The organism is Vibrio sp. PNB23_22_6 (genome assembly GCF_052877535.1).
Genome location: NZ_JBNFXP010000023.1, coordinates 1 through 57,671, shown reverse-complemented (window position 1 = coordinate 57,671; position 57,671 = coordinate 1). Strand labels below are relative to the sequence as shown.

At 44.9% G+C, this 57,671-nt stretch carries 57 protein-coding genes, 1 pseudogene and 1 riboswitch (1 of these 59 running past the window's edge); of the genes and pseudogenes, 40 read left to right on the top strand and 18 right to left on the bottom strand.

The window, feature by feature from the left end; translation table 11 throughout:
• Both ACVA54_RS16170 and hemC read right to left on the bottom strand, forming a co-directional pair.
• Nucleotides 1-604 carry the 5' portion of a uroporphyrinogen-III synthase gene (locus ACVA54_RS16170; RefSeq protein ID WP_099081220.1) on the bottom strand. Its footprint begins 125 nt before the window's first position, so 604 of the gene's 729 nt are visible here — the first part of the coding sequence; its start codon is at nt 602-604; its stop codon lies beyond the left edge, outside the window.
• A 2-nt stretch (nt 605-606) separates the two neighbouring features.
• The gene (gene hemC, locus ACVA54_RS16165) at nt 607-1,545 is read right to left on the bottom strand and encodes a hydroxymethylbilane synthase (protein WP_099081219.1); all 939 of its coding nucleotides are present in this window, start codon (nt 1,543-1,545) and stop codon (nt 607-609) included.
• Nucleotides 1,546-1,892: 347 nt separating this feature from the next.
• Between hemC and ACVA54_RS16160 the strand changes: the two genes are divergently transcribed.
• A complete protein-coding gene (locus tag ACVA54_RS16160) occupies nt 1,893-4,421 on the top strand; it encodes a class I adenylate cyclase (protein WP_119464652.1) in 2,529 nt (842 codons plus the stop codon).
• 61 nt (nt 4,422-4,482) lie between these two features.
• Here the strand turns inward: ACVA54_RS16160 and cyaY are convergent, their stop codons facing one another.
• Nucleotides 4,483-4,797: an iron donor protein CyaY gene (gene cyaY / locus ACVA54_RS16155; RefSeq protein ID WP_099080927.1), complete on the bottom strand. Its 315-nt coding sequence runs from the start codon at nt 4,795-4,797 to the stop codon at nt 4,483-4,485.
• A gap of 74 nt (nt 4,798-4,871) precedes the next feature.
• Between cyaY and lptM the strand changes: the two genes are divergently transcribed.
• From lptM to yigB, 6 genes are read left to right on the top strand one after another with little or no spacing between them, the layout of a single operon-like run.
• Nucleotides 4,872-4,988, top strand: a complete 117-nt coding sequence (gene lptM / locus ACVA54_RS16150) for an LPS translocon maturation chaperone LptM (RefSeq protein WP_045416898.1) — start codon at nt 4,872-4,874, stop codon at nt 4,986-4,988.
• Between the two features lie 29 nt (nt 4,989-5,017).
• The gene (gene lysA, locus ACVA54_RS16145; RefSeq protein ID WP_099080928.1) at nt 5,018-6,271 is read left to right on the top strand and encodes a diaminopimelate decarboxylase; all 1,254 of its coding nucleotides are present in this window, start codon (nt 5,018-5,020) and stop codon (nt 6,269-6,271) included.
• 10 nt (nt 6,272-6,281) lie between these two features.
• Nucleotides 6,282-7,112, top strand: coding sequence for a diaminopimelate epimerase (gene dapF / locus ACVA54_RS16140; protein ID WP_099080929.1), 831 nt, complete (start codon nt 6,282-6,284; stop codon nt 7,110-7,112).
• Entirely contained in the window at nt 7,106-7,837 is a 732-nt protein-coding gene (locus ACVA54_RS16135; RefSeq protein WP_446609228.1) for a DUF484 family protein, read from the top strand. The genes dapF and ACVA54_RS16135 overlap by 7 nt, the downstream gene beginning before the upstream one ends.
• Entirely contained in the window at nt 7,803-8,744 is a 942-nt protein-coding gene (xerC, locus tag ACVA54_RS16130) for a tyrosine recombinase XerC (protein ID WP_099080931.1), read from the top strand. Before ACVA54_RS16135 ends, xerC begins: the two co-directional genes overlap by 35 nt.
• A complete protein-coding gene (yigB, locus tag ACVA54_RS16125) occupies nt 8,744-9,463 on the top strand; it encodes a 5-amino-6-(5-phospho-D-ribitylamino)uracil phosphatase YigB (RefSeq protein WP_119464653.1) in 720 nt (239 codons plus the stop codon). The genes xerC and yigB overlap by 1 nt, the downstream gene beginning before the upstream one ends.
• Nucleotides 9,464-9,534: 71 nt before the next feature.
• Here yigB and ACVA54_RS16120 read toward each other — a convergent pair whose 3' ends face one another.
• The gene (locus tag ACVA54_RS16120; RefSeq protein ID WP_119464654.1) at nt 9,535-10,131 is read right to left on the bottom strand and encodes a tRNA-uridine aminocarboxypropyltransferase; all 597 of its coding nucleotides are present in this window, start codon (nt 10,129-10,131) and stop codon (nt 9,535-9,537) included.
• On the bottom strand, nt 10,131-11,681 hold the full coding sequence (locus ACVA54_RS16115) for a COG3650 family protein (protein ID WP_446645146.1): 1,551 nt from the start codon (nt 11,679-11,681) through the stop codon (nt 10,131-10,133). Before ACVA54_RS16115 ends, ACVA54_RS16120 begins: the two co-directional genes overlap by 1 nt.
• A gap of 39 nt (nt 11,682-11,720) precedes the next feature.
• On the opposite strand from ACVA54_RS16115, the gene ACVA54_RS16110 reads away from it, so the two are divergent.
• Nucleotides 11,721-12,191, top strand: coding sequence for an EVE domain-containing protein (locus ACVA54_RS16110; protein WP_446609226.1), 471 nt, complete (start codon nt 11,721-11,723; stop codon nt 12,189-12,191).
• 68 nt (nt 12,192-12,259) lie between these two features.
• Here the strand turns inward: ACVA54_RS16110 and ACVA54_RS16105 are convergent, their stop codons facing one another.
• Nucleotides 12,260-13,084: a Cof-type HAD-IIB family hydrolase gene (locus ACVA54_RS16105; protein WP_099080936.1), complete on the bottom strand. Its 825-nt coding sequence runs from the start codon at nt 13,082-13,084 to the stop codon at nt 12,260-12,262.
• A gap of 161 nt (nt 13,085-13,245) precedes the next feature.
• A complete protein-coding gene (locus ACVA54_RS16100; RefSeq protein ID WP_446581654.1) occupies nt 13,246-14,244 on the bottom strand; it encodes an alpha/beta fold hydrolase in 999 nt (332 codons plus the stop codon).
• A 65-nt stretch (nt 14,245-14,309) separates the two neighbouring features.
• Between ACVA54_RS16100 and rhtB the strand changes: the two genes are divergently transcribed.
• From rhtB to arsJ, 6 genes and pseudogenes are all read left to right on the top strand, one after another.
• Nucleotides 14,310-14,924 (top strand): homoserine/homoserine lactone efflux protein, encoded by a 615-nt coding sequence (gene rhtB, locus ACVA54_RS16095; protein ID WP_099080938.1) that lies wholly within the window; start codon nt 14,310-14,312, stop codon nt 14,922-14,924.
• 22 nt (nt 14,925-14,946) lie between these two features.
• A pseudogene (locus ACVA54_RS16090) lies at nt 14,947-15,756 on the top strand (EAL and HDOD domain-containing protein).
• A 103-nt stretch (nt 15,757-15,859) separates the two neighbouring features.
• Nucleotides 15,860-16,195, top strand: coding sequence for a metalloregulator ArsR/SmtB family transcription factor (locus ACVA54_RS16085; RefSeq protein WP_446581652.1), 336 nt, complete (start codon nt 15,860-15,862; stop codon nt 16,193-16,195).
• A 43-nt stretch (nt 16,196-16,238) separates the two neighbouring features.
• Entirely contained in the window at nt 16,239-17,240 is a 1,002-nt protein-coding gene (locus tag ACVA54_RS16080) for an ArsJ-associated glyceraldehyde-3-phosphate dehydrogenase (protein WP_099080940.1), read from the top strand.
• An 11-nt stretch (nt 17,241-17,251) separates the two neighbouring features.
• Nucleotides 17,252-17,746: a cyclin-dependent kinase inhibitor 3 family protein gene (locus ACVA54_RS16075; RefSeq protein WP_099080941.1), complete on the top strand. Its 495-nt coding sequence runs from the start codon at nt 17,252-17,254 to the stop codon at nt 17,744-17,746.
• A gap of 257 nt (nt 17,747-18,003) precedes the next feature.
• Nucleotides 18,004-19,221: an organoarsenical effux MFS transporter ArsJ gene (gene arsJ / locus ACVA54_RS16070; RefSeq protein ID WP_099080942.1), complete on the top strand. Its 1,218-nt coding sequence runs from the start codon at nt 18,004-18,006 to the stop codon at nt 19,219-19,221.
• Between the two features lie 89 nt (nt 19,222-19,310).
• Here the strand turns inward: arsJ and ACVA54_RS16065 are convergent, their stop codons facing one another.
• Nucleotides 19,311-19,649 (bottom strand): cystatin domain-containing protein, encoded by a 339-nt coding sequence (locus ACVA54_RS16065; protein ID WP_409120267.1) that lies wholly within the window; start codon nt 19,647-19,649, stop codon nt 19,311-19,313.
• 288 nt (nt 19,650-19,937) lie between these two features.
• On the opposite strand from ACVA54_RS16065, the gene ACVA54_RS16060 reads away from it, so the two are divergent.
• On the top strand, nt 19,938-20,951 hold the full coding sequence (locus ACVA54_RS16060) for an acyltransferase (RefSeq protein ID WP_099080944.1): 1,014 nt from the start codon (nt 19,938-19,940) through the stop codon (nt 20,949-20,951).
• 1 nt (nt 20,952) lies between these two features.
• On the opposite strand, the gene ACVA54_RS16055 is transcribed toward ACVA54_RS16060, so the two are convergent.
• A complete protein-coding gene (locus ACVA54_RS16055; protein ID WP_099080945.1) occupies nt 20,953-21,282 on the bottom strand; it encodes a DUF2500 domain-containing protein in 330 nt (109 codons plus the stop codon).
• 239 nt (nt 21,283-21,521) lie between these two features.
• Between ACVA54_RS16055 and ACVA54_RS16050 the strand changes: the two genes are divergently transcribed.
• The 4 genes from ACVA54_RS16050 (at nt 21,522) to ACVA54_RS16035 (ending at nt 24,481) form a co-directional block, all read left to right on the top strand.
• Complete coding sequence (locus tag ACVA54_RS16050; protein ID WP_099080946.1) at nt 21,522-21,887, top strand: DUF4145 domain-containing protein; 366 nt, start codon at nt 21,522-21,524, stop codon at nt 21,885-21,887.
• Between the two features lie 979 nt (nt 21,888-22,866).
• Complete coding sequence (locus tag ACVA54_RS16045; RefSeq protein ID WP_446581647.1) at nt 22,867-23,487, top strand: lysoplasmalogenase; 621 nt, start codon at nt 22,867-22,869, stop codon at nt 23,485-23,487.
• Nucleotides 23,488-23,572: 85 nt separating this feature from the next.
• The gene (locus ACVA54_RS16040) at nt 23,573-23,794 is read left to right on the top strand and encodes a YecH family metal-binding protein (protein ID WP_172438190.1); all 222 of its coding nucleotides are present in this window, start codon (nt 23,573-23,575) and stop codon (nt 23,792-23,794) included.
• 102 nt (nt 23,795-23,896) lie between these two features.
• Nucleotides 23,897-24,481, top strand: a complete 585-nt coding sequence (locus ACVA54_RS16035) for a YhgN family NAAT transporter (RefSeq protein ID WP_005430358.1) — start codon at nt 23,897-23,899, stop codon at nt 24,479-24,481.
• A gap of 64 nt (nt 24,482-24,545) precedes the next feature.
• Here the strand turns inward: ACVA54_RS16035 and ACVA54_RS16030 are convergent, their stop codons facing one another.
• Together ACVA54_RS16030 and rsmD are read right to left on the bottom strand one after the other, a co-directional pair.
• Nucleotides 24,546-24,812 (bottom strand): DUF1145 domain-containing protein, encoded by a 267-nt coding sequence (locus tag ACVA54_RS16030; RefSeq protein ID WP_099080949.1) that lies wholly within the window; start codon nt 24,810-24,812, stop codon nt 24,546-24,548.
• A 25-nt stretch (nt 24,813-24,837) separates the two neighbouring features.
• Complete coding sequence (gene rsmD / locus ACVA54_RS16025) at nt 24,838-25,437, bottom strand: 16S rRNA (guanine(966)-N(2))-methyltransferase RsmD (protein WP_099080950.1); 600 nt, start codon at nt 25,435-25,437, stop codon at nt 24,838-24,840.
• A gap of 223 nt (nt 25,438-25,660) precedes the next feature.
• Here rsmD and ftsY point away from each other — a divergent pair, with 223 nt between their 5' ends.
• The 6 genes from ftsY to glpG all read left to right on the top strand — a co-directional run bounded on the left by ftsY (nt 25,661) and on the right by glpG (nt 31,127).
• Entirely contained in the window at nt 25,661-26,863 is a 1,203-nt protein-coding gene (gene ftsY, locus ACVA54_RS16020) for a signal recognition particle-docking protein FtsY (RefSeq protein WP_446649749.1), read from the top strand.
• A 23-nt stretch (nt 26,864-26,886) separates the two neighbouring features.
• A complete protein-coding gene (gene ftsE / locus ACVA54_RS16015; RefSeq protein ID WP_005535654.1) occupies nt 26,887-27,561 on the top strand; it encodes a cell division ATP-binding protein FtsE in 675 nt (224 codons plus the stop codon).
• Entirely contained in the window at nt 27,551-28,519 is a 969-nt protein-coding gene (ftsX, locus tag ACVA54_RS16010; RefSeq protein WP_099080952.1) for a permease-like cell division protein FtsX, read from the top strand. The genes ftsE and ftsX overlap by 11 nt, the downstream gene beginning before the upstream one ends.
• A gap of 176 nt (nt 28,520-28,695) precedes the next feature.
• Entirely contained in the window at nt 28,696-29,553 is an 858-nt protein-coding gene (gene rpoH / locus ACVA54_RS16005) for an RNA polymerase sigma factor RpoH (protein WP_099080953.1), read from the top strand.
• A gap of 414 nt (nt 29,554-29,967) precedes the next feature.
• Nucleotides 29,968-30,288, top strand: a complete 321-nt coding sequence (gene glpE / locus ACVA54_RS16000; RefSeq protein ID WP_099080954.1) for a thiosulfate sulfurtransferase GlpE — start codon at nt 29,968-29,970, stop codon at nt 30,286-30,288.
• On the top strand, nt 30,288-31,127 hold the full coding sequence (gene glpG, locus ACVA54_RS15995) for a rhomboid family intramembrane serine protease GlpG (protein WP_099080955.1): 840 nt from the start codon (nt 30,288-30,290) through the stop codon (nt 31,125-31,127). The genes glpE and glpG overlap by 1 nt, the downstream gene beginning before the upstream one ends.
• Nucleotides 31,128-31,192: 65 nt before the next feature.
• Here glpG and ACVA54_RS15990 read toward each other — a convergent pair whose 3' ends face one another.
• The gene (locus ACVA54_RS15990; protein ID WP_099080956.1) at nt 31,193-31,603 is read right to left on the bottom strand and encodes a flagellar basal body-associated protein FliL; all 411 of its coding nucleotides are present in this window, start codon (nt 31,601-31,603) and stop codon (nt 31,193-31,195) included.
• Between the two features lie 152 nt (nt 31,604-31,755).
• On the opposite strand from ACVA54_RS15990, the gene ACVA54_RS15985 reads away from it, so the two are divergent.
• Together ACVA54_RS15985 and ubiA are read left to right on the top strand one after the other, a co-directional pair.
• Entirely contained in the window at nt 31,756-32,295 is a 540-nt protein-coding gene (locus ACVA54_RS15985) for a chorismate lyase (RefSeq protein ID WP_172438191.1), read from the top strand.
• Entirely contained in the window at nt 32,296-33,150 is an 855-nt protein-coding gene (ubiA, locus tag ACVA54_RS15980) for a 4-hydroxybenzoate octaprenyltransferase (protein ID WP_099080958.1), read from the top strand.
• An 82-nt stretch (nt 33,151-33,232) separates the two neighbouring features.
• Here ubiA and plsB read toward each other — a convergent pair whose 3' ends face one another.
• Entirely contained in the window at nt 33,233-35,659 is a 2,427-nt protein-coding gene (gene plsB / locus ACVA54_RS15975) for a glycerol-3-phosphate 1-O-acyltransferase PlsB (protein WP_099080959.1), read from the bottom strand.
• Between the two features lie 368 nt (nt 35,660-36,027).
• Between plsB and lexA the strand changes: the two genes are divergently transcribed.
• The gene (lexA, locus tag ACVA54_RS15970; protein ID WP_099080960.1) at nt 36,028-36,648 is read left to right on the top strand and encodes a transcriptional repressor LexA; all 621 of its coding nucleotides are present in this window, start codon (nt 36,028-36,030) and stop codon (nt 36,646-36,648) included.
• A 198-nt stretch (nt 36,649-36,846) separates the two neighbouring features.
• Complete coding sequence (dinF, locus tag ACVA54_RS15965; RefSeq protein ID WP_446596948.1) at nt 36,847-38,190, top strand: MATE family efflux transporter DinF; 1,344 nt, start codon at nt 36,847-36,849, stop codon at nt 38,188-38,190.
• Between the two features lie 63 nt (nt 38,191-38,253).
• Here the strand turns inward: dinF and sthA are convergent, their stop codons facing one another.
• Nucleotides 38,254-39,684 carry a Si-specific NAD(P)(+) transhydrogenase gene (gene sthA, locus ACVA54_RS15960; protein WP_099080962.1) on the bottom strand — a complete coding sequence of 477 codons (1,431 nt, stop codon included), beginning with the start codon at nt 39,682-39,684 and terminating at the stop codon, nt 38,254-38,256.
• 277 nt (nt 39,685-39,961) lie between these two features.
• Between sthA and fabR the strand changes: the two genes are divergently transcribed.
• The 8 genes from fabR (at nt 39,962) to ACVA54_RS15920 (ending at nt 46,285) form a co-directional block, all read left to right on the top strand.
• Nucleotides 39,962-40,603, top strand: coding sequence for an HTH-type transcriptional repressor FabR (fabR, locus tag ACVA54_RS15955; RefSeq protein ID WP_099080963.1), 642 nt, complete (start codon nt 39,962-39,964; stop codon nt 40,601-40,603).
• Nucleotides 40,603-40,968 (top strand): YijD family membrane protein, encoded by a 366-nt coding sequence (locus ACVA54_RS15950; protein WP_099080964.1) that lies wholly within the window; start codon nt 40,603-40,605, stop codon nt 40,966-40,968. Before fabR ends, ACVA54_RS15950 begins: the two co-directional genes overlap by 1 nt.
• Nucleotides 40,969-41,264: 296 nt before the next feature.
• Nucleotides 41,265-42,524, top strand: a complete 1,260-nt coding sequence (locus tag ACVA54_RS15945; protein WP_446649748.1) for a tyrosine-type recombinase/integrase — start codon at nt 41,265-41,267, stop codon at nt 42,522-42,524.
• Nucleotides 42,525-42,553: 29 nt separating this feature from the next.
• On the top strand, nt 42,554-43,570 hold the full coding sequence (locus ACVA54_RS15940) for a hypothetical protein (RefSeq protein ID WP_446649747.1): 1,017 nt from the start codon (nt 42,554-42,556) through the stop codon (nt 43,568-43,570).
• Nucleotides 43,571-43,793: 223 nt separating this feature from the next.
• Complete coding sequence (locus ACVA54_RS15935; RefSeq protein ID WP_446620089.1) at nt 43,794-43,994, top strand: helix-turn-helix transcriptional regulator; 201 nt, start codon at nt 43,794-43,796, stop codon at nt 43,992-43,994.
• Nucleotides 43,987-44,475, top strand: a complete 489-nt coding sequence (locus ACVA54_RS15930; protein WP_446649746.1) for a helix-turn-helix domain-containing protein — start codon at nt 43,987-43,989, stop codon at nt 44,473-44,475. The genes ACVA54_RS15935 and ACVA54_RS15930 overlap by 8 nt, the downstream gene beginning before the upstream one ends.
• Entirely contained in the window at nt 44,465-45,562 is a 1,098-nt protein-coding gene (locus tag ACVA54_RS15925; RefSeq protein WP_446649745.1) for a tyrosine-type recombinase/integrase, read from the top strand. Before ACVA54_RS15930 ends, ACVA54_RS15925 begins: the two co-directional genes overlap by 11 nt.
• Before the next feature lie 156 nt (nt 45,563-45,718).
• On the top strand, nt 45,719-46,285 hold the full coding sequence (locus ACVA54_RS15920; RefSeq protein ID WP_446649751.1) for a recombinase family protein: 567 nt from the start codon (nt 45,719-45,721) through the stop codon (nt 46,283-46,285).
• A gap of 228 nt (nt 46,286-46,513) precedes the next feature.
• Here the strand turns inward: ACVA54_RS15920 and ACVA54_RS15915 are convergent, their stop codons facing one another.
• The gene (locus ACVA54_RS15915) at nt 46,514-47,119 is read right to left on the bottom strand and encodes a porin family protein (RefSeq protein ID WP_446649744.1); all 606 of its coding nucleotides are present in this window, start codon (nt 47,117-47,119) and stop codon (nt 46,514-46,516) included.
• A 527-nt stretch (nt 47,120-47,646) separates the two neighbouring features.
• Entirely contained in the window at nt 47,647-49,380 is a 1,734-nt protein-coding gene (locus ACVA54_RS15910) for a DUF262 domain-containing protein (protein WP_446649743.1), read from the bottom strand.
• 1,369 nt (nt 49,381-50,749) lie between these two features.
• Between ACVA54_RS15910 and ACVA54_RS15905 the strand changes: the two genes are divergently transcribed.
• Entirely contained in the window at nt 50,750-52,129 is a 1,380-nt protein-coding gene (locus ACVA54_RS15905; RefSeq protein ID WP_446620084.1) for a DUF3427 domain-containing protein, read from the top strand.
• Nucleotides 52,130-52,394: 265 nt separating this feature from the next.
• Here the strand turns inward: ACVA54_RS15905 and trmA are convergent, their stop codons facing one another.
• Complete coding sequence (trmA, locus tag ACVA54_RS15900; protein ID WP_446620083.1) at nt 52,395-53,504, bottom strand: tRNA (uridine(54)-C5)-methyltransferase TrmA; 1,110 nt, start codon at nt 53,502-53,504, stop codon at nt 52,395-52,397.
• A gap of 183 nt (nt 53,505-53,687) precedes the next feature.
• Nucleotides 53,688-53,889, top strand: a riboswitch (cobalamin riboswitch).
• Between the two features lie 56 nt (nt 53,890-53,945).
• Between trmA and ACVA54_RS15895 the strand changes: the two genes are divergently transcribed.
• Together ACVA54_RS15895 and murI are read left to right on the top strand one after the other, a co-directional pair.
• Nucleotides 53,946-55,820, top strand: a complete 1,875-nt coding sequence (locus tag ACVA54_RS15895; RefSeq protein WP_446581630.1) for a TonB-dependent receptor domain-containing protein — start codon at nt 53,946-53,948, stop codon at nt 55,818-55,820.
• 182 nt (nt 55,821-56,002) lie between these two features.
• The gene (murI, locus tag ACVA54_RS15890; RefSeq protein WP_099080967.1) at nt 56,003-56,818 is read left to right on the top strand and encodes a glutamate racemase; all 816 of its coding nucleotides are present in this window, start codon (nt 56,003-56,005) and stop codon (nt 56,816-56,818) included.
• On the opposite strand, the gene ACVA54_RS15885 is transcribed toward murI, so the two are convergent.
• Nucleotides 56,772-57,227 (bottom strand): RNA recognition motif domain-containing protein, encoded by a 456-nt coding sequence (locus ACVA54_RS15885; RefSeq protein WP_099080968.1) that lies wholly within the window; start codon nt 57,225-57,227, stop codon nt 56,772-56,774. The genes murI and ACVA54_RS15885 overlap by 47 nt on opposite strands.
• Between the last annotated feature and the right edge of the window lie 444 nt (nt 57,228-57,671).

Here is a 57,671-nt window from a genome sequence, read left to right as displayed (position 1 = left end):
TAAGCCAAGCCAATTGTTCTGAGGTCAATTGACTGCATAAGTAATCCAGTTGTTCACCACTGGTGACGATGATCTGGTCAATTTGTTGTTTTTTCCATAGCGAGACACAGCTTACTGGATCGAATGGGATAAATTCTCTCTTATAGGTCTCACTATAGTGAACTTTTGCCCCGCGCTGTACCAATGCGTCTTTTATCAGCTCTCTTCCACCGTTTCCACGAAGAATCAATACTGTTTGTTTCTCTACATCGTGTAATGCTGGCAGTTGCAACAAGTGCTCACTATCGCTGACTTGTGGATAGTGTACTTTCTGTTGGGTATATTTGCTTAAATAGTGTGCGGTTTTTTGACCAACGGCAAGGTATATAGCCTGCTTTGGCCATGAATTATTGCTGTTTACTAAGATTTGCTCTGCACATTGCACCGCATGTTGGCTAACTGCGATGATGATTTTGGCCTGTTTGATGTGCTTGGAGAGGTATGGTTCGTTGAGATCGGCGATAATGTCGATCAATGGGTGATGAAGAGCCAAGATGCCGTGCCTTTCGAGCAGAGAGCAAAGCGCGCTGCCTTGCTCTCCCGGCCGAGTGACCAATACAGCCATGGCTATTCGTGGTCTGCGTACAGTTTAGTTAGAATGTCACGTGCGCCATTGTCTAACAGTTCGTTGGCAAGCTGAACCCCCAATGTTTCTGCATCTTTTCGGTGGCCACGTACTTCACCACGAACAATTAAGCTGCCATCGGGTTCACCTACAAGGGCGCGTAACCAAATGTGATCACCGTCTAGCAGTGAGTAACTGCCGATTGGCACTTGACAGCCACCTTCTAGCGTTAGGTTCATTGCGCGTTCACATCGTACACGGTCAGCGGTGTCTTGATGGTTTAATGGCTCAAGCAGTTTGAGTAAGCGCTCATCATCAACGCGGCACTCAATGCCTACCGCGCCTTGGCCTACAGCTGGCAGTGACTGTTCTGGCTCGATAAAGCTACGGATGCGCTCTTCAAGTTCCAGACGTTTTAGCCCCGCTGCTGCAAGAATAATTGCGTCGTACTCGCCTGCATCCAGTTTGCCTAGACGCGTACCGACGTTGCCGCGCAGCTCTTTGATCACAAGATCGGGGCGGTATTCTTTCAACTGACATTGACGGCGTAGACTACAAGTACCGACAACCGCACCTTGAGGTAATTCATCAATATTGCTGTAAGTGTTCGACACGAAAGCATCACGTGGGTCTTCGCGTTCGCAAATCGTCACTAAGCCAAGTCCTTCCGGGAAATCAACAGGCACATCTTTCATTGAGTGCACGGCAAGGTCAGCACGGCCTTCTAACATTGCGACTTCCAGTTCTTTTACGAAGAGACCTTTTCCGCCCACTTTGGCTAGTGGGGTATCCAAAATGATGTCGCCTTTGGTCACCATGGTCACTAGCTCAACTTCAAGGCCTGGATGAGCGGCCTGAAGGGCATCTTTTACGTAGTAAGCTTGCCATAGAGCAAGCGGGCTTTTTCGAGTGGCAATGCGAATTGGCGTAGATTGTGTCATGGTCTTCTCAATGCTGTTTTGGTATTTGTTTATCCTACCATTCTCGGCGTGAAAGTCTTAATGTTAGTTAGATATCTCATGGCGTCGTGGTTGGAATGACATGACGTTATGGAAATTGTGTGATTGGATTCTCATTTAGGCTAAGGACTAGTATTCGTTGAGGGGGAATACAAGCGACACTACTGCGCTATCAATTTTGCGAGCAGAGTAGGGTTTTCGGACCACAACTATTTGCGAGAGGGAATCTTTACCAATCCTGACGAAAGTGTTAAATTGATCACGCTTTTAGGTCATTTTGGCTTAAAACATCAGCAAATTTTCGTGATTGTTCAACCAAGGAATTTCCCTTGCAGGCTTACACCCAAAAACTTATTCAGCGATTAGATAACTTGAACCAGCAGCGTATTGAACGTGCGCTGGCGCTTATGGATTCGCAAAGCCAGCAAGTATTCCACTTGATTCCTGCCTTGTTGAACTATAACCATCCTGTTATTCCTGGTTACTATGATGTTGACGTACCTTATGGTGTGTATGGGTTTGAGCTCAATGAACTCCAACAGCAATTCCTTGATGATACTCAACTGACCATCGGCCAAGCGTTGGAAACCGCAGATACCCCAGCGATTCTTGGGCTATATACCATGGGCAGTACTTCATCAATTGGCCAAAGCACATCAAGTGATTTGGATATTTGGGTATGTGTTTCGCCAGAGATGGACAGCGGTGAACGGGAACAGCTAACCAACAAGTGCTTGTTGATCACCGATTGGGCGCAAAGCCAAGGTGTCGAAGCAAACTTCTTCCTGATGGATGAAGAGCGTTTTCGTAGTAATCAATCTGAAGAGATGACTGGTGATAACTGTGGATCTTCTCAGCACTTACTATTGCTAGATGAGTTCTATCGTTCAGCCGTACGCCTCGCGGGACAGCGTTTGTTGTGGCAAATTGTGCCGCCTGAAATGGAAGAGTGTTACGACGAGTACGTTGCACAGCTTTGTAATGATGGCTATATCAACTGTGATGAGTGGATCAACTTTGGTCAGCTGAATCGTATTCCAGCCGAAGAATATTTTGGCTCGAATTTATGGCAGCTGTACAAAAGTATCGATTCACCCTACAAATCGGTGCTGAAGGCCATTTTGCTTGAAGCTTACTCGTGGGAATACCCGAATACGCAACTTCTAAGTATTGATACCAAGCGTCGTTTCTTTGCTCATGAGCCAGATTTGTACGGCATGGACGCGTATTACTTGATGCTTGAGAAGGTAACGCGTTATTTAGAGCGAGTTCAAGATGACTCTCGTCTGGACTTAGCTCGTCGCTGTTTTTACCTTAAAACTCATGAGAAGCTTTCCCGAGAACCTGATGTGGGCTCGGTAGCTTGGCGTCGTGAGGCATTAAGCGACATGATCACCAAGTGGAACTGGGATGAAGCGGTGATTGCTGAGTTGGATGATCGCCGTAACTGGAAGGTTGAACAGGTGAAGGTAGTGCACCATGCGCTGCTCGATGCCCTGATGCAGAGTTATCGCAATCTGATTCAGTTTGCACGCCGCAATAACATTACTTCCGCAATTAGTCCGCAGGATATTAGCATTCTGGCTCGCAAGTTGTATGCTGCATTTGAAGTGTTGCCGGGCAAAGTGACTCTGCTGAACCCACAAATTTCACCAGACTTGCACGAACCAGACTTGAGTTTCATTGAAGTGAAAGAAGGCGGGATGAATAAGTCGGGTTGGTATTTGTACAAGCAACCACTAATTGCGCATCGCATCCTTGGTCAGCCGAGTCTTGAGCATCACGAGTACCTCAGTAAGTTAGTTTCATGGGCATTCTTCAATGGTTTGATTACCGAATCGACCCGCCTACATGCGGTTGTACGTGAAGCTCAGATCGATATCGATAAGTTCTACCAAATGGTGAGTGACTTACGTAATACTTTCTCGCTGCGTAAACGTCGTCCGACGATGCAAGCATTGGCTAGCCCATGTGAAATTAGCCAGCTGGCGATGTTTATCAACTTTGAAAATGATCCAACCGCAGAGCTGTCTGGTCGCTCACTTAAGGTGGATGTGAAGAATACTGATATTTTCAGCTTTGGTCCTGAGCAAATTAACCTTGTCGGCAGTGTCGATTTGGTTTACCGAAACTCATGGCACGAAGTGCGTACATTGCACTTCAAGGGCGGTACCGCGATGTTGGATGCGCTTAAAACCATTTTAGGCAAGATGCATCAAGATGCGATTCCTCCAGAGTCGGTGGACGTATTCTGCTATGCGAAAAACATGCGCGGTGTGATGCGCAATATGGTTTACCAGTTGCTGGCTGAGTGCATTGACTTACGTTTGAAGCCGGTTGAGCAAGAGAAGCGCCGTCGTTTTAAAGCGATGCGCCTTGGCAATCAAACATACGGCTTATTCTTTGAGCGTCGTGGTGTATCGGTTCAAAAGTTAGAGAATTCCGTCGACTTTTACCGTAGTATTTCAACTAACAAACTGAAAGGTTCTCCGTTGTTGATGCTGGATCGTGAGCAAGAGTATCAATTACCAGAAGTCGTGGATGGATTTGCCAGTGAGGCTTTGGTGCAGTTTTTCTTTGAAGATACTGATGATGGCTTCAACATTTATGTTCTGGATGAGTCGAACCAAGTTGAAGTTTATCACCAGTTTAGCGGCTCAAAAGATGAGATGATTGCATCAGTGAACAGCTTCTATACTTCAGTGAAGGACGATAGTCGAGTGGCGTCGAAGTGTATAAACTTTAACTTGCCGCAGTACTACCAGATTATTCATCCTGAAGAGGGTAACGCCTATATCATTCCTTACCGCAATGATGGCAGTACCCCAACGCGACCTATGAAAGCGGTTAATGTATAGAGATGAAGACAAAAAAGAGCACAGAGGTGCTCTTTTTTAGTTTGGTGATGACCGATTTGACTTATACCCAGTCGATTTCTTCGTCAGCGTGCTTTTCACACTCCTGTTTCACCATTTCAAACAGCTCCATGCCTGTTTTGGAGCAGATCCATTTATCGTCAACCAACTTGAAATGGAAACCTCCAGACTTTGATGCTAACCAAATTTCATGCATTGGCTCTTGGCGGTTAATGATGATTTGGCTGCGGTCTTCAAATTCTAATGTCATTACGTTACCAGACACCTCGTAATCAATGTCTGCGCCTGAATCATCGATGGATTCTTCGATGATTTGCATCTGTGTGTCCACCAGTTGATGAAATTCAGTATCGTTCATCCGTCTATCCTATTGCTTTTCTTGAGTGTGGTGCGATTATAGGGGGCATTGATTCAATAATCACGATATGCAAAATGAAAAAACTACTTACGGTGTTGTTTGTGATGGTTGCAGCGACACTTGCTGGTTGCGGACAATCAGGTTCACTTTACATCCCAGATGATGCTCAGCAAAGCGAGCAGTCACAATAATCAGCCGAATTAAATAAGGGAAGCGAATTTTGGATTACTTCAACTATCAGGATGATGGCCAGCTTTGGGCTGAAGATGTTCCTCTTCAAGCTCTTGCTGAGCAACATGGCACTCCTCTTTATGTATACTCACGCGCGACGCTTGAGCGTCATTGGAAAGCATTTGATAGTGCAGTGGGTCAACACCCTCACCTTGTTTGTTACGCAGTAAAAGCAAACTCAAACTTAGGTGTACTGAATGCACTGGCTCGTTTGGGCTCAGGCTTTGATATCGTATCAGGTGGTGAACTAGAGCGTGTGATCACCGCTGGCGGTGATGCGAAGAAGGTGGTGTTCTCTGGTGTCGGTAAAACCTCAGTAGAAATGAAACGCGCACTAGAGTTGGGTATAAAGTGCTTCAATGTGGAATCAGAACCTGAGCTAGAGCGCTTGAATAAAGTTGCAGGCGAGCTAGGTGTGGTTGCACCGATTTCTCTACGAATTAACCCTGACGTAGACGCAAAAACACACCCTTACATTTCGACTGGTCTACGTGATAACAAATTTGGTATCGCGTTTGACCGTGCGCCAGCTGTATATCAATTTGCTCAGAGTCTGCCAAACTTAAACGTGCAAGGCATCGACTGCCATATTGGTTCTCAGCTGACTGAAATTGAACCTTTCATCGACGCCACTGACCGTCTATTAGCACTGATTGATGACTTGAAAGCGCAAGGCATCAACATTCGTCATCTAGACGTCGGTGGTGGTCTAGGCGTGGTATATCGTGATGAATTGCCACCACAGCCTTCTGATTATGCGAAAGCGCTGCTAGGTCGTCTTGAGAATCACCAAGATCTCGAACTGATTTTCGAACCAGGTCGTGCGATTGCAGCTAACGCAGGTATCTTGCTAACACGTGTGGAATTCCTAAAACACACCGAGCACAAGAACTTTGCCATCATCGATGCGGCAATGAACGATTTAATGCGTCCTGCGCTATACCAAGCATGGCAAGATATCGTCCCAGTTTCACCGCGTGAAGGTGAAGCACAGACCTACGACTTAGTCGGTCCTATCTGTGAAACGGGCGATTTCTTGGGCAAAGATCGAGCACTAGTTCTGCAAGAAGGTGATCTACTCGCGGTTCGCTCTGCAGGCGCCTATGGTTTTGTTATGTCTTCGAACTACAATACTCGTACCCGAGCGGCGGAAGTGATGGTGGATGGTAACCAAAGCCACCTTGTTCGCCAGCGTGAGGAGCTGACCAGTTTGTGGCAGCTGGAACAGATTCTACCGGAGTAACACACAACAAATGCATTTCCACTTTTCTAAAATGCACGGTTTGGGTAACGATTTTATGGTCGTCGACTGTATTACCCAGAACGTATTTTTCTCGCAAGATTTGATCCGTCGCTTGGCGGATCGTCATACGGGCGTTGGCTTTGACCAGTTGCTTGTCGTTGAAGCGCCCTATGATCCAGAAAGCGACTTCCATTACCGCATTTTTAATGCGGATGGCAGTGAGGTGGAGCAGTGTGGTAATGGCGCACGCTGTTTTGCTCGTTTTGTACGTTTAAAAGGTTTGACTAACAAGTACAGCATTAGCGTTAGCACCAAGAAAGGCAAGATGATTCTTGATGTAGAAGACGATGGTGAAGTGACTGTCAACATGGGCGTTCCGGAGTTCGAACCGAATAAGATTCCTTTCAAAGCGAAGCAGAAAGAGAAAACCTACATCATGCGTGTTGGTGAGAAAACTCTGTTCTGTGGGGCGGTTAGCATGGGGAATCCGCATGTCGTTACTGTTGTAGATGATGTGGATAGCGCAGAAGTAGAAAAGCTTGGGCCATTGCTTGAATCACACGAACGTTTCCCTGAGCGTGTGAACGCAGGCTTTATGCAAGTGGTGAATCGCAATCATATCCGTCTACGTGTTTATGAACGTGGTGCGGGCGAAACGCAAGCTTGTGGTAGCGGTGCTTGTGGTGCAGTAGCGGTCGGTATTCTGCAAGGTTTACTGGACGAAAATGTAAAAGTGTCACTTCCGGGCGGTGATTTGCGTATTTCTTGGCAAGGTCCAGGGCAACCGTTATTCATGACCGGTCCTGCAACTCACGTATTTGATGGTCAGTTGTCGTGCTAGTAGAACAAAAGAAAAAACCATTATCTGAAGTCGAAGCGGATGTATTGACGGCGGAAGTCGTTGCAGAGTATTTGAAGGATCATCCGGATTTCTTTGTGCAACGCCTAGCATTAGTCGACCGCCTATCTTTCCCTCATGCGGATTTAGGTACGGTCTCTTTGGTGCATATTCAAATGAACCGTCAGCGTCAACGTATAGAAGAGTTGGAAGAAGAGATCACCACATTGATGTCTTTGGCGGCGAACAACGATCGCACTTTTTACGAATTTATGGATCTGCAAGGGCAAATCCTAAAGTGCAGTGACTTTAAGCAAGTCATTCACGCCATTGAACACAAAGCCAAAGAGCTCGGTTTGAAGGCTTATGTTCGGCTGTTGAGCCAGTGTGATGCTGAAACTCAACTGAGTAAGGAAGACTATCAGCGCTTTGCAACCAATCACTTAAATGGAAAAGAGGCGTATTTAGGCCGTTTACGTAAAGTGGATCGTGAAGCTTTGTTTGGGGATATGGATGTTCCAGAAATGGGTTCCTATGTGGTATTGCCGCTGGTAAAAATACAGCCGCTTGGCGTGTTGGCGTTTTCTAGTGAAGAGGGCGGCCATTTCCAACCAGATATGGATACCTTGTTTTTGCGTCACCTATCATTAGTGGTGGCACATCTCGCTCAAACATTGGTATGGAAAAGTCATCATGACAACAACTCCCAGCATTCCTCTGCCAAATAGTCTTCAAAAGCCTCTTGAACGTTTCTACGAATTCTTGCGAAGCGAAAAGGGGCTGAGTCTGCATACCCAACGTAATTATAAGCAGCAGCTAGAAACCATGGCTCAGCACCTGACTGAAATGGGATTGAAAGAGTGGTCCCAGGTCGATGCGGGCTGGGTACGCCAGCTCGCTGGTAAAGGCATGCGAGAAGGCATGAAAGCCAGTAGTTTGGCGACACGTTTATCCTCTCTGCGCAGTTTTTTTGATTTTCTTATCTTACGTGGCGACCTGTCTGCGAACCCAGCCAAAGGCGTTTCTGCTCCGCGTAAAAAGCGTCCGCTACCGAAAAATCTCGATGTCGATGAAGTCAATCAGTTATTGGAAGTGAACGAAGAGGATCCACTGTCGATTCGCGATCGTGCGATGATGGAGCTGATGTATGGTGCCGGTTTACGCTTGGCTGAATTGGTCGGCGTCGATGTACGAGATGTGCAATTGCGTAGTGGTGAACTCCGAGTCATTGGTAAAGGCGACAAAGAGCGCAAAGTGCCGTTTTCAGGTATGGCAACGGAATGGGTTACCAAGTGGCTGAAAGTACGTGGTGATCTAGCCGCAGCAGGCGAACCCGCGTTATTTGTTTCAAAATTGGGGACGCGCATTTCTCATCGTAGTGTACAAAAGCGCATGGCAGAGTGGGGGAAAAAACAATCAGTGGCGAGTCATATTAGCCCGCATAAATTGCGTCACTCATTTGCGACGCATATGCTGGAATCAAGCAACAACTTACGTGCGGTGCAAGAATTGCTGGGGCATGAAAATATTTCGACCACTCAAATCTATACGCATTTGGATTTCCAGCATTTAGCACAAGCTTATGATCAGGCTCATCCTCGTGCACGTAAGAAGAGCGGAAACGAGGGACGCTGATGAAATTCTACCGCCGTATTGCGCCAGTAAAGGCGATGACCTTTGACCTTGACGACACTCTCTATGATAACTACCCAGTGATAGTGCGCATGGAGCAAGAGCTGTTGGCCTGGCTTAAGCAAACCCACCCTGCGGTGGCGCAGATGGATAAAGCCGATTGGTTGACGTTGAAAAAGCGTGTAGCACAGCAGCAGCCGGAACTTAAAAGTGATGTGACGCTTTGGCGTTTTGTTCAGCTTAAGCATGGCTTTTTGCAAGTAGGTTACCATGATGATGAGGCGCAAATGGCGGCCCAAGCCGGTGTCGATGTCGCGTTGGATTGGCGTAGCCAGTTTAAAGTACCTCAACAAAGCTTGGATGTACTGGCTGAGCTTAGTGATAAGGTACCGTTGGTCGCGATCACGAATGGTAATGTCGATTTGGATCGTGTGGGGCTTGCGCCGTTCTTCCAATCGGTATTGAAAGCCGGCCCTGATGGACAGGCTAAACCTGCGTCCGATCTCTTTACCAAAGCGCAGCAGTGTCTCGATTTGCCCGCAGAAAATATTTTGCATGTGGGCGACCACTTGTTGACAGATATCCAAGGAGCCAAACGTGCTGGATTCTCAGCTTGTTGGTTTAATGATAAAGCGCGCTCTGTCATGACGCACACCAATGGACGTGTGTTGCCGGATGTTGAAATTCATCAATTACTTTCGTTGCCTGAGTTACTGAACTAGTCATTGTTCCACGTGAAACGGTATCGAATAAAAAACGCAGCCAGTGCTGCGTTTTTTGTTTTCTCATCGTCTTAAGTTTTTAGAGTGTGACCACTTTTCTCAGCTTGGAAGACGGGCAGGTAGTGCTTGAAGAAGTCCAACATCTGTTGCTGGTTTTGCTTTTCTCCTAGTTGCCCCAGCAATTGAGCTGCGACTTCAAAAGTGCACAGGTTGCCTTCTTGTTGGTTGCGACGTAGTTGGTATTGGGAATCTGTTTGAGTGGCTAAGCTCATCATTGCCACATCTTCTAACCAACGACTTTTATTGAGCATCTTACGCGCTTCTTGCCATGTTGCATCCAGGATGATGTACAGCGGCTTTCTGTTTTGCTTATCACTTTGCTGTTTAACTTGCGCTAAGGTCAGGCTTTCCTCACTGGGAAAGAGCAGCACTGGCAATAGGCTTGGTTCTGCAAGCGTTTCCAGTAACTCTGCTGGTGGTGCTTTGCGATCCCAAACCGCTTGGGTCACATTCAATTGGCATTGTGCGATCAGCTTGCCTGTGTTGGTGTCCCGCGTTAGTTCATTTGGATGCATCAACAGCATTAATGCGTGTTCACTACGGAGTTTAGGCAGCAGTGAACAAATGCAGTTGAATTGAAAACCGCAATGTGGACAAGGCTGCACCATTATAAGCGTACTCCTTCACGAACAGGGCTGATGCCATCCGAGAACAGACGCACACCGCTGACTTGCTCTTTGCTCGCTGTTGGCGCCAAGCTTGGGTTGATTGGGTAGCTTACGCCCGTGTATTGCATCACGTGTTGACCCGGCGTTGCACCACCACCGCTGACATTAAAAATCAGATCACGCCAACCGTGTGAGGTTTGTTGACCCAGCATGATTGGGCTTTGCACTAGCGTCATACGGCTGTTGAAACGCCACTCATTCTCGTGGTTTTCGAACACGAGCAGGGTGCAACCGCCAGAACCGCACCAATCTAGTTGGACTAGCAGCTCTTCATTACCATCGCCATTTAGATCGTAAGTCAGCCAGCGGTATTGGTTGTTGCTTGGGCTGGTTTGGTTAATGAAAAAGTAATGGCGTACGGTGGCATCCACTTTTGAGTTGAAGTCCGCACTGGAAGGAACATCAGCTGCACCAATCGGATCGTTGCTGCGATCCGTGGCTGGTTGTTCAGTGCCTGAGTTGTGTACTGTTGCTGGGTAAAGCACAAGTCCGCCATCGGCGATTGGGTAAACCAGATTACCAACTTTCTCTTTTACTGCTTTCAGCTGGTTGCCTTCGCGAGTAAACAGGCGCTCGGTCATTAAGCGCTGTTGCTGGTGGTGAGTCATCACGACTTGTACTTGTGATGGACTCAGTTGTTGCCAGTAACCGCGTTCCACTAAAGGTGGCTGTCCGTCAGAGTAACTGTATTTGGTTATCGCACTGTGGTCGCTGTTCAGTGTCATCTGCACTTCAAAGCCTTGTGATTGAGTTGACGTCGCCACGTAAGTGTTCACCCACTCCAAGGTCGAATCTACGTTGGCTGCCATACCACAACCTTGGTAGGTCTTATCGTCGTGTTCCAGCGTTGCTTGCCAGCCATAGAGTGAGTTACTCATGGTGTCAGAACACAAGTTCTCGGTCATACGTAGTTCGCCGTCATTGAGTTGGTAAGCTCGTTGGCGAGGTTGCAGCTTACTGCTGTTGATGTCTAACGTTTGGTTAGATTTTCCAAGTCGCTGGAATTTAAGCGCATTACCTTCAAAGGTTGCTGCCCATGATGGTTCATTGCCAAATACGCGAGTGGGTTTGCTGGTTTGCTTGCAGCGATGCGGATTTTCTGTCGTAAGGAAGTTCACCTGCTCAACCACAACGTTAGCATCGAAATCTGCAGAAAAACCGTCGGCGCCAGGTGGGTTGAGGTGACCAATGACTTCACCATACATGATTTGATAAGGTTCGTTGGTGATGGCCACTGCACGTTGTATTTGTTGTGGCGACAGTTGCAGCCAGTACTGTTTATCGCTACCGCAAGGGGTGATGTATTGGCTTTCGTGTCCAATTACCACTTCACCACGTAGCATAAAGGTTTGAGGTAAGATGGTTTCTGGCTTATCCAAGGACGCAGCTAGCGTGGTTGGCGTGCCTGCATCGGACTGTGGCGGTTGCACGCTACACGCTTGTAGGGCCAGCACTGTGGCGAGTGCCACTGGGTTTTTCAAAGCCTTCATGTTATATCTTCCTCATTACAATCTGCATCGGATCGCATTATGGCATATTGGTTATTTAAAACAGAACCAGATACCTTTTCTATTGACACGCTTCGAACCCAAAAGGTTTCATGTTGGGAGGGCGTTCGTAATTATCAGGCGCGTAACATGATGCGTGACCAAGTTAAATTGGGCGACTTGGTGCTGATTTACCATTCCTCTTGTAAGAACGTAGGTGTGGCTGGCATTGCCAAAGTGACCCGTGAAGCGTATCCCGATCATTTCCAGTTTGACCTAGAAAGCGATTACTACGATCCGACATCCGACCCAGAAAATCCACGTTGGATGATGGTGGATATCGAGTTTGTACGTAAGACTGAGCGTTTGATTCCGCTGTCGGTAATGAAGGCGGTGCCAGAGCTAGAAAATATGCCACTAGTGAAACGCGGCAATCGCTTGTCGATCATGGCGGTGAGTGAGCAAGAGTGGGAGGCCATTCTCGGCAAAGAGAAGTTGCCAAGTCAGCGATAAAAGAAAGGGCTGCATAGTGCAGCCCTTTGTGATTTTGCCAATAACCTGCTGTTGATAGCCAATACAGGTTATAGCAGATGATCTTGCAGGTAGTGCGCAACCGCATCGTCGGCGTTGCTGCCGATCACTTCATTGTTTGGTAGTGCTTTCATCACTTTCTCGTGAGAGGTGCCCATGACTAAACCTTTACCCGCCATTGATAGCATTTCTACGTCATTCATGCCGTCACCAAATGCGATGGTGTTCTCTAGTGTTAAGCCAATTGATTCTGCCACGGCCTTTAGCGCATCACCTTTAGAAACGCCAGCGCTCATGACTTCCAGACACCAAGGTGTTGAGAATGCGATGTTCAACTTGTCGCCAAATTGCTCACGCAATTTGTTTTCAAATACCACTAGGTGCTCATGATCTTGGGCTGGGTGGGTAAAGAAAATCTTTGCAATACCATCAGTCGGCGCGTTGCTATCATCGTATAGCTTATAGGTAAAGTCTTCATGAAAATCGCGCAGTTGTTCATCATCTTTGTTCAATAACCAATCGTCGTTCTGGTACATGTGGATAAGTATGCCAGGATCTGACTTGATCGTGTCGATCACCGGTTGTACTAGGGTTTCTGGTACGTTTTGGCTGTACCTCAGTTGATCATTTTGGTCGTGTACACGAGCACCGTTTGACGTGATCATGTAAGCCGGAATACCTACAGTACGACGAATGCTGGCTACGTCTACGTGATGGCGCCCCGTAGCAAAGACAAAAGTGTAGCCCTTTTCGTGCAGTGCCTTTAGCGTCTCTTTTGAATAAGCGCTTAGTTGGTGATTTGGTGCGAGTAAAGTGCCATCCAGATCTGAGGCAACGATTTTAGTGATCTCTTTGCAAGGTAGCGATGTGCTCATGAAGCCCTCGTAAACGGTGTGGATAGAGTGGAACAGGTTGATTGCACGCGAAGCACCGTCGATTGACTAGGTCGTACTGCATCGAGTGCGGGGAACAAAAGGCAGTTTACGCCAAAATTAGGCAGAAAAAGAGGGTAAATCGCTAAGCGAAAGTTTCCTCTTTAATCTGTGGTCTGGCTCTGTTCTTTCATAAAGTTAAACATGGCATCCAAAGCTTGATTACGATATTGGTCTTTTTCAAACAAGACTTCGTGTTCGGCACCAGCGATAGAAACCAAGCTTGCATGAGGGTTGGTTTTTCTTAACTTATTGATAAAGCGCTGCTGAGCCTGATTACTAACAATACGATCATTGCCTGATTGCATTAACAACACTGGAACTTTCACCTGGCGCGTTAATAAAATGCACTGTTTAGTCGCCATTAAACTTTGCCACACCCAACGCGTGCTAGGCCCCCCAACTTGCAGCTCTGGTTTATCACGGTATAAGCGACGAAACCAGTGGTAGCGATCGTAGCTTTGGCTGAGTGGGTTGTCTTCAAATGGCTTGGGATAGTACTCCTTGTGCCCTGGTGCATAGTGAGGTTTGGATGAGAATGCTGTGAGGATCTGGCTGACAGGGAGCGCAACCGGGTTGAGATACCAGGGTAAATCAATGCCAAACATCGGTGAGCTTAAGATCAAACCATTGAAATGATGCTCTGGATGAGTTTGCAGATAACGCGTTGCAATCGCTCCACCCATTGAATGTGCGATGATAAATCGCTGCTGATAGGAGCTTAAATCGAGTTGTTTGAGCACCAATGCCATATCATCAATATAGTCATCAAATTCATAGACGTGACCCATGTCTGAGTCTGGTATCAAGCGATCTGATAAACCTTGTCCACGGTGATCAAACGAATATATATCGTAACCTTGTCGGTATAGATCGTAGAACAGCTCTTGGTACTTCCAACAACACTCAATTCGGCCATTGACGATGAGCACCGCTTTTGTGTGTTCAGAGTGGGTGAGTTTGCACCAATAGATTTTCTTTTTTTCTGTCCCTTTGATGAAGCCCTCTTGGCGAGTTTGCCAGAGTGCAGCGATCGGACCACCTATTGCTTGCTCAAATAAAGTCTCTTGAGTATAAGTCAAAGGTGAATGGTGAATAGCCATTAGTCGATTACCTGAAGATGCGTTATTGACGTGACGTATCATCGAAGAATTATAGAGGAAATGCAATGGATACCCACGTTTGGTTAGCCTATGTGGTAACTGCAATTGTTTTTAGTCTGGCTCCGGGATCTGGTACCGTCAACTCAATCAGCAATGGTTTGAGTTACGGCACCCGCAAGTCATTAGGGGCTATTGTTGGTTTGCAAATTGGTCTGGCTATTCATATTGCATTGGTTGGGGCTGGTATTGGAGCGTTAGTCGCGCAATCGGCAGCGGCTTTTAGCATGATCAAATGGGTCGGAGCGGCTTATTTGGTGTGGCTTGGCATTCAAAAGTGGCGTGATACGTCTGGCTTAGTGGCCAAGGAAAATCATAAAGTGATGTCAGGTTCTTCACTATTGTACAAAGCCATTCTTATTAACCTGACCAACCCAAAATCAATCGTATTTTTGGTGGCATTGTTTCCACAGTTTATCGACCCTGCAAAAGAACAGCTGACTCAGCTGCTGGTGCTAGGTATCACGACAGTTACGATTGATGCGTTTGTCATGCTGGGCTACACCACACTAGCGGCACAGATGGGACGGTTTATTCGCTCAGACAAGGTTATGGGTAAAATAAACAAAGTATTTGGCTCGATGTTTATGGGGTGTGGAGCATTGTTAGCCGCAGCTAAATAATAAAAGATAAAAACCACAAAATATGATTAATGCGTATGTCGCTCGCCAGCCCATTTTTAACCGAAAAAGACAGACGCTGGGGTATGAGTTGTTGTTCCGTGATGGTGAAAGTAATGCTTACCCTGCTCACATCGAATCAAACCGGGTAGCATGCCGTTGATTGTGGATAACTTTCTCTCAGTCGGTACCAACCCGCTGATCGCATCGTCACGATGCTTTATCCATTTTCCTCCACAAAGCTTGTTACATCGCTTACCAAGAAGTTTGCCTACCTGATTTAGATTTTGGTCGTATTGAAAGCATCATCACTCAAGATGTCGCGCTGTGTTACAAACTATTGCGCTTCGTGAACACCCAATCGATTAAACTGGAAGTACCCATTACTTCATTTCGTCAGGCATTAGTTTATCTTGGTCAAGATAAGTTAAAGCTATTTGTTTCTGTAATCGTTGCTTCATACATTTCTAGTCGCAAACCGCGTGAGTTATACATGTTGTGTTTGCAGCGGGCGCAATTTTGCCAATGGATCTCTCGCTACCAACCTTTTTCTCTGTATAGCGAGCAGGGTTTCATGGTTGGCTTACTGCCAATTCTCGATACCATGCTCGATCTATCAGTGGAATCGCTGGTGGAACAGCTCCCTTTGAGTCATTTAGTACAACAAGTGCTACTTCACCGACAAGGGGAAGATGGCGCCTTACTTGCTATGGGAGAGTGCTGCGAGCGTGCAGATTGGCTAGACGTACACGAACAACAGGGTTTGTCTTTTGATGATGTGACGTTGGAACTCGATGAGGCCGTTCGCTGGAGTCAGAGCTTCGTTGGCGCATAATTCGATCAAATATTAAACTTTTATTACAGTCGAGCACGATCGCTTGACGACACCTAAGTTTTAAATAATTATATATGCATATCCATATATAGGTATGTGTCCTATGCTTCCACATCAGTTCTTCAAACTTCTCTCCGACGAGACCCGTGTGCGTTGCTTAATGCTGGTGGTTCGTGAAGAAAGAATCTGTGTTGGTGATTTAGCCTACGCGCTACAACAAAGCCAACCAAAAATATCGCGCCATCTCGCGCAACTCAGATCGAACGGTATCTTAGTTGATATACGGCAGGGGCAGTGGGTGTATTACGAATTGTCCGAATTGTTACCAGGATGGATGCAAAAATTAATTGATGATTTGGTGGACTCGAACTGTTTGAAGAAAGAGTACCAAGACGATATTTCACGATTGCACGATAAAGCTCGTGCGGCTTGCTGCTAGTAGTAAGCGTTAACAGTTTATAGGCTTGAAAAGGTAGAAGATTATGACGATTAAAGTAGGTATTAACGGTTTCGGTCGAATTGGTCGTTTGGCACTGCGTGCTGCGTTTGATTGGCCAGAGCTAGAGTTCGTACACATCAACGATGTAGCGGGCGATGCAGCGACTTTGGGCCACTTACTTGAGTTCGATTCAGTTCAAGGTCGTTGGAACCACGCAGTGCAAGTTGAAGGCACAGACATGGTGATCAACGGTAAACGCATCACGACTTCACAGGAGCGTGATATCGATGCGGTGAACTGGGGTCAATGTGATGTTGTGATTGAAGCAACGGGTGTTCATCGAAAAACGTCATTCCTAAACAAATACCTAGAGCAAGGCGTAAAACGCGTTGTAGTGAGTGCGCCAGTAAAAGAAGAAGGTGTAGCAAACATCGTGGTTGGTGTGAACGACCACATCTTCGATCCAGCGTTGCACCGCATCGTCACAGCGGCATCTTGTACCACTAACTGTATTGCACCAGTAGTGAAAGTGATTCACGAGAAACTGGGCATCGAGCAGTCATCATTTACAACGATTCACGATTTAACTAACACACAAACGATTCTGGATGCGCCGCACAAAGATCTACGTCGTGCGCGTGCATGTGGTATGAGCCTGATCCCAACCACTACGGGCAGTGCGACTGCAATTGTTGAAATCTTTCCAGATCTAAAAGACAAAATTAATGGTCACGCAGTTCGTGTTCCTTTAGCAAACGCATCGCTGACAGATATCATTTTTGATGTGAAACGTGATACCACGGCAGAAGAAGTGAACGCACTACTGAAAGAAGCATCGGAAGGTGAGCTAAAAGGCATCCTTGGCTTTGAAGCGCGTCCATTGGTCTCTATCGATTACAAAGGCGACCAACGTTCAACCATCGTTGACGCACAATCCACTATGGTTGTTGGCGCTCGCATGGTGAAGATTTACGCCTGGTACGACAATGAAATGGGCTACGCAACGCGCACTGCAGAATTGGTTCGTAACGTTGGTATGGCATAAGGAGTTTTAAAATGTCTCATCCTACATGGCAATTAGATTTAGAAGCGGGCGCTTTGGTTTTGACTCCGTGTCCGGGTACAAAAGGTGTTGAACTGCAAGATTCTCTAAAGCAGTTGAAAGACCAAGGTGTACAAGCGGTAGTGACAGCACTTGATAACTCAGAGTTGGCAGCGCAAGACGTTTCTGCTCTGGGCGAAATCACTCAACAGTTAGGCATGAAATGGTTTCAAATTGAGATTGAAGACGACTGCGCGCCAGACGAAGGGTTTGCTGCAAAATGGCAACAAGCAAGCCCTGAATTGCACGCAATTCTAGCGCAAGGTGGTAAGGTCGCAATGCACTGTTTAGGCGGCTCTGGTCGTACAGGTTTGTTTGCTGCGCATCTATTGCTAGAGAAAGGTTGGCCGCTAGAAGACATCGTGCGCGAAGTGCAAGCTTTGCGTCCTGGCGCGTTCACCAAACCAGTACAAGTTGAGTACATCGAGCGCGTCGCACAAAGCGCATGATCAGCTTGTCGAGCTTTTGGAACATCATGTTCCAAAAGCTCTCCTTACGCCATGTAGCTTACTATTTTATGTGATACTTGGATGCCAGTTTGATATTTAACTATCTGTTTATTATTAAGTAATAGTTAATTTTATTGTCAGTTCTTGTTTCGCAGTTTGGCACCAGTATTGAGATGGCTCAATACTGGTGTTCAGGTCATAGAGTATTTGGAACATCATGATCTAAATACTCTGATTGCAGTACATCTGAGGTCGTTATGATTTCAAAACTAAGTAAAAGTATCCGTCAGTACATGCTGGTGACGTTCAACTATTGGAACTTCACCGTGACGGACGGCGCACTACGTATGTTGGTGGTGCTTTACTTCCATGACTTAGGCTACTCAAGTTTAGCCATTGCTTCGCTGTTCCTTTTCTATGAATTTTTTGGCGTAGTGACCAACTTGGTTGGTGGTTGGCTAGGTGCTCGACTTGGTCTCAACAAAACCATGAACGTCGGGTTAGGGATGCAGATTTTTGCCTTGCTGATGTTGGCAGTGCCAAATGCGTGGTTGACCATCCCTTGGGTGATGGCAGCGCAGGCCATTTCAGGTATCGCCAAAGATTTGAATAAGATGAGTGCCAAGAGCGCGATTAAAACGTTGGTGCCAGACGAGCAGCAAGGGGCACTTTATAAATGGGTGGCGATCTTAACGGGTTCGAAAAACGCGTTAAAAGGCGCAGGCTTCTTTATTGGTGGTTTGCTGTTGTCCGCGTTTGGTTTCCAAACTTCGATGGTCATCATGGCAAGTGTGCTGGCGATTGTTTTCGTATCCAGTTTGATTTGGCTAGAGGCTGACATGGGTAAAGCGAAGAGCAAGCCTAAATTCCGTCAGATTTTCTCTAAGTCAGAATCGGTGAACATCCTGTCTGCGGCACGTATGTTCCTATTTGGTGCGCGTGATGTGTGGTTTGTCGTTGCACTTCCGATCTACCTAGGCAGTGTGTTTGGCTGGGATCACCTGATGGTGGGCGGTTTCCTAGCGGCTTGGGTGATTGCCTACGGATTCGTTCAAGGCTTTGCGCCTCGTATTACCGGTAAAGCACAAGGTAGAGTGCCAGACGGTAGTGCAGCATTGATTTGGGCAGGTATCCTTGCTGTCATCACTGGCGCGATTGCTTACGGCGTGCAAATTGGTTGGCAACCAGAACTGGTTATTGTTGTCGGCTTGATGAGCTTCGGTGCGGTATTTGCGGTGAATTCATCTTTGCATTCTTACCTTATCGTAAGCTACGCGAAAGGCGATGGTGTTTCACTGGATGTCGGCTTCTACTATATGGCGAATGCGATGGGACGTTTGATTGGTACGGTTCTATCCGGTTGGATTTACCAAGAAGCGGGTCTGGCGGCGTGTCTGTGGGTCTCTTTTGCCTTCTTAGCGCTGACGACGGTCATCTCTATCAAGTTACCAAAAGCCAAAGTGGCGGCGGTTTAAATCAGTTTACGACTCAGTATAAAAAATGGCTCCGCAATGGGAGCCATTTTGCTTTCTGTGCTTCAGTGTCGCAAATCAGCAAGCTTGGGTTATGGGCAAATGCGACCTTGTAGTGCTAGCCGCGTCATTTCCATATCACCTTTCAGTGGGCGGTAAACGATGGTGTTCCAAACTTCACCATTGTCCATTTCGAATTCAATCGCGTAGTTAAGGCCATTTACGACTTGAGTACGTACGCTCAAGAGCTCTTTTAGCTTAGCCGCGGTATTCAGCTGACCGAGTACAAAATCTAACGCTTGTTGAGCCTCAGGTGTCACTTCACCTTGTGACCAACCGCCAGCAAGGTTTTCTGCGCTGCAGATAGGGTTCGCTTCCGGTTGCGCTGGTGTTACGGCCTCTTCCTTTTGGTTGCATCCAGCTAAGGTCACAACACAAACCAGTAATGCTTAATAATGCTTTGTTCATAAAGACCTCTCTTATTAATCTGTCCAACATCCTAAAGTAATAAGCTGACTTATGCTGTTGCCCATTCGAGAAAGGTTGGGGCTACGGCTTCCGTTTGAACAATGGGTGTTGCAGCAAATCATTTTACAGATCAATGTTATTTAAGAGTTCGCTGTTGTGTTAAAAACAAGCAAAAACAGATTGTTAACTATTTAACTGGATGAAAATTACCCTATGCTATAAGCGTACAGTCATTCCAAGTAGAAAAAACCATGAGAGAAAGGGTTCTGTTTTTTGACTTATTGCGGTGTGTCGCGGCTATTGCAGTGATCGCCATTCACGTATTGGCCCCATACCGCACTGAGTTGGGCGGGATTCCTCTTGACCAATGGTTAACGGCCGTCGGTGTAAATAGTGTGAGTCGTTGGGCGGTACCAGTGTTCATTTTGATCACCGGAGCCTTGATGCTCAGTGATACGCGTCCTTTTGATGCCAAGTACTACGTCAAACGGCGTTTAGGTAAAGTGTTGGTGCCTTTTTTAGTTTGGTCGATGTTTTATGCGTATTTGTCAGGCTGGACAGCGCAAGGCTTTGACTTTGCCACGGTAAAAGAAGTCGTGAGCAACAGCTTGCACCATGCGACTTACTATCACCTTGGGTTCTTTTACTACTTTATTCCGCTCTATTTTGTAATTCCGTTATTTCAGTGGATGGTACGTCATATGGACGATAACGCTCTCTATGCTTATTTGGCGCTGTGGTTATTCACCAGCACCTTATTTTTGTTCAAGATTGATGGGCCTTGGAGTAATCAAATGTGGCTCTATATGGGCTACCTACCGTTAGGTTACGTGCTGTTTAAGAAGATCCCACTCAATCGTTCGGTCACAATGTTGTTTACTGGTCTCGGGCTGGTGGCATTGGCGTTGACGTTTACTATGGTGGTGATGAATAGTTTGGATGCCGGTAAATATACGGTGGGTCGTTGGTTGTCTTACAAAACGCTCAACGTAGTTTTAGCGGCTTCGATGATTTTTATGTTATGCCGTTATGTTGGGGAAGAGTTACCGCCGAAAATCCAGAAGGTAGTGAGTTTCATTAGTCAGTACAGTTTAGGCATTTATTTGTTGCACCCGATCTTCTTGTGGCCGATGAAGGCGTTTGGTTGGCACCAAGGGAATCCAATATGGGTGATCCCACTGTGGGTCATATTAAGTGGAGCAGGAGCCTTGGCAATGAGTTATCTGTTTTCGAGATCTGCCAAGACTCGATGGTTGCTGCCGTAGATTAACGTTTGAGGGCAAAGTGTAGAAATTTGTCGCCATGATAAGTCAGCGTCCCTTTGTCACCTGGATTAAGAGCGTGGTAGTAATGTACCCCGATTTGAAATTCGCGTTTCGGTCCCATGGAACCGCGCTGCACATAAATCCAATACTCTTGATCGTCTTGGCCGGGCTTCGCGTCCGGTATATCGATCGCTTGTTTGTCTAATATGGTGACTTGTGCACTTTGCTCAGGGGCATTTTCACCGAAATAATGCTTGCTATAAAAGCGAAAGAATACCCAAGCTCCTAGAGCGATCAGGGTGAGTAAAACTAAAATAAGTGAGATTGGCATGATAACCTCCAATGTTTCATTGGTCCCTATTTTACAGAACTTCCTGATTAAACGATGAGTTGAGATAATTTTTTGATGATTTAGTAAATGGGGAGGGCTTTATTCGGCGCACTTCACAGTTTATCTGCGTGTAAGGACACAAATTGAAAGGAAAATTGCATTTAGTATCTCGAAAAAACTCCAGATTTGTAGAAGAATGAAATGATGGATAAAGGAAGGATCAAGTAAGGAGGGGCACGATGTCAGATATTGAGAAAGTTGTCATGCGTACCCGAACGATCGAAAAGCTTCTGCGAACACAATACCATGCAGAGGGGAAGGGACTACACCAACTGATCACCAGTTGTGAAGAGCGTTTGCCACATGATGTCATCGCAAAATTACGTTTTATTGCAACAGTGCGTAATAAGATCGTACATGAAGAAAATTACAAACTGGACGATAGAAAAGGCTTTATGGCCGCCTGCGATGAATGTGAAAAAGAGTTGACGCCGAGAAGCTCTCGCTTTATCTGGCGAACGGCGATTTTGTTAATGACCTTGATTACGCTTGCCGCACTTGGTTTTTATTACTTGCATTGGGATATTCTGTCTAAGCATCTATAGTTGGCAAAAAATAAATAATAAAAAAGGGACGCGTACGCGTCCCTTTTTATTTAAATCAATTGGTTAGTACATCATTGGCAGTGTCATTAAACCCATAACTACTGCAATCATTACCAGCCCCTGTTTCTGAGAAGAAGAAATCATAACACTACCCCTTAAATCCTTGATGAACTCGATGTAATCAATATAGCACTGTTTTCAGGCTTTGATCAACCAGATTGCCAAAAGGTTTTCAAAAATAATACTTAATCATTCATTATCACCGCTATTTGATGATTAAAACAGTGTTTTTTGACTTGGTTGCTAAGTGTTCTTATTGTGGTTTATTTCCCCTAATAAATTATAAATTATTGATTTTTATTAGTTAAAATTCGTTACATTAATGGGGTGATAGTGTTTTTTTTTTCTGGTGGTGGTTTGGTTATGTATTTTTTGTGTGTTTCTCAAAAGTTGGGAAAATGGTGGTACTTTCTGGCAGGGGTGATTGAGTGTGTGGCTTGGTTGGTGTCATTTTCTTATCAGATGAGAAAGTTATCGTGCTAAAAACGCAGCACTACGGATCCTATTGTCTAAGGTCGAGTTTTATTGAACAAACGCAACTATTGTCATCAATATTAGATACTTAATATGTGTCACTTGAGTTTTTATTCTATATTGTAACGGGGCGTCTGGGGGTTTTTGCTGTATCAAGGTTGCAATATTTCTGCTTTTGAATCGCTAATTGGGTGGATTTCTATTTTGTGTCGATAATTCCATCATACTGTCTGTATTGCGAGCATATTGATGGTTTTCTTTTCAATTTTTTCTGTATGTTAATGCTAGTGGGGAGGCCTTCTATTGTGAGAGAAAGTATAAAGTGGTGGTCGGCGTAACGAATGTGTCGAATCGCTAGCGAGATCCAACTTTCATAGATTGCACCTTTACATAGCGATTGGTCTACCTAGACTAGCGGCGAGGTAACATAAAAGGTGTATACGGCATGTGGAGTTGGTTGGCAATTGGGCTATCGGGGCTATATTCCGTGTTGGGAGCGAAGCAAGTTAATCCAACACAATCCCTGATATTTAAAATTTTTACTCTGCTTTTGTTGTTTATTTTGGCAATTACTCAGGGCGACTCAGCAGCTCATACCTATTGGATTGCTGGCGGATTGATCGTTTTCATACTTGCAGACACGCTTCATTCATTCAAATCTCGCAAGCCGCTTTACTTTGCTAGCTACTTGTTGGCCCAGCTCTGTTATAGCAAAGCTTTTTGGGTGCAAATTAACGGCGAAGTTGTTTGGTGGCTTTTAGCGTTATTGTTGGCCGCAAGCATCGTTGCCTTTTTCTTGCTACTTCCTCAATTAGACTCTTTGGTATTTCCGGTCGTTGTTATGGGCATCATGCTTGTTTTCCTTGCGTGGTCAGCCGGTGACGTCTGGCTACATATTCCAAGTTATGCCAATGCGCTTGGTTTCACTGGGACGCTCGTTATGACGGGTTCCGCGCTTGTTTATGCTATTCATGGGTATCGTAAGCCAATGAAACATGCTTACTTGTGGGTGAGTGGGAGTTACTTTTTAGCGCATGCACTTATTGTGTCTTCCATCATTTATTAGGTTTAACAGATCCTAACCTAAGTCAAAGCAACGTTAGCTGATTTGAGTACACTGACCACACTGAATTTGAACACTGGAGTTGATGATGACTGAAATTCATGCCCATGACCTACTAAACTTACTTCGCGAAACGCCAATGAATCGTGATGAGCTAGCGGCTCACTTTGGCGCAGAAGTGCGTTTTCATACCTGTAAGTTGAATGATCTAGACTTAGATGCATTGCTAGAATTTTTGCTAAAACGCGAAAAAGTACTTGAACTAGAAGGTAAGTTTGTGGTGAACATGGCGCGTATCTGCAACCACTAAGCTCCGACCTAGTATGACCGAAGTGAGGGCGAATGTTTTTAATTGGCCCTCAAACATAGTCTCGCCTATACTGGCCGCCATCTTATTAGTCGAGGCCAGAACATGGACATTCTTTCAGCAGCGACCATGCTGTTTCTTATTATGGATCCTCTTGGCAATTTGCCGATAGTGTTGTCCATTCTCAAACATTTAGATGCGAAGCGTCGCCGAAAAGTACTGATTCGTGAACTCGTGTTTGCCTTGATGATTCTGATGCTGTTCTTGTTCGCAGGACAGAGCATCATGAGTTTCCTTCATGTTCAGCCTGAGACCTTGAGTATTTCTGGCGGCATCATTCTGTTTATCATCGCCATTAAGATGATTTTCCCAAGTGCTGGTAGCATTACCGGGCTGGCCGCAGGTGAAGAGCCGTTTATTGTGCCGATGGCCATCCCCATGATTGCTGGGCCTTCGGTTATCGCTGCACTGCTTTTACTTTCTTCTCAGCATCCAGACAAGATTATGGAGTTGTCTGCCGCTGTATTGATTGCTTGGGGCGCCACTTTCTTCATCTTGATGTTCTACAGCTTCTTCCACCGGATTTTGGGAGAGCGTGGTCTCAAAGCGATTGAGCGTTTGATGGGATTGCTGTTGGTTATGATTTCTACCCAGATGTTTCTTGATGGCGTGAAGAGTTACATGGGTTAAACTTTTGTTCATCGGATGAATATAAAAAGCCGCTCTTGTGAGCGGCTTTCGTTTATCTGTCTTATTACATCATGTGCTTACGACGAATATCGAGCAGAGCAAAAATACCAAAAATTAAAATCGAGTACTTTTCCCATGCGCTCATCTTAATTTTGTCACCAAACGCACCGATGAAGATCGCCATCTGCAAACCATGCATCATGAACAGGAATGCGGCCATGATGTACAGCGCGATAGCTGCTTTTCCTGGGAATGGCATAAAAATGTTGAGAATTAGTATAAACCAGACAAAGGCGATCGCCGCTTTTGCCAGTATCAATAGCGCTTTCATTTAACTATCCTTTTAAATCGAAACTTTAAGCTGGTGAGCGTGCGTATAAGCGATAACTCACTTGACCTGCGGTTTTTTCTCGGTGCAGGAGCCAGCTATCCGGAACCCCAGCCATGTTCAGCTCTTTTTCAGTTTCAATATAAATCATCGCATCTTCAGTCAGCCAGCCGTTTTGCTCTAGCAAGGTCACGGTTTCATCCAATAACCCTTTGCGAAACGGTGGATCGATGAATACTACGTGATGTGGCGTGCCCGGTTGCTTTAAAAAGCTCAGCGTATCGGTATTTACCACATGGATATTGCTAGCATTAAGTGAGGCTACGTTTTTCTGTAGCTGCAGAAATGCTTGAGGGTTTAGCTCAATCATGGTCACTTGTTCCGCTTGGCGAGAAGCGGATTCAAAGCCTAAGCCGCCGGAACCTGCGAACAAGTCGAGGCACTTTGCTTGTGGTACATCTTGAGCTAACCAGTTAAACAGCGTTTCTTTTACGCGATCCGTGGTTGGACGCAGACCTTCTGCATCATGCACAGGTAGCTTTCTACCTCTCCATAAACCACTAATAATGCGAACAAAGCCCGTTGTTGGCTTTTTTTGTGAGGAGTTTTGCTGGCGACGTCTTACCATAGATTTTTTGACCGCTAATAAAGTGATACTATAGCCAATCGCCCAAGCTTTAAGCTTGGGTGCAGCCCAGAATATTCAAGATGACAGAGTGTAACACTAATAAGATTAGAATTACCTAATTGGAAAGTTAGCACAACTCTGTCATCAGGCTTTTCTGAATCAGTCATTCTGTTTTCAGGAAAGCGTACTTAATAGATAAAGAGACAATCTAGGATAGCCCCAGATGACGGAAAAAAAGAAGCGCGGATTACTTTCGTGGCTAGGTTTTGGTGATGAAGAGCAAAACCAAAAGCCAACGCCGGAAGAGTCAGTAAAAGAAGAAGCAGCGGAAGCGCCTGCGACCGAGCAGAAACCAACGGAAGAAGTTGCCGAGCCGGTGGAAGAAAAAACAAGTGTGGAAGAAGAGTCAGTGAAAGCTGAGGCTGTTTCAGCAGAAGCAGAAGCAGAAGCAGAAGAGCCGCAAGCCCCCGTCGCTCCTCGTGTTCAAGAGCAGGAAAAACCGACCGAGAGCTTCTTTGCACGTCTTAAGCGCAGTCTAAGTCGAACCAAAGCCAACATTGGCGCAGGTTTCTTTGGTTTATTCAGCGGTAAAAAAATTGACGATGACCTCTTCGAAGAGCTAGAAGAGCAGCTATTGATTGCTGATGTGGGCATGAACACCACAACAAAAATCATCAACAACCTGACAGAGAAAGCCTCTCGCGGCGATCTTAAAGATGGCGAAGCCCTTTATGGTTTGCTGAAAGAAGAGATGGCTGAAATCCTTGTTAAGGTTGAACAGCCTCTTGAAATCGACAGTGGCAAAACACCTTACGTTATTTTGATGGTTGGTGTGAACGGTGTGGGGAAAACCACCACGATCGGTAAACTGGCGAAACAATTCCAAAATGAAGGTAAAAAAGTCATGCTTGCCGCAGGTGATACCTTCCGTGCTGCAGCCGTTGAACAGCTACAAGTATGGGGTGAGCGTAATAATGTACCTGTGATTGCTCAGCATACTGGCGCTGACAGTGCTTCGGTCATTTATGATGCGATTGAAGCAGCAAAAGCGCGTGGTGTGGATGTGGTGATTGCGGATACCGCAGGTCGTCTACAAAACAAAGCAAACCTGATGGAAGAGCTACGCAAGATCGTGCGCGTGATGAAGAAAATTGACGATTCGGCACCGCATGAGATCATGCTAACGCTAGACGCAGGTACGGGTCAAAACGCCATTAGCCAAGCAAAACTTTTCAGTGATGTTGCGCCTCTAACCGGGATTACCTTGACTAAGCTGGATGGGACAGCAAAAGGTGGTGTGATCTTTGCGATTGCCGATCAGTTCGAAATCCCAATTCGCTACATTGGTGTTGGTGAAGGTATCGAAGACTTGCGTCCTTTTGAAACTCAAGAGTTCATTGACGCTCTGTTTAGCCGTGAAGAGTAATTAGAGTTAGAGGAAATCAAACGGTGATCAAATTTCAGCAAGTGAGCAAAGCTTACCGAGGTGGTCGACAAGCCCTGCAGAAAGTCGATTTTCACTTGAGGCGCGGAGAGATGGCGTTTTTAGGCGGACATTCTGGTGCAGGTAAAAGCACCTTGTTGAAATTGATATGTGCGATAGAGCGTCCAACCGATGGAAAAATCCATTTCAATGGTCATGACATCACACGTATCTCAAACAAAGACATTCCGTTTTTGCGCCGTAATATCGGAATTGTATTCCAAGATCACCGTCTTTTGATGGATCGCAGCGTGTTCGACAACGTGGCGCTGCCGATGCGCATTGAATCCATTTCCGAAAATGAAATCAAACGCCGCGTTTCTGCAGCGTTGGATAAAACGGGCTTGCTCGATAAAGCCCGTTGTTTGCCTAGCCAGTTATCTGGTGGTGAACAGCAACGGGTGGGTATCGCACGTGCCGTGGTAAACCGGCCAACCTTGCTAGTGGCCGATGAGCCAACGGGTAACCTTGACCCTGAGCTGTCTAACCGCGTGTTACGACTGTTTGAAGAATTTAACCGGGCAGGCGTAACGATTCTCCTTGCGACGCACGATATCGGGTTAGTAAATACTCGCCCACAATATCGCCATTTTGAATTGAACCAAGGCTTCCTAAGTGAGGTAGAAGACTATGGTAGGTAACAAGCGCACCCAGAAGAAAGGGAAAGGTCGCAGTGCCAAGCGTGCCAATACCGATGGTTTTTTTTCTGTCCATGCAAAACAAGCAAAATCTTCTTTCGGCGCGTTATGGCGTCGTCCTTTAGGTAACATTCTTACTCTAGCCGTGATTTCGATGGCGTTGTCGATGCCCGCTTGTTTGTATTTGCTGGGGAAAAACCTCGCTGGAGCAGCTGAGGACGTCGCATCACCATCGCAAGTGAGTGCTTACTTAGTGGAAGGCATGCCTGATGCACGCGTGATGGTGTTAAAAGATCAAATCGAGACTTGGCCTTTAGTAAAAGAGGTGGAATATATTTCGCCGCAACAAGGTCTATCGGATTTAAGCCAATACGCCGGCTTTGACCAAGCGTTGAGCCTACTAAGTGGTTATGCATTACCTGGCGTGTTGGTGATTACACCCGATTCAGAAGTGAAGAGTGATATTCAGTCGATTGCCAAGCAAGTTCGTGAGCAACAAGACGTGACCGACGTGAGGCTCGATGAAGACTGGCTAGCACGCCTTGATGCCATCAAAACTCTTGCTAGTATTATTGTTATCACCCTGACAATACTGATGTTGGGTGCGGTATTTTTAATCGTCGGTAATACATTGCGCTTTAATGTGCTGGCGAACAAAGAAGAGATTCAAACCATGAAGCTGATTGGGGCGACCGACAGCTTTATTCTTCGTCCTTATTTATACACGGGCATGTGGTTCGGTGTGTTGGGTGCAAGCATAGCATGGTTAGTGACGGCTTTGATCACCGTTGTTATGAATAATGCTGTGGAAAAGTTGGCGTCACTTTATGACAGCCAATTCCGTTTGATTGGATTGAGTTGGGATGAATCTCTGTTGTTGATCATCACTGGTAGTTTACTGGGTTGTATCGCCGCACGAGTATCCGCGCAGCGTCACCTGAACGAAATTGAACCTGTTTAGGTGATAAAGGTCTTATACTTGGAATTTATTAGCACAAGCTAATATCTCTCCTCTTGTTTAGACCATTTGTTTATGGATAATTACTCGCCCTTCTTGAAACTTGTTCATTTTAAGTTCAAGATGGCGAAGCTAAATTGTAATGTAATGCTCCAGATCAGAGATTGATGAGGAATTGAATGACAAAAGAAGCGTATCCGATGGCTCTAGTCACGCAAGATAGTCTTGATAGCTATATTCGTTCTGTAAACAGCTACCCAATGCTGACACCAGAAGAAGAGCGTGGGCTGGCAGAAAGATTACATTACAATGGTGAGATAGATGCGGCGAAAGGCCTGATCCTGTCACACCTACGATTCGTTGTTCATGTTGCTCGTGGCTACTCGGGTTATGGCTTGCCGATGGCAGACCTAGTACAAGAGGGTAACATCGGTCTGATGAAAGCGGTTAAGCGTTTCAACCCAGAAGTGGGTGTGCGTTTGGTTTCTTTCGCTGTTCACTGGATCAAAGCTGAGATTCATGAGTACGTATTGCGTAACTGGCGTATCGTGAAGATCGCGACAACCAAAGCGCAACGTAAATTGTTCTTCAATCTGCGTAAATCCAAAAAGCGTCTTGGTTGGTTCAACAACGGTGAAGTAGAAACCGTTGCTCGTGAGCTGGGTGTGGATCCTTCAGAGGTGCGAGAAATGGAATCTCGTCTAGCGGCCGTCGACTCAACGTTTGACATGCCAATGGATGATGATGACAGCGCAAACTCGTACACTGCCCCAATGGTCTACCTAGAAGACAAGTCATCTGATGTGGCTGACAATATTGAAGCGGCAAACTGGGAAACGCACACTAACAACCGTTTAGGTCATGCACTTGCAAGTTTAGATGAACGCAGCCAGCGCATTGTTCGTTCTCGTTGGTTAGACGATGAGAAGGCAACGTTGCAAGACCTTGCCGATGAGTTTGGCGTTTCAGCCGAGCGTATTCGCCAGTTAGAAAAGAACGCAATGAAGAAACTGAAACTGGCGGTTGGGGAATTCTAACTTCAATTTCTCATCTAAGATAAGATTTTCATAGAAAGCCGAGATCATGTGATCTCGGCTTTTTTATTTTCGATCGAATATCGGTAGCGTTTGCGATCCCACTTATCTGTGCTACCTGTGCATAACTCTGTGAGGTAATTATTCATCAACTGTTCGAAAGCCGGACAAAATAAGGCTTTCAAGTCTAATGCTAGTTGGGGATAGTTATAAATATACACACAACTAAATCAAGATCATTACTATATATTGTGGATCAAAAGATCTAAATATACCTTATCAACGTAATTCACAGCTTTATCCACAAGTGGTGGTATTGTGAGCAAGATTTAATATCCAGATTATCCTTGTGTCTAAGTTTGGCTCTGGATAGGTTACAATAGCATCCGCAATTATGAACAAAAGAAAGAGAAAGAAATGGACCAGTTTCAGCATATTGATGTACAAGGCGCACTGACTCTACTTAAGCAAGGTGACGTAAGGCTTGTTGATATCCGTGACCCTCAAGCGTTTGCCGTTGCTCACGCTGAGTCGGCATTTCACTTAACCAATGACTCTATCGTTTCGTTTATGAATGACGTTGAGTTTGAACAGCCTATCTTAGTGATGTGCTATCACGGGATCAGTAGTCAAGGTGCTGCACAATATTTAGTTAACCAAGGCTTCGAACAGGTGTACAGTGTGGATGGTGGCTTTGAAGCCTGGCAACGAGCACAACTACCGATAGTGAGAAGTTAATGAAGAGATTGGTAACGTTAAATAACCCACGCATGGCGCAAGCTTTCATTGATTACATGGCATCACGCAAGATTGAAATCCAAATGATGCCAGAAGGCGAAGGGCAATTTGCACTCTGGCTTGCGGATAGTCAGCACGAAATAGAAGTGGAAGCCGAATTACAGCACTTTCTTGCGAATCCCTCCGGATCGAAATACAGTGCAGCTTCGTGGGACGTTGCCGATACTCGTAAGAGCCAGTTTCATTACGCGAGCCCGAGCATCATGAGCATGGTTAAAGCTAAAGCGGGCCCTGTGACACTCTCGGTGATGTTCACGTGCGCAGTGATTTACCTTCTGCAGATATTAGGCTTTGGTAGAGGTGTCTTCGACTTATTGCATTTTCCCGCATTTGAAGGGCAGCAATGGCAACTTTGGCGCTGGATAAGCCATGCATTATTGCATTTTTCAGTCACCCATATTGCATTTAACTTACTGTGGTGGTGGCAACTAGGTGGTGATATCGAGCGTCGCTTAGGCTCAGGAAAGCTGCTGCAAATCTTCTTGATCTCAGCGGCACTGTCCGGTGCGGGGCAGTTCTACGTTGAGGGAGCGAACTTCGGTGGCTTGTCTGGCGTGGTTTATGCGTTGCTTGGTTACTTATGGATTCTTGGCTACCGTCTGCCGCATCTTGGTCTAACCCTGCCAAAACCGATTATTGGCTTTATGCTGGTATGGTTAGTGCTGGGCTTTGTTCAGCCGTTTATGGCGATTGCCAATACGGCGCATTTGGTGGGTTTGCTCTCGGGTATGGCGATTGCCATGTTTGATTCTGTGAAGCAAAAATACCAGCAAGTGTAACTTTGCTTGTCTCTCGAAATAAAAGACCGCCAATCGGCGGTCTTTTTGCATATAGAGTTTATCGATTACTGATAGAGGTATTTGGTAAACAACAGATCAGCAATGATGGTTTTACCTGTTTCAGGCAGTAGTGTTTCGTTCAGTGTCGCGACTAAGGTTTTGCGTAGATCTTCTCGACCGGATAGGGATTTGATGGTGTCTTCAGTTTGCTTACCCAGCAGCTCGATTGCGGCATCACGAATCAATGGTTGGTGGTGTTCAATGACCGCCAAATCATGCTGGCTCATGACCATAATGTCGATGCGCACTTGTACATAACCGAGTTTTTTCCCTTTCGTATAGAAGTTGGTGGTGAGATCGGGCTCAAGGGTAAAGTAGGCTAATTGTGGTCCTGCTTCTTTTGTTTCTGCCCAAGAGGGTGTGGAAACAAGTAGACTTAATGCGAAAATAATTTGGGCTACATAACGTTTGTACATATTTCTAACTTTTCTTTCTCTGGATCGCGATATTCGAATCGCTTAAGTCTTGATACAATGACCGCCTATAACAAATAACGGAACTTACAGTTTCAATAAGACAGTAAGTTGTTGCTTTATTGTACGCATAAAGCCACCAATTGAATACTAGTATGAATCAGCCGACATCGCTCTATCTTGCTTCTTTATTGGAAGTAGAGTGGCAAAACCCCGAAAATTTTGAATTTCCAAATGAATTCGCCAAGCATTGGCTTGAAGAACAAGGGTCTTTGTCACGCCGTTTAAGTCAGTATTGCCAGCACCTAAGCGTGGAATTACTGCATAATCAAATCGTCGCTGCTAAGACGTTAAAACGCAACGAGAGCCAACTCTTGTCTGAGCAAGATTGCCTTCTGCGTGAGGTGATTTTGCGTGGCGACAATAGTGAGTGGGTCATTGGACGCACCCTTATTCCACGTTCTACCTTGATCGATCAGCAATACGATTTAGCCCAGCAAGGGGATATTCCGCTAGGTTTGACCGTGTTTAGTGCTGACAATGTTGAACGTGATGCCCTACAAATGGGGTGGGTGAGTTTGCCTCAAGGCCGCTTATTAGCTCGTCGTTCAAGACTGTGGATGAATCACAAACCTATGTTGGTCGCTGAGTTATTCTTACCTAGTTCACCAGTTTACGCTAAGGAGAAGGTGTAAATGACCGCAGAGAAAGCCAAAGCATATTGGCAACTGATGCGAATGGATCGCCCAATTGGTTCACTCTTGTTATTGTGGCCGACGGTTTGGGCCCTTGTGATTGCCGCCCAAGGCATGCCAAGTTGGAATGTACTCATCGTGTTTGTGTTAGGTGTGTTCCTAATGCGTAGCGCTGGTTGTGTGATTAACGATTTTGCTGATCGTAAAGTTGATGGCCATGTGAAGCGTACCAAACAGCGCCCACTGCCATCGGGCAAAGTGACCTCGAAAGAGGCGATTGGTCTATTTTTGGTTCTGGGTATCAGCTCATTCTTATTAGTGCTAACCATGAACCCGCTGACGGTTCAGCTTTCTTTCGCAGGCATTGTATTAGCCTTCATTTATCCATTTATGAAGCGCTATACTCACCTGCCGCAACTCTTTTTGGGCTTGGCATTTAGCTGGGCGATTCCAATGGCATGGGCTGCACAAACCGGTGAGTTGCCATGGATTGTGTGGTTCGTGTTCGTGATTAACGCATTATGGACGATTGCTTACGACACTCAATACGCGATGGTCGACCGTGATGATGATTTAAAGATTGGTATTAAATCGACTGCTATCTTGTTCGGTCGTCATGACAAGTTGGTGATTGGCGTTCTGCAGTTGATGACCTTGGCGATGTTGGTTCTGCTTGGTCAACACTACGAACTGGGGCAGAGCTACTACTGGACGATTTTACTTGCCGCTTCTCTGTTTGTGTATCAGCAGCACTTAATTCGCCACCGTGAACGCGATTTGTGTTTTAAAGCCTTCCTCAATAACAATTATGTGGGAATGGTGATTGCGATGGGGTTACTTGTCGCGTTCTGGTAAGTATTCATTACCAAGCCACTATCGTTCGAAGACAAAAAGGCATCCAATCGGATGCCTTTTTAATTTGTACTGAGCTCAGTTTTTATGCCTGAAGTTGGTGGATACTCTCTTCGATAGTGAGCTTCACTTCAGGATAGAGCAGAGCAAACAGAAGCTTGGCGAATTGTTGCGTTTTATCTAAATCGCAATTGCCGTCACTGTCTAAGTATTGCTGTTCTTTCAACGTATTGAACATTGCAGTGAACACACCTTTGTCGAAGAACTCTGGCGCGTTGATACCGTGCAGACGGCCCAAGCGTTGAGCAATGTCTTGGCTCTGCTGTTCTAGATCTGATTTACCTAGCTCTTGGTCGGCAACCAATAAATTCATCGCGATGGAGTAGCGCTGCAATGTTTCAGTGATCGTGCGGCCAAGCAGAACCAAAGGTTGGTTGTTTGATTGGTTGATCTCCAACTTACCGCCGTCTAGGCTGATCATTTTCTGCTCTGCAAACTCGTTCAAGATCTTCACGACGAGATCATTCAGTTTCTCTTCTTTGTAGCTTAGAAACAGCTCTTTCTTAAGGAATGGATAAATTTGTGCAACGTTCTCTTGAATCTTCTCTACTGACAGGTTGCGCTGACGAATGATCATCTGTGCAATCAATGACGGTAGCGCAAACAAGTGAATGATGTTGTTGCGGTAGTAAGTCATCAGAATCGACTGGCTACGATCCAGCGAAATGATGTCACCCATGGTGTCCGTTTCAATCACAAACTTATCCAGAGAGATGGCGTGATCAACCAACTCTTCAGCACTTTCTGTTGGAACGGTTGAAGTGCTTGAATATGGGTTGTTCTTAAGTAGCTTTAAGTAGCACTCAATCTGATTGATCAGCGAGTCACGAGACAAGGCGCGTTGACGAGAGGCCAGTAGCGCTGTTGCACACAGTGTGAGTGCGTTGGTCGCTGCCGCATCGTTAATGTGCGTCATCATCTTGTTTGCTAGATCATTCACCACAGGGTTCATCCATTGTGGCTTGCTGCCGCCCATGCGGTCGATGTCTTTCGTCCACTCAGGAGCGTGCTCATTCAGGTATTGGTTTAGCTGAATTGGCTTACCAAAGTTCACATAGCCAAGCCCAAAGTTGCGCAGCTTACGCAGAGTACGCAACACAAGGCCGGCGTTTTCTTTCTCTTTGCGTGAACCGCGAAGTTCTTTGGCGTAAGTGCCCACTTCCATGACGTGCTCGTAACCGATGTAAACAGGTACTAGCGTGACTGGACGGTTTAGACCGCGCAGCATCGCTTGAATCGTCATGGCCAACATACCGGTTTTTGCTTGCAGTAGACGCCCTGTGCGTGAACGACCGCCTTCGCTGAAGTACTCAACCGAGTAACCTTTCGCGAACAGTTCGGATAGGTACTCACGGAAAATCGTTGAGTACAGCTTGTTGCCTTTAAAGCTACGACGAATAAAGAACGCACCGCCGCGACGGAAGATTGGGCCTGCTGGGAAGAAATTCAGGTTAATACCTGCAGCAATGTGCGGAGGTACCATACCTTCATGGTACAGAACGTAAGAAAGCAGTAGGTAGTCCATATGACTGCGGTGACATGGCACGTACACAATCTCATGACCATCTTGCGCTAGGCGACGAACGGTCGACGCGTTATTGATGTGCAGACCTTGGTACAGTTTTGTCCATAGCCAACCAAGAATGCGATCGCCGTTTTTCACCAAACCATAAGAGAAGTCAGCGGCAATTTCATCCATGATGTCATGGGCTTCTTTGCGTGCTTTTTCAATCGAGATGTTTTTGCTCTGCGCTTCATCTTCAATCGCTTTCTCTATCGCTGGCGATTGCATTAGACGAGCAAACAGCACTTCGCGTTGAGGCAAGTTTGGACCTGACGCAGCCAGTTTTTGACGAGAGAAGTGGATACGAGCGACACGCGCCAGCTTATGCGCGATGGCACTGTCCGTACCGTGGGAGTCGGCCATGTAACGCAGAGACACCACCGGGCTGAAGCGAACTAAACAGTCGCGACCTGCGGCCATGACTGCTTTTGCTTTTTGCGGGCCATTCATTGGCTGAAGGTATGGCTTGTGGTTCTCTTCTTTACCTGGTTTACGACCCCACAGCACTGTTACTGGGAGCATCTGAACATCAAGTTCGCTGTCGAGCTTGTGCAATTCCAGTAGGTCAGTAAAGAGAGAGACCGATTCGCTAGGTGCATCATTGTCATTGCTCATCATGGTTGGAGGAGACGCAATGAACACGAAACGGTTCAGTGTCTTGCCGTTGACTTCCAATGGGCTGAGCGGGTCAGGTAGACCAAGGCTCAGAGTTTGCTTTTGTAGTGTCAGCAAATCCACGTTCGAACGGAACGGTAAGGCATACACAATCGGTTTGGTTAGGTCGATGTTGAGATCGTCAATCGGATTCGATGGAATTGTGGTGCCCTTTACCATTACCGATAAAGGTAGTTTTAGTAATGAACGTGAAAATGATTGTCCAGAAGACATAAAGTTCACAGCCTCAATAGGTATTCAAACAAGCCCAACCTTATTTCTGTGTCCGCTTTCCCCACATTAATAAGGAAGGAAATAGATACGGCTATAGAAATAAGCCTAGGCGATAAAATTTAAGCGATGTAAGGATATCAGAAACTGATCAAACCTTTTAATTTTATTGAGTGCAAATTGGTCGATTGCCGAGGTGATGGCTTTCTTTCGTGGAATAGGGAGCGGTGTGTTTAAAACGCCAGCTAAGTTAAGGTTGGTGAGGGTACTCAGGAAGCGAATCAAATAAATTAAAAAACAACCAATTGGGTTTTCATTTGTTCATTTACTGGATATACTCACAGTTAACTGTATAAAAAGACAGGTGACATATGAAGCCGTTAACGCCGCGCCAACAACAAGTCTTCGATTTGATTAAAAGCAAAATCGAAGATACTGGAATGCCACCAACTCGTGCAGAGATTGCGCGTGAGCTTGGCTTCCGCTCTGCGAATGCCGCAGAAGAACACCTAAAAGCCCTTGCTCGTAAACAAGCGATTGAAATTATACCAGGGGCATCTCGTGGGATACGAATCCTACTGGAAGATGCAGCGAACGACGATCAAGGTCTGCCTTTGATTGGTCAAGTTGCTGCCGGTGAGCCGATTCTGGCTCAAGAGCATGTGGAATCGCACTATCAAGTGGATCCGGCCATGTTCAAACCGAAAGCGGATTTCCTACTTCGCGTAAACGGCGAAAGTATGAAAGACATTGGCATCATGGATGGCGACTTACTGGCTGTGCACAAAACCCAAGATGTGCGTGATGGTCAGGTGGTCGTTGCTCGTGTTGATGATGATGTGACGGTGAAGCGTCTGGAGCGCAAAGGCTCAACGGTATTGCTGCATGCAGAAAACGAAGAGTTTGCGCCTATTCAAGTTGATTTGACGTCTCAGCATCTGGCGATCGAAGGTCTGGCGGTTGGCATTATTCGCAACACGGACTGGATGTAATACTTTCCCCCAAAGCCCAGCACTCTCGCTGGGCTTTATGTATGTTCGTTCTCAACATTAACCAATAAGGGTAACAGATGGGTTATTCCGATTGGTATATCAAGCGGTTATTGGCGAGTTATTAAACTCTCATGTACACTCTTGCGCCTACATTGCCTGGCTTCTTTGTTCGAGTTCAGGCCCACTAAAGAGGCGCCTGTGACAAACTCAATCTTTTCTCCTTTATCAAATCCTCGAGTTCATCGTCAGGTGTTAATGCTCGCAATCCCGATGGTGCTATCGAATATTACTGTCCCACTATTGGGCTTGGTTGACGCCGCTGTGATCGGCCACCTTGAGCACGCTTGGTATCTGGGGGGTGTCGCGTTGGGTAGCACGATGATCAGCGTGACGTTCTGGCTACTTGGCTTTTTACGTATGTCGACCACTGGATTGGCAGCACAGTCTTATGGCGGCGAAGATCGCAAACAGTTGGCGTTGGTGTTCATGCAAGGTTCACTCATGGCATTGCTGTTCGCGTTGGTCTTTCTTATTGCTCATCATCCGATTGCAGATCTGATCTTTGGTTGGAGTGATGCCAGTGCGGAAGTGAAGCGCTACGGCATACAATATTTCTCTATCCGTGTGTGGAGTGCGCCAGCGGCATTGATGAACTTTGTGTTATTGGGTTGGTTGCTTGGAACGCAAAACGCCAAAGCACCAATGTGGATGGTGATCATCACTAACGCAACTAACATCGCGCTCGATTTGTTGTTTGTGATTGGTTTGGGTTGGAAAGTAGAAGGCGCGGCGCTTGCGTCTGTCATTGCAGACTACTCAGGCATGGCATTTGGCTTACTGTGCGTGTGGAAAACATGGCAAGCGCGCCAGTTGCCGTCTCCAAAGAGTTTGCTTACCGATACTCAACATGGGCTAGGGCGCTTTGTAAAACTCAATCGCGATATCTTCTTACGCTCATTATGCTTGCAAGCAGCATTTAGCTTTATGACTTTCCAAGGAGCGAGCTTTGGTGATGATGTGGTGGCAGCTAATGCGGTATTGATGAGTTTCTTGATGCTGATTTCCTACGGCATGGATGGCTTTGCTTACGCTATGGAAGCCATGGTGGGGAAAGCGATTGGCGCGAAAGACCGAGCACAACTCAGTGCGTCGTTAATTGGTACCTTTTTCTGGAGTCTGATCATCTGTTTGGGTCTGACTGCGGTATTTGCTTTGGTGGGATCGCATTTGATCGCCATGATCACATCAATTGAAGTCGTACAGCAACAAGCGTCCGTTTATTTACCGTGGCTGGTAGTAATGCCATTAACATCGATGTGGTGCTTTCTATTCGATGGTATTTTTGTTGGTGCGACCAAAGGTAAGGACATGCGTAACAGTATGTTTGTCGCGACGTGCTGCTTCTTCGCGATTTTCTTTTTGTTCTCTGGCTGGCAAAACCATGCATTGTGGTTTGCGATGACTAGCTTTATGGCGATGCGGGGGATTGGACTCGGGGTCATCTTCTTCTATCAGTGGAGAAAGGGAAGCTTCCTCGCTTAATTACAAAAAACAGCAGGTCGAAACCTGCTGTTTTAGTTTTTGGATTATGGCAACCCAATTGAATTAGAATAATCGGTTCAATCCGTTCAGTGCGGCTACGCGATACGCTTCTGCCATGGTCGGGTAGTTGAAAGTGGTATTGACGAAGTATTCAATCGTATTGGCTTCGCCTTTTTGCTCCATGATGGCCTGACCGATGTGGATGATTTCCGCAGCGCGCTCACCAAAGCAGTGAATACCAAGAATCTCTTTGGTTTCGCGATGGAAGAGGATCTTCAAGCTGCCGATGTCTTTACCTGCAATCTGTGCACGAGCTAGATGCTTGAATGAAGAGCGTCCCACTTCGTAAGGCACTTTCGCCGCAGTCAGTTCTTGCTCGGTTTTACCTACTGAGCTGATTTCTGGAATGGTGTAGATACCCGTCGGGATATCATCAATCAGATTGCCGTCGGCTTGTCCTTTGGTGATGGCTTGTGCCACGAAACGACCTTGGTCATACGCAGCACTGGCTAGACTAGGATAGCCAATCACATCACCTACGGCGTAGATGTGCTCGATATCGGTACGGTAGTTATCATCGACTTTAAGCTGACCGCGAGAGTCGGCTTCAAGCCCAACGACCGCAAGGTTCAGTTTGTCCGTGTTGCCCGTACGACCATTGGCATACAGTAGGCAATCTGCCTTCATTTTTTTACCGGACTGTAGATGGACGATAACCCCATCCTCGGTGCCTTCTATTTTCTCAAAGGTTTCATCATTGCGAATCACAACGCCACTGTTCCAGAAGTGGTAAGAAAGCGCATCGGAGACTTCGTTATCAAGGAAGGAGAGCAGGCGATCACGAGTGTTAATCAGGTCGGTCTTTACGCCAAGTCCACGGAAGATTGATGCGTACTCACAACCAATTACCCCTGCGCCGTAAATGATGATGTGGCGAGGATCGTGCTTCAAACTCAGGATAGAATCGCTGTCGTAAATACGCTCATGTAAGAAGTCGACGTTGTTCGGTTGGTAAGGGCGAGAACCTGTCGCGATAACAAATTTATCAGCAGAGAAGATTTCTTCCGTACCATCGCTTTGCATCAATGCAATCGAATTATTATCGATAAAGCGTGCTGTACCAAACAATAACGTGCACGAGTTACGATCATAAAAGCCCTGGCGAAGTCGAGTTTGCTTGTCGATGACCGATTTTGCATGGCCTAAAATGTCAGAAAATGTGGCATGAATACTTGTGTTATTACGACAAAATAATGGGTTGTTGTTGAACTCAATAATACGACTAACGGCATGGCGCAATGCTTTCGAAGGTATGGTTCCCCAGTGCGTGCATCCGCCACCCACGCTACTTTCTTTTTCTACAATGGCGACATTCAGTCCTGCTTTGGTTAAACCCATTGCCGCCCCTTCTCCCCCGGGACCACTACCAATTACGATCACGTCATAGTGATTAGCATGCGCCATGATGGTTTCCTTGTTATATTTGCGTAACATTGCTGTTGCGGGATGTTAACTCATTTACACAGTAGGTGGTATGTAATGGCTGCTAGAGAGTGGAAGTGATCACGCAGAAATGAATAAAATAACTATTTGCTATGCGGTATGTCTACAAATTGAGTAGGGAAGATTGCATTCGGATATAAGCCAGTAGTAACGTGTTCGAGGCTCGCTTTGGTCAATTTGAACCGAGATAACGTCGCTTTATACGTAGGGGGGATATGCGTTATATTGACACTCTCGTACCCGAATGAAAAGAAGAGCCAGTTTAAGAATGAAATCAATGGGAATCCGTGCACAACAAAAAGAAAAAACACGTCGCTCGCTGATCGATGCGGCATTTAATCAATTAAGTGCGGATCGTAGTTTTTCCAATCTCAGCTTGCGAGAAGTCGCTCGAGAAGCGGGGATTGCACCCACTTCTTTTTATCGGCACTTCAAAGATATGGATGAGCTAGGCTTAACCATGGTTGATGAAGGTGGTTTGCTATTACGCCAACTGATGCGACAGGCACGCCAGCGTATTGTCAAAGAAGGCAGTGTAATTCGAACTTCGGTTGAAACCTTCATGGAATTCATTGCAAGTAGTCCTAACGTTTTCCGCTTATTGCTGCGTGAGCGCTCTGGCACTTCTTCTGAATTTCGTACTGCCGTCGCTCGAGAAATTCAGCATTTTGCGGCAGAATTAACAGAGTATTTAATGAGCACTGGAATGACTAGGGAAGAGGCGTTTACTCAAGCAGAGGCATCGGTGACCTTGGTATTTAGCTCTGGTGCAGAAGCTTTAGATTTAGATCGACGTGAACGCGATGAACTCGCCGAGCGATTGATCATGCAATTGCGAATGATAGCCAAAGGGGCCTATTGGTATCGCAAAGAACGTGAACGTAACCGATTAAAAGGCGGGATAGAATAATGTCGAATGGAAATAAATCTGAAAAGAAAACGCTGATTTTGGCGCTGGTTGCAGGTATATGTGGTGATGCTTTGTTGTCATGGTTGACCATGAGTGAAGTGTCGTTCTCCATCTTTCCTTTGATTGCTCTTGTGTTGGCGGTACAAGCGCTGTACCAAGAATATCTTAACAATCCGGTATCAGAAGATATCCCGCTCGTGGGGCTAGCATGTTTCTTTGTGGGAGCTTTTGGTCACTCTGCGTTTATCAAAGCGCAATACCCAGAAGCAGGCTCGAACTTCTTTGCTATCCTGGTTTCTCTGATCTTATTGGCTTGGATCGGTAAGAAACTGGGCTTTATGAACAAGAAAAACGCGGTAGAATAAGCAAATCGAATCCAATAAAAAAGCGAGCTACTGAGCTCGCTTTTTTTATGCCTGATGCTGGTGGATTACGCTTTACGCTCAAGCAGAACACCTGCTTCCATGTGGTGCGTAAATGGAACTATAAATCCTGTAGTGTCTCATAAGATTTATTTTTTTAATTTAGTTGTCTGTTTTCGCTGGTTTTTTTATTGCGCGTTGTCCTAGAATGTCTCTACACGTACAATGAGAACCCGGCTTTTCCCGTACCCCACGCCGTACCCAGAGCCGTACCCAGAAATGCAGAGATTTTGTCAGCTATGACCAAGCGAATAAGTACCAATGCCACGTTGCAATCATTGAAGCCACAAGAAAAAGAATTCTCAATTCCAGATAAGAAAATTGAAGGATTGAATATTCGTGTTCGACCAACAGGCACGATGACTTGGATCTTTCGTTTTCAGCTAGGTAAAAAGCACGAAAAAATCACCATGGGGCGATATGTCAAGTTGAAACCAGAAACGGGGATGACACTTGAGCAGGCTCGAACAGAAGCTGGGCGCTACCGCAGTTGGCTCGCAAACAATAAGAATCCAAAACAGGAACTGGTTCGGGAGCAGCGTGAGCAAGAGGAAGCGAAAACTTTTCATAGTGCTTTTACTAGCTTTGATGAAAAGCGTTTGTCTAAGCAGCTACGAGGAGAGCAGGCAAGGGTAATCTACACGAGAGATATCAAACCGTTTCTTGGTCATATCAAACTAGAAGAGTTGAGCATTTATGATCTTAATAAAGTGTTTGATGCCAAGGTTGATAAGGATGGACAACGTATGGCTGGAGCCATCGGTGTTTGCCATAAAATCATCAATCAAGTAATTAACCACGCTTTGGCGCTAAACATGCTTGATAGACATCCGGCTCCACAGCTGAAAGCAAAAGACGTTGGTGGTGGTTCCAAAGTAACTAAGCGCAATCTAAGTTTTGCTGAGTTAAAGATTTTGTTAACTAGCCTAAATGACTGGCGTACAAATCCCGCAAATATCCGTCTAATGCGCTTTTTGCTCGGATGTGGGCAAAGGATTAGCGCTGTGCTTGAAATGCGCTGGAGTGAGCTAGATTTGGATAAAGGGATTTGGCGGTTACCTGCCAGTTCAGAGGATAGGCACACTAAGAGTCTAGACGTTCGGAAAGTCCCTTTAAGCAACTACCTTCTTGAGCAGTTACGAGAGCAGCGTGAAAGCGTGCCAAGCAAGTGGAAGTTAGTTTGGCCCCAGCTTCTTGCCGATAAACTTCAAGAACCCGCTGCGGTACGTGCCTTGATCAAACGTAATCTACCGGATGACTTTGAAAGCTTTTCACCACACGATTTACGCCGCACTTTTATCAGCCGTTGCAGCGAAATGGGGTTAGATATCGTGGCGATTGAGAAGGTAGTCGGTCATCAATTACCTGGTATGCTCAGAGTCTATAACCATCATGATTACTTAAATGAGCAACTTGTGGTGTTGGAAGCGTGGGGAGATAAACTGAAAGAGCTAGGCATTGCAAATGTGGTTCCTCTATCAATGATAAAACCTGCATAGATGTAGTTCAATTTTATTTAAATTTAATTATGAGTAACATTCTAAAAATAAAGAACTTTTTCACACTTAATGAAACCACTGCCTATTTGTCTAACGAACTTGAAGAGCCCGTTTCGTTGGCGACTCTTTATCAATTAATTGCTGATAGGCAATTAACACTTTCGGTTCGACTTATTAACCAAGCTTATGCATTGAAGGGGCAAATCTTTGAGTGTGAAGATGGCGATTTGGTTGAATTTAAAACCGAATTAACAACAGGCGAAGCATTAGAAACGTCATATTTTGATTATGTGACCGACGATAATTCACTTCCAATAAGCTCTGATAGGCAGTTCGTATTCGATAATAAAGCTCATATAGTTGATGGTATGTGGGACTTGGCCATGCTTGGTGAAGAATCGCGAAGAGTTGAGCATTTATATCAAAATGAAGTAAATGGTCTCAAACCATTATTAACTGATATATGGGGATTTTATCTTAAACAAGGAGAGATTTTTTGCCGGTTGATAACTAAATCTCAACAGAAAATCAATGAAATACAGGATGATATAGCTAGTGGCTTAGAGTTTTGGGCAGACCAGCGAGATCTCACTGTTGATCAATTCATGTCTTTTGTCGAAGAGTGTTGGGAGGAGTTATCGGAAGATGAAATACAGGCTCTAGAACTTTTTTCTTATCTCACGAATCTGCCTGATGATTCATTGGCATTCTTTGAAGACTCAAGGAGCTTAGAAGAAAATGATGTGCAATTAGTGATCAAAACAAGTGAGATCAAGAGGTTGCTTCGATCACTTGATGTAGGTTCAGACATTGCACCACAGGAAGCTAAGCAGCCAGCTCGGAGAGCTTATACGAGAAATAATGATAAACAAACAAGAAGGAAAAACAAAACTCAAGCCAGATATTCAGCTTGGCAAAAGAAAGCGAGAGAACTAAAAAAGAAGCACCCGAATAAATCCAAAACGTGGATAGCAGAGCAAATTGCAAAATTGCCAATAGCTGAAGGCAGAAGTGTGGATACGATTAGAAAAAATATTCAAATTTAGAATAAAGTTGGGTGAAAATTTTTTCGCCCAAAATTTCAATCTAATTGTCTGATTTATTTGGTTTTTTTGTCTGGTTGCTTTTGCTTGGGTGATTTTGTCACTTTTTTAACCTCAATTTTATCAATATCTTACGATTCTCTCCCCCCTCATATCTAGGGCTTTAAACGCCCAAATCGCCCACTTAATCTTTGCTCATTCTATTTATGAACAAGGAGAGACTTTAATGTCTAATACAATCATACGGTTACCTGAAGTAAAGCAGAGAACTGGTTTATCACGAAGCACAATATATTTACGTATGTCGAAAGGATTGTTTCCAAAATCCATTTCACTAGGAGCACGTGCTGTTGGTTGGTTAGAAGCTGATGTCGAGCAGTGGCTTGGTGCGTGCATTGCTGCATCTAAGGCGGTTGACAATGACTAGACGTAATTACGCTAATCACATAAAAAGCAATCGTAACTATACCGTTATTGATGCCAGTAACACATTGGGGGTTCATCCGAAGACTGTTCGTAATTGGCTTAAGGTAGGCTTACCTATCGCTGATGAAAAGCGTCCGCTTTTAATTCATGGTGCAGATTTGAAAGTCTACTTAAAGCAAAAGCGCAAAGCTGTGATGTTTGATTGTGAAGAGCATGAGATGTGCTGTTTTCGATGTAAACAACCAATGAAGCCAAGTATTGAGTCGGTGCTTTTTATTGCAAAACCAGCAGGGATGGCTCACATGACAGGATTGTGTGAAGAGTGCGGGTGCCGAATGAACAAGTATGTTTCGTGGCGCAATGTGAATGATATTTGGCTTGAACTCAAGGGTAAATTACCGATAGCTGAAAAACACTTAATCCTAAGAGGGCAAAACCTCTTAAATTGTCCTTTCAATGGAGTTTTTAGTGATGAAAAGTAATCGTACAAATAATGCACGAATTATCTATGAGTTTACTAAGTATTTAAAGGAAGCTAAGCGCTTAGATGACTCAACCATAGATGGTGTTCTTAAGTCAGTTAATCGCTTTGAGGAATATACTGGTTATATTGATTTCAAGAAGTTTAGGGCGAAGCACGCTATTGGGTTTAAGAAGTACCTTCTCGGCAAAAAGTCCATTGCAACAGGTGAAATATTAAGTAAGGCAACTGTGTTGACAGCAATTCGTCACTTGAAGGCGTTCTTCCAATATTTGGTTACTCAGAAAGGATACCGAGCAAAAATCAATTACAGTGATATTGAATATTTCAACTTATCGGAAAAAGATACGCGTATCGCTAACGCAAAGCGTAAGAGAAATGTTGCTACGATAGAGCAGGTCAAACAAACCTTGGAGGCTATACATTGCTCGACGGCCATTGAAATGCGTGATAGAGCTTTAATGGCATTCGTTATCCTAACAGGAGCAAGAGACGGAGCGGTTGCTTCAGCAAAGATAAAGCATATTGATCTTGTTGAAAAAAGCTTTTATCAGGATGCAAGGGATGTGAATACAAAGTTCAGCAAAACATTCACAACATACTTTTTTCCTGTTGGGGAGCTGCCACTAAGGATTTTGACTGAATGGGTTGATTACTTGGTACAGGATCTAGGTTTCAATCAAAATTCGCCATTGTTTCCTAAAACCAAGTTAGCACATAACGCTAACCAGCAGTTTGAAGCTGTTGGTTTACTTGAAGAGCACTGGAGCAATGCGAGCCCAATCCGCAAAGCTTTTGCACAAGCTTTTGAAGCTGCTGGGTTGCCTTACTTTAATCCTCACAGTTTCCGAAATACTTTGGTGCGATTGGGTGAGCGGCTTTGCCGAACACCTGAAGAGTTCAAGGCATGGAGCCAAAACTTAGGACATGAAAGTGTACTGACCAGCTTTTACAGCTATGGTGACGTACCCGATTATAAGCAAGCCGAGCTACTACGTAAGTTAGCAGAACCGAAACCAGAACCCGATGCAGCTGATGCAGATCTCTTAAAAAGATTGTTAGCTGCGGCTAGAGAGCAGGGAATTTAGTTAAGCAGTTGTAAAGCTGGTATCAAAAAACATTCGTATGTTGATACCAGCTTTTTTATGTTGTTGTTGGCATCAAAAAAATAGCAAAAGAATTAAATGATACTAATGTTTATTGATACTAGGTTATTTGATTCTAATTTAAGTAAGGAAAAGTCAATGCGTTTGTTTTCGTACTGTCGAGTATCGACAACCGAGCAATCAACAGAAAATCAGATCATAGCTATTAGGCAGCGCGGGTACGATGTTATTGAATCACGGGTTGTGTCCGAAACGGTATCTGGTTCAGTCGAGGCGATGAAGCGACAGAAGTTCAAAATGCTGGTGGAACACCAACTTGAGCCGGGTGACATGTTGGTGGTTTTAAAGCTAGACCGACTGGGACGGGATAACATAGATGTTCAAAAGACGATCACTATGTTAGGGGAGAGGGGCATTAAAGTCGTTTGTTTGGACTTACCTGTAGCAGATTTGTCGAGTGCTGAAGGTAAGTTGATGCTGCAAATGTTCTCGGCGTTTGCTGAATTTGAGCGAAATCGAATCAGGGAGCGAACCAAGGAAGGACTAGATCGAGCTAAAGTAGAGGGTAAAAAGCTTGGTAGACCAGCAGCTCATGCCACCACAACCTCTGTTCAAGCAAAGAAGGCTGAAGGTTTGTCGCAGTCGAAAGTTGCGGAAGTGCTTAACCTGGGTATTGCTACTGTTAAAAGGCACTGGAATAAGTGAGGTGAGGATTTGGGACAGCAAGCTGAGAAGTTCTGTCCAGAGCTTTTAAAGTTGGCACATCGTAACTCAGAAGTGCCCTAAGGTTTGCTAGAACGCTAGAGCAACGAAAAAGAGGCTGATGTCTCAGCCTCTTGATTACCCAATGTACCCAGTGCGCACAACAAGCGTTAAATTACTGGTATTGTTGAGCTTAAAAGCATCCCAAAGGGGACACCTTTGAGTTCATAATTAAAAATACCAAACTATGTTAGCGTTTACACCGCTTACTTTTACGTTGTAAGACAAGCGTTCAGTGTCGGAATAGCGGTACGAGTAATCTTCATCGTGGAAAACGGCGTATTCGATTTGTAATTTTACGTTAGTACCTTTTCCGACTTCGATGCCTGCACCATATGTGAAGTCGCTTTCTGAATCACTTTCACCAAGAGACTTTAATGTTCCAACGCCATAACCGAATAACCCATAAAGGGAGAAGTACTCGTGAATCGGCAACGTTGGCTTAGCGTAAACAGCGAAGAACTTACTAACTTCAACATCTATACCTGCAAAGTCACCATCACTTGCTCCAAAATAACCTCTCACTTCACCAGAGATCCACGGGTTAAACTGATACCCAGCAAACGCACCTATTATTCCAGCACCATCTATATTCCCGCTTCCGGAGAAAGTTGACCCGTTATCATAGTATGCAGCATCAACATCGATATTGAGGAAAGAACCTCCAATCCCAAAATACATATCATCATAATTATCGGCGTAATCACTTGCCGCTGCGATTTTAGGAGCTAACGCAAGAAAGAGAGCAGAGACACCAACCAACATAGACTTATTCATATAATCCCTTATATTTTAATGAGTAATGTTGCATGAATGTAGGCTAGATTGTGCCAAATATAAACCAATGAGCTATAAAACAAGTGGCAAATGTGATTTGAGGCATACAAAAGAACCAATTCCTAATCTGGATTCAATGCAGCTAAGGTGTGATTTTCGTTTATAAGTTAGTTATTATGTACCATCTGGTCACAGAATAATGACCAGTAATGGCAAGTGTGCTACCCATTTACTGATTCGAAACGTAAGTTGATAGTTTCAACTTGATACAGAGGCTCAGCCTGAATTGAGTTTTATTTCAACTCCTTATGGGACAAGAGCGCCTTAGTGCTACACGCCTTAGTGCTACTACGCCTTAGTGCTACTACTCTAAAGCACTTCTGCCCCATTCCGAGTTAGCAAGTGCAATAGGCTTATTAATGGCAAACTGCGATCTCAGGCCTTACTATACGTCTGAAACTTAGGGAAGGACGAGTTGCATAAAAGTAACTCGTCTTTTCAGTAGCATTAGATAATGGAAGGAAATACTAATTGCTCCAAACAGTGTTGTAAGCAAGAGCTGCAAGAGCTTCTGTGCGAGCTACTATGTCATCTTCTGTCCATGTATCTTGAGTATTTGTTGCTAAGAAGTCAGAGACAACACGATAGTCTGATTGTTGATAAACCCGTTTTTTGGCGGGAAAGTCTCTCACATTAGCATTGCTATTCAACCCTTGACCCAATGGTAACAAGTTACCAATCGAGCCAATAATGTCGTTACTGACTCCGGTTGTTGACTGGCTCATTATGTGTTCAAGTGATAGATCGCTTGGCTCGAACTCATTATTATTCCGCAAAGAGCGCTCCAGCTTGACAAATACGTATTGAATAAGTTTTTTATGAGCAGTATTTCCATTTACAAACTGCAATTTAGAAAATTTATCCGTGAAGTTTTCTTGAGTCGGTTTCTTTAGATCTAATTTGGTCAGCAGTTCATTAATTATCTCTCTTGCATCTCTGGCGTTTTGTGCATTTGATAAGCTCCGAGCTGACTTAGCGTACAAGCCTTCTATGCCTGATGGGCGCAAGCTACAAATAGAGTTAAACATGAAATGGAAATTTTCTATCTTCTTTAAGGTCTCAATTAATTGGTTTTGTCTTATTACACCCCTTGAGCGAGCCTTAAATAGAGAAAGAAGGAAAGAACGCATAATACTAACGTTGAATATTCTTAAGGCAGAGAGAGAATTATAAATTGCAGCTTGATCTGCTTGAGGCCAGTCAGTAGCAAGAGGGGAAATAATCTTGATGTAGTTTTGGCTATCATCATATAGCTCTTTCAGGTAATCTTCAGCAGTTAGGTTTCCAGCATCCCATTGTTTTTTAAATGCTTTGTATAGATTACGCTTACTGGTATATGCAAAGTTTGTTGTCCAATGATGAATCGTATATTCCTCGAGTCCTACGGATACATCCCTAGATGATAGGTTTCTAACAATTCCATTCCATTTATCTTTTGCGAAATCAATAGGGTAAGTAGTCCCCCATTCTTGAAGCACCTTGTTTTTTATTAGATCAACAGGGCTTAAGTTGATTCCTCGAGCATTTAGAATTTCAAAAATTGTGTAGGCGTCATCACTGTTGAGTACGTTTACTCTAATCACTTTTAAATGATCTACGATTAAGTCAATTAAAACGTTGAGTAGTTCGATGTATTTCTCATTGTTCACATTGCCAGTTAGACTAAAAACTTTCTTTAATGAAGCTTTACCTACCAGTTTATTTATTTGATCAAAAGCGCTTTTTACGAGCTTATCTTCCTCAGATTGTGGGCTACAGTCGTGTGGCTCAAGATCTTGAACTAACAACTGATAAAAGTCTGTTGTTGAACGTTTGTCTAATTTTGCAAACTCTTGACCTCTTCGGTCTGACCCTTTGATATAGGTCTCAAAAGTTGATTGAGCGGCACGAACACCACCTGCGCTATTCAAAGCTCGACACAACGCAGAAATAAACATTGTTATTACAGTTAGGCGTTGTTGCCCGTCGACAACTTCTACCTCGAAACTATCATCTCGACCAGCTAAAACTAGAGTACCGATAAAATACTCTTCGCACTGATATTCTTCACCAGTAGTGTTGATTGAGTTCACTAGATCTGACCAAAGTTCATCTATGTTTTCTTTCGTCCAAGAAAACTCTCTTTGATATCGAGGAATGAAATACTGTTTACTCACTGATAAGAGCGCATTTATGGTCACGGGCTCAGCTTGGAAGTTCATCGAATACCTTTGATTCATAATAAGTATGCAGTTGAATATATCAGGTAAGTTACTTCCAATAAATCACAAGGGTAGAGATTTGTTAAGGGAGTAAGGGTAAGTTGATTTCGGTTACTTTTTACGTACTTGAGAGCGAAACGACCATACCAGCTAATAGTACTTGTGGATGTTTCTCAAGTGCGCAATATCAAGTCTCTGTTCTATCTACTCCGGGTTGTTCTTCAGCATCGTTTGTAGACGAGCTGTAGATGACCTGCGTACCGGTTCCCTTTAAATCGCCGTCAATTATATAGACAATTCGGAATCGTTTTGGACTGCCCTAACTCGTTCCTGTCCGTGCGACCTGAAGTCGTATGAAACGTTGTTCACCATGATAAGAGTGAACCATCTGTATCACCAGATGACCCTAGGATCCTGAATAAAGCAGCGGATCCGACAATGTAACGAAACTCAGCCGCTAGGCTGTGTGGGAACGGAATCGTGAGAGGATGTTCCTCCTGAGAACCACACTTCGGGTGAGTGCTAGGGAGTCAATATGATGAATGTAATGTGAATTCATGTAAGGTGCGTTATACGATGAAGCAGCGGAAGTGGTTAATACGCTGTAGCCAAAACGGCAATGAGAGTCGGAAAGAGATTGGACATTACTCTTTCGTGATCAGCGTACTCTTCGCACTATAGTGGGCATCTAAGTTGACATTTTACGCAACATACGGAACAGGGTAAGCCTGTATACCTCCCTATGGGAAAGCAGCCTGTGAGGGATGCCGATAGGTATGCAGGTAAAGGAGGTTAGAGAAAGCGAATGCCCCTTTGTAATGAAGAGGATACAGGTATATACCTGGCGCGAAAGCGAGCTGACTTCTAACTGGTCTCCCGTTGCGAGATAGCTTGAAGAACTTTATTAAAGAAGAAAAGCAAATGATGATTTCGAATGAAATCAGTGCGTCTTCTGACAACGAACCGTGGTTTCTTATTTGTTAAGTGGTCATTGGGGCAGTTTTAAAGCTTTGAGTGTGTATCGCAAAGGTAATTTTGTTACTGGGTGCTTAACGGTGCCTTTGTGGAGGCTTGAGCCGTATGCAGTGAAAGTTGCACGTACGGTTCTGAGGAGGGAGGCACCTGGCAACAGGTGCCGCCTATCCGACAATTACGAGTTACGACGGATGGTTTCGGATTTGTGGGCTTTAAATTCTTGCACTTTCTAACACATAGTATTTCTATATCAGAGGGCAGTAGAAGCCAGTTTCGATTTTTATGGAAACAGACAGATAGATTTCGTTCGATTCTTGGGTGGGTAGTCAATGTCAGGCATTTAAAAAGGATGACATAATGAACTCAATGCACATCTAGTAAAGAGGGTACTATTTTGGCTGAACTGATAACGAAACTTGGAACTCGAATTCTAATATCAGATAAATCTAAGCGAATTCAAGGGCTGAGGGAAATTGCAGAACCTCTTTCAGAACAGCACATTCAACAAGCTGCCACGAAGCTCGACACTGCGAATGAAGAGACAAGCTCTTTTAAAGACTCTACAAATTTCGATGTGATCGTTGATGCTAAAAGGTACCCACCAAAGGCCATACTAGGCATAGCACTGTCAGATTATTATGGCGTAGACATTCTCCCAGAACACTTTTCGGGTGGTGAAAAGAGTAGCTGCTTTCGGATACTCCGAGACCTTGGCTTTGAAACTGTTGATAAAGAGGGGGCGAATCCTAGGCGTGAAAACGAAATGTTTGATTACTCTAGCTTTGTGGTTGGGAGGCCGTACACTAAGTTAGAAGCATTTAAGCGTGCAGGTGTTTGGGTTCCTAATCACGCTCGTGACATCCCAGGGCCAACTAGATTTAGCAATTGTGTTGTGTTGTTTGTTACTCTGGAGAAAGAACGCAAAGAGCTTGAGCACAAGTACAACGATAAGTTTTTCCTTGGCGGTAGTATGTTTCAATGGGAGTCTCAAAACAAAAACACACCAGACACACCTCATATGATGATGATCATTGATGGGGAGCCAGTTGTACTTTTCGCTCGTGTTCACGAAAAGATTAAAAGTAAATCACAACCATTCACGTATGTCGGCCAGCTAGGGTATGTAAAACATAATTACCCTGTTGATAGAAAAGACATTCCTGTTGAGGTGATTTTTGAAGTGTTGGAGCATCAAAATCCGGCTAGTGATACGTTGTCTGACTTGTACGAATGGGCACCTGGCATTGATCCCGAAGATAAACCTATTGATGTTTCAAGAACCATTCTCAATGAAACTAGTGCCCCTACAAGCTCAATTAAGGCTACTGCGAAGCATGGTAAACCCACGGGTACTAAAAAGACTAATTGGGCAGAGCGAGATGAACGAAACAGAAATCTAGGTTTAGCGGGAGAAGAGTTAGTTCTCGAGCATGAAATTCGGAGATTAACTGACCTTGGATTAATCGACTTAGCAAAGAGGGTTGAACATGTTGCCGTAAGATCTGACGGTGATGGTTATGATGTTTTGTCTTTTGATGAGTATGGCGTTGAGAAGTACATCGAGGTTAAGACTACTAAACAGTCAAAGGGGACTGCCTTTTTCATATCGAGAAATGAAGTGGAGGTTTCTAGAGAAAAGGGTGAACAGTACTGGATATATCGCGTCTATGCTCTTAAAAATAGTTCAAGTAAGGCGAGCTTCTATGCTTTGCAGGGACCTGTGGATAAACACTTCGACCTAACTCCAGAGAGTTATAAAGCATTTCCCAAGTAACCAATTAATGAAGAAGGATGAATTGCACCTTCAGAACTAGAGAGTAACGAGGGCGAGCTGTTGTTTGTGCATCGCAATACTATGTTGCATGGTACTACTTCAGTGTAGCTCTAGCACAAAGCCACCAATATTGCTGGTGGCTTTGATATGAACACCTAGAGCTTTTTGAAATGAGCTCGTTTTCTATTTTTAGTGTTTTTATTGCCCCCGTACCCCAGGCCGTACCCAGAGCTATTTTTGCTATAATCTAAAAGCTAGAGAAGCCTTATTTTATGCGCTCTAGCAGTACGCCTGCTTCCATGTGGTGCGTGTAAGGGAATTGATCAAACAAAGCAAAACGCGTTACGTTATGTGTTTCACATAGAATGTCCAGGTTCTCTTTTAGTGTCTCAGGGTTGCAAGAGATGTACATAATGCGTCCGTAACCTTGCACCATTTTACACGTGTCTACATCCATACCTGAGCGTGGCGGGTCGACAAAAATCGTATTGCAGTTGTAGCTCTTCAGGTCCACACCCGCATCTTGTAGGCGGCGGAATTCACGCTTACCTTCGATGGCTTGCGTAAACTCTTCTGCTGATAGTCTTAAGATTTGTACGTTATCAATCTTGTTCGCTGCGATGTTGTATTGCGCAGAAACCACCGATGGTTTCGCTAGCTCAGTGGCTAAAACGCGGTCGAAGTTCTGTGCCAGTGCTAAAGAGAAGTTACCGTTACCACAATAAAGCTCTAGTAGATCACCGGTGCTCTCTTGAGTACAGTCAACCGCCCATTCCAGCATTTTTTCTGCCACTTTTCCGTTTGGCTGCGTGAAGCTGTTTTCAACTTGCTGGTAGATGTAACTTTTTCCGTTTACATCGAGCTTCTCAATGACGTAATCGCGGTCAAGAACGACTTTCATTTTTCGCGCACGACCGATGATGTTCAGGTTAAAGCCTTCATCATTTAGACGTTGCTTCAGTGCTTTTGCGTTTTCAATCCATTCATCATCAAGTTGACGGTGGTAAAGCAAAGAAACCAAAACCTCGCCACTCAACGTCGATAGGAAATCCACTTGGAACAATTTGCGGCGTAGTGATTCGTTGTCTTTCATTGCTTCAACCAATAGTGGCATCAAATCATTGATCAGACGACTTGCCGCAGGGAATTGGTCAACGCGGTATTTTTCACGAGTTTCTTGGTCAAACATGATGTAGTAAAGATCTTCACCCTCATGCCAAACGCGGAACTCAGCACGCATACGGTAGTGCTGCTCTGGGGATTCAAACACTTCAAGTTCTGGCACGTTGTATGGCGCGAACATATTTGTCAAACGTTCGACTTTTTCAGCCAGTTGTTCTTGGTAGCGTTGTGGGTTTACATCAAGAGTAGCCATGATCTTACCTTTTATGGTGCATTCAATTTTAGAGCGCAGATTTTATTCAATCTCAACAGTATGTCCAGTTTTGTACCTCAATTGATTTAAAGATAGTGTGCTTTGCGTCGGTAGATCGAGAAATGAACGAGAGTATAAGTAATTTGATGGGGATTCTTGGCTAGACAAATAATCAATAGCTTAATAGTATTTGCCCAAGCTGGTGTTATCTAGCAATCTAGATGGCTGAAATGGGAATCTGGTGAAAATCCAGAACTGACGCGCAGCGGTAAAAGAGAACGAACGCTCATCAAGACACTGCATTAGTTTGTGTGGGAAGTCGAGTAAGTAGGTGGCGTAAGCCTTGCTCTTAAGTCCGAATACCTGCCAGCACCCGAGCCACAGCATTGGACTACTTAAACAGTAGGGCTCGGTAGGAATTACGCGATTTAGGATAACATAATGAGAAAAACCCTTCTTGCGATCACGTGTGTATCGCTGTTTTCACCTACCTCTTATTTACATGCTCAAGTAACAACGGCCGATGAAACCGTTGTGGTGACGGCAAACCGATTCACACAAATTGATGGTGCGGTACTGGCACAAACGGTGACCGTTACCAAAGAAGACATTGAGCGTCTGCAAGCGCAAAGCTTGGTGGATGTATTCCGGACTTTACCTAGTGTTGAAGTCGCGCAGTATGGTGGTCGTGGACAAAGTGCTTCACTTTATGTTCGGGGCGGCAGTTTATCCCAGGTCCTTGTGCTAGTCGATGGTGTGCGTATGCCAAGAGCAATAATGGGTGGTGTGGACTTTAACCAGTTTCCAATTAACGCCATTGAACGCATCGACTATATCCGTGGTGCTCGCGCTTCTATCTACGGTTCAGAAGCGATTTCTGGCGTTATCAACATTATTACTCGTGCAAATATTGATAGTGATGCGAGTAAAGTATCCGCTGGCTACGGTTCTGATAACCATACCCAAGGCACCTTTGTTGTTTCCAAGCCAATTGGTGAAGACAAGCACATCAAAGGAGTTCTAGGTTACGAGAAAACGGATGGTTTTAATGTTAAGCCATTGCCGAGCGTTAATGACGGTGATGAGCACGGCTTTGAGTCTTTTAACTTTAAATTGGGCTATCAGCAGAACTTCTTTGAGAATGTGACAGGTTACGTTGGTGTGACGGCATATAACAATGAATATGACTACGACAATAGTAACTATGGAAACCCAGATTGGGACACTGTCGATAAGCACGAAAAGAAAACGGGTGAAGTAGAATATGTTGGCGCAGATTTGTCGTTAGAATATAACAAAGACGTTTATTCATCTGAATTGAAGTTGGCTTACGGTCAACAAGACAACTTTGACCACAAGTCCGGCCAAAGTAAGTCGACGGGTGATCATGTTGCCATTGAGCAATTCAATGCTTTTTGGCTTAACTCGTACAGTGTGAATGATGAGCTAAGCGTTGGTGGTAGCTTGGACTATCGCACTGAGAAGCTCGCAAAAGGCTACATTGCACCAAGTGATTGGGGACCAGCACAATACTACGCACCAGACAAGAACCCAAGAACCAACTTTGGTGTTAGCGCTATTGCTCAGTATGTATTTGACGTATGGACGCTAGAAGCAAGTGTACGTAATGACGAAAACAATCAGTTTGGTAACAACACCACATGGCAAACGGCTGCTAGTTGGAAAGTTTACGAAGGTTACGAGCTGACCTTGAGTCACGGCACCGCTTTTCGCGCCCCAAGCTTTGTTGACTTGTACTACCCAGGTTCTGAAATGCCAAACTTAAAACCAGAAGAGTCAGAAAATACGGAGATCTCTCTATCTGGCGCGGCATCCATTGTTGATTGGACGGTAACGGGTTACTACAACCAAATTGAGAATATGCTGATTTGGGAAGGTGCGGGCATGCAAAATGTCGGCGAAGCAGAAATCAAAGGGGTTGAGCTAGAAGTGAAGTTCGACACGGATGTTGTTTCTCACGAGTTCTATCTCGATTACAAAGATCCTATCGATAAGTCCGGAGCAGAAGACACTCAATTAGCTTACCGTTCAAAACGCGGTGCTAAGTGGAATGCTTACGCAACATTTGACCAATGGACGCTGGGTTCGCAGTATCTGTACCAAGGTGAGCGCTTCTATAATGGCAATAGACTCCCTAGTTATAGTCTATGGATCTTCACTGCTTCTTACGCTGTAAACCAAAGTTGGGATATTAATGCGAAACTGAGCAATGCATTCGATAAGGATTACGAGATGTATTCGGGCTACGCGACTCCGGGGCGTCAGTACTTTGTCTCAGCAGACTATCGCTTTTAATAGCGCTTGAGGAGTTAAGGCCGCCGTATAGGCGGTCTTGTTTATTTCAAAGACATATTGCATTAACTAAGCTTGGAGTGGGACTGAGGCGTAATGCCGCTATCAAAGATACCCAGTTAAAGCATTGCCAAACCAAATCTAACCAGTATGATCGCCGGGTCTCTAATTTGCAGGTAAGACTCGTGCGAGCATCAAGTAAGAAAAAAGTCCTAGTGTTTGATTCCGGTGTCGGAGGGCTATCTGTCTTTCAAGAAATCCACCGACTTCTGCCACACATGGATTACTTGTATTTGTTCGACAATGAAGCTTACCCATACGGTGAGCTTGATCAGGATGTCTTGATATCACGTGTTAATCAACTGGTGTCAGCATTAGTTGAAGATCATCAGGTAGATATTGTGGTCATCGCGTGCAATACCGCGAGTACTATTGTGCTTCCCTCGTTACGTGAAAGCTTATCCATACCTGTCGTCGGTGTCGTGCCAGCGATCAAGCCTGCTTCCTTACTTGCATCTCAAGGGGTTGGGCTTATTGCAACACCGGCAACCGTCACCCGCCAGTACACACATGAATTGATTCGTGATTTTGCACAAGGTAAACCGGTAGAACTCCTTGGCTCTACGCGTTTGGTTGATATGGCAGAAGAAAAGCTGCGTGGTCAGTCGATCTCGATGAATGAATTAAAGACGATCCTTTCGCCCTTGCGAGATAAAGTTGATGTCGCCGTGCTAGGTTGTACACACTTCCCATTGATGAAAGAAGAAATTCATCAAGCGTTAGATGGTGAAGTGACTCTGATTGACTCTGGTGAAGCGATTGCTCGTCGAGTGAAAGCGTTATTATTCAATCAGGAAATAGAAGAAAGTAAAGAAGAGGGGGCTAAGAAGATTTATGCCAGTGCACCTCCTTGGGAAGAAGATGCACTGAACGTTTGTTTGGCGAAACTAGGATTTAATCCTGTTCAGGTTTATCGCCATCCTGGTGTTTTGGATCGTTAGCAATTCGAACTTTCAATGTTCGTTCCATATATTCTTTTTCATTTAGTTTAGCGATGGCTGGTTCAGCATCCTCTGCTGCCATTACGACAAAACCAAACCCTCTTCTTTTGCCTGTGCGCTTATCTTTCATTAAGCGCACAGCGTAGACTTGACCATATTGCGCAAATAAATCACGCACGTGACTCTCATTTGCTTTATAAGGCAGGTTACCGACATACAGCGTTTTAGTAGAAGGATCGGTATTCGAAGGTTGAATAACAGGTGTCTTGCTAGAAAGTGAAAATAGAAAAGCAGTAGCGGCGACACCAATAACGAAGCTGAAGGCTGGCGAAATAGCCAATTGAGAGAAGACAACTCCCCCAACGACCGCTAACCCGGCACATAAGATCAGATTTTTTTTAGAAGTCATTTTAATTACTACATATAGATAAGAATTAAGTAAGTTGCCTATTAACAAAATAGACACATGGATCTTACGTATATGGTTGGTTTTTTTCCAACCAATTGCTGTGACATGTCTCAAATGTGACGAAGAAATATGCAGATACAACGTGTTTGATGGATAAGTGAGCGGTTGAATTGTTTTTTTTCGAAAAAAGGTTGTGTTCATTTCTCAGTTCCCTATACTGCGCATCCACCGACACGGAGTGAGACGAAAGTAACACGACGAGTTGGAAAGGGAGAAAAGAAGTTTGAAAAAACGCTTGACTCTCAAAACGGGAAGCGTAAAGTACGCACCCCTAACCACGAAGCGCAGAAGCGCCAAGTTGATTAGAAAAGCTCTTTAACAATATAGACCTATCAATCTGTGTGGGCACTCGTTGATGATAATCCAATTAGATACCTTGGTATC

Bases quoted from the DNA above. Each gene is read 5' to 3' on its own strand.
- ACVA54_RS16115 (WP_446645146.1), bottom strand. From the start codon at position 11,681: ATGAAGGCTTTGAAAAACCCAGTGGCACTCGCCACAGTGCTGGCCCTA.
- ACVA54_RS16105 (WP_099080936.1), bottom strand. From the start codon at position 13,084: ATGAGCACATCGCTACCTTGCAAAGAGATCACTAAAATCGTTGCCTCA.
- ACVA54_RS15935 (WP_446620089.1), top strand. From the start codon at position 43,794: ATGTCTAATACAATCATACGGTTACCTGAAGTAAAGCAGAGAACTGGT.
- ftsX (WP_099080952.1), top strand. From the start codon at position 27,551: ATGGTAGGTAACAAGCGCACCCAGAAGAAAGGGAAAGGTCGCAGTGCC.
- ubiA (WP_099080958.1), top strand. From the start codon at position 32,296: ATGACCGCAGAGAAAGCCAAAGCATATTGGCAACTGATGCGAATGGAT.
- ACVA54_RS16100 (WP_446581654.1), bottom strand. From the start codon at position 14,244: ATGGCTATTCACCATTCACCTTTGACTTATACTCAAGAGACTTTATTT.
- ACVA54_RS16050 (WP_099080946.1), top strand. From the start codon at position 21,522: ATGTCAGATATTGAGAAAGTTGTCATGCGTACCCGAACGATCGAAAAG.
- fabR (WP_099080963.1), top strand. From the start codon at position 39,962: ATGAAATCAATGGGAATCCGTGCACAACAAAAAGAAAAAACACGTCGC.
- plsB (WP_099080959.1), bottom strand. From the start codon at position 35,659: ATGTCTTCTGGACAATCATTTTCACGTTCATTACTAAAACTACCTTTA.
- ACVA54_RS16075 (WP_099080941.1), top strand. From the start codon at position 17,252: ATGTCTCATCCTACATGGCAATTAGATTTAGAAGCGGGCGCTTTGGTT.
- ACVA54_RS15930 (WP_446649746.1), top strand. From the start codon at position 43,987: ATGACTAGACGTAATTACGCTAATCACATAAAAAGCAATCGTAACTAT.
- dapF (WP_099080929.1), top strand. From the start codon at position 6,282: ATGCATTTCCACTTTTCTAAAATGCACGGTTTGGGTAACGATTTTATG.
- ACVA54_RS16110 (WP_446609226.1), top strand. From the start codon at position 11,721: ATGGCATATTGGTTATTTAAAACAGAACCAGATACCTTTTCTATTGAC.
- ACVA54_RS16085 (WP_446581652.1), top strand. From the start codon at position 15,860: ATGCTTCCACATCAGTTCTTCAAACTTCTCTCCGACGAGACCCGTGTG.
- ACVA54_RS16080 (WP_099080940.1), top strand. From the start codon at position 16,239: ATGACGATTAAAGTAGGTATTAACGGTTTCGGTCGAATTGGTCGTTTG.
- xerC (WP_099080931.1), top strand. From the start codon at position 7,803: ATGACAACAACTCCCAGCATTCCTCTGCCAAATAGTCTTCAAAAGCCT.
- ACVA54_RS15915 (WP_446649744.1), bottom strand. From the start codon at position 47,119: ATGAATAAGTCTATGTTGGTTGGTGTCTCTGCTCTCTTTCTTGCGTTA.
- arsJ (WP_099080942.1), top strand. From the start codon at position 18,004: ATGATTTCAAAACTAAGTAAAAGTATCCGTCAGTACATGCTGGTGACG.
- ACVA54_RS16045 (WP_446581647.1), top strand. From the start codon at position 22,867: ATGTGGAGTTGGTTGGCAATTGGGCTATCGGGGCTATATTCCGTGTTG.
- trmA (WP_446620083.1), bottom strand. From the start codon at position 53,504: ATGGCTACTCTTGATGTAAACCCACAACGCTACCAAGAACAACTGGCT.
- ACVA54_RS16030 (WP_099080949.1), bottom strand. From the start codon at position 24,812: ATGAAAGCGCTATTGATACTGGCAAAAGCGGCGATCGCCTTTGTCTGG.
- ACVA54_RS15950 (WP_099080964.1), top strand. From the start codon at position 40,603: ATGTCGAATGGAAATAAATCTGAAAAGAAAACGCTGATTTTGGCGCTG.
- ACVA54_RS15940 (WP_446649747.1), top strand. From the start codon at position 42,554: ATGAGTAACATTCTAAAAATAAAGAACTTTTTCACACTTAATGAAACC.
- rhtB (WP_099080938.1), top strand. From the start codon at position 14,310: ATGGATACCCACGTTTGGTTAGCCTATGTGGTAACTGCAATTGTTTTT.
- ACVA54_RS15925 (WP_446649745.1), top strand. From the start codon at position 44,465: ATGAAAAGTAATCGTACAAATAATGCACGAATTATCTATGAGTTTACT.
- ACVA54_RS15910 (WP_446649743.1), bottom strand. From the start codon at position 49,380: ATGAACTTCCAAGCTGAGCCCGTGACCATAAATGCGCTCTTATCAGTG.
- lptM (WP_045416898.1), top strand. From the start codon at position 4,872: ATGAAAAAACTACTTACGGTGTTGTTTGTGATGGTTGCAGCGACACTT.
- hemC (WP_099081219.1), bottom strand. From the start codon at position 1,545: ATGACACAATCTACGCCAATTCGCATTGCCACTCGAAAAAGCCCGCTT.
- ACVA54_RS15885 (WP_099080968.1), bottom strand. From the start codon at position 57,227: ATGACTTCTAAAAAAAATCTGATCTTATGTGCCGGGTTAGCGGTCGTT.
- sthA (WP_099080962.1), bottom strand. From the start codon at position 39,684: ATGTTACGCAAATATAACAAGGAAACCATCATGGCGCATGCTAATCAC.
- ACVA54_RS16035 (WP_005430358.1), top strand. From the start codon at position 23,897: ATGGACATTCTTTCAGCAGCGACCATGCTGTTTCTTATTATGGATCCT.
- ACVA54_RS16055 (WP_099080945.1), bottom strand. From the start codon at position 21,282: ATGCCAATCTCACTTATTTTAGTTTTACTCACCCTGATCGCTCTAGGA.
- ACVA54_RS15990 (WP_099080956.1), bottom strand. From the start codon at position 31,603: ATGTACAAACGTTATGTAGCCCAAATTATTTTCGCATTAAGTCTACTT.
- lexA (WP_099080960.1), top strand. From the start codon at position 36,028: ATGAAGCCGTTAACGCCGCGCCAACAACAAGTCTTCGATTTGATTAAA.
- ftsY (WP_446649749.1), top strand. From the start codon at position 25,661: ATGACGGAAAAAAAGAAGCGCGGATTACTTTCGTGGCTAGGTTTTGGT.
- glpE (WP_099080954.1), top strand. From the start codon at position 29,968: ATGGACCAGTTTCAGCATATTGATGTACAAGGCGCACTGACTCTACTT.
- ACVA54_RS15985 (WP_172438191.1), top strand. From the start codon at position 31,756: ATGAATCAGCCGACATCGCTCTATCTTGCTTCTTTATTGGAAGTAGAG.
- rpoH (WP_099080953.1), top strand. From the start codon at position 28,696: ATGACAAAAGAAGCGTATCCGATGGCTCTAGTCACGCAAGATAGTCTT.
- ACVA54_RS16040 (WP_172438190.1), top strand. From the start codon at position 23,573: ATGACTGAAATTCATGCCCATGACCTACTAAACTTACTTCGCGAAACG.
- ACVA54_RS15945 (WP_446649748.1), top strand. From the start codon at position 41,265: ATGACCAAGCGAATAAGTACCAATGCCACGTTGCAATCATTGAAGCCA.
- glpG (WP_099080955.1), top strand. From the start codon at position 30,288: ATGAAGAGATTGGTAACGTTAAATAACCCACGCATGGCGCAAGCTTTC.
- ACVA54_RS15920 (WP_446649751.1), top strand. From the start codon at position 45,719: ATGCGTTTGTTTTCGTACTGTCGAGTATCGACAACCGAGCAATCAACA.
- ACVA54_RS16060 (WP_099080944.1), top strand. From the start codon at position 19,938: ATGAGAGAAAGGGTTCTGTTTTTTGACTTATTGCGGTGTGTCGCGGCT.
- ACVA54_RS15895 (WP_446581630.1), top strand. From the start codon at position 53,946: ATGAGAAAAACCCTTCTTGCGATCACGTGTGTATCGCTGTTTTCACCT.
- rsmD (WP_099080950.1), bottom strand. From the start codon at position 25,437: ATGGTAAGACGTCGCCAGCAAAACTCCTCACAAAAAAAGCCAACAACG.
- yigB (WP_119464653.1), top strand. From the start codon at position 8,744: ATGAAATTCTACCGCCGTATTGCGCCAGTAAAGGCGATGACCTTTGAC.
- ACVA54_RS16120 (WP_119464654.1), bottom strand. From the start codon at position 10,131: ATGGTGCAGCCTTGTCCACATTGCGGTTTTCAATTCAACTGCATTTGT.
- cyaY (WP_099080927.1), bottom strand. From the start codon at position 4,797: ATGAACGATACTGAATTTCATCAACTGGTGGACACACAGATGCAAATC.